51 protein-coding genes, 1 tRNA gene and 2 pseudogenes are annotated in these 50177 nt (G+C 46.6%); 37 read left to right on the forward strand and 17 right to left on the reverse strand.

The window, feature by feature from the left end; genetic code table 11:
* Positions 1–895 (forward strand): IS4 family transposase (locus WH43_RS17750; protein WP_053425906.1); only part of this gene is annotated, 895 nt, incomplete at its 5' end.
* A gap of 136 nt (positions 896–1031) precedes the next feature.
* On the opposite strand, the gene WH43_RS17755 is transcribed toward WH43_RS17750, so the two are convergent.
* From WH43_RS17755 to xseA, 3 genes are all read right to left on the reverse strand, one after another.
* A complete protein-coding gene (locus WH43_RS17755) occupies positions 1032–1565 on the reverse strand; it encodes a dihydrofolate reductase family protein (RefSeq protein ID WP_053425907.1) in 534 nt (177 codons plus the stop codon).
* 110 nt (positions 1566–1675) lie between these two features.
* Positions 1676–2149 carry a hypothetical protein gene (locus WH43_RS17760; RefSeq protein WP_053425908.1) on the reverse strand — a complete coding sequence of 158 codons (474 nt, stop codon included), beginning with the start codon at positions 2147–2149 and terminating at the stop codon, positions 1676–1678.
* Positions 2149–3489 carry an exodeoxyribonuclease VII large subunit gene (gene xseA / locus WH43_RS17765; protein WP_053425909.1) on the reverse strand — a complete coding sequence of 447 codons (1341 nt, stop codon included), beginning with the start codon at positions 3487–3489 and terminating at the stop codon, positions 2149–2151. The genes WH43_RS17760 and xseA overlap by 1 nt, the downstream gene beginning before the upstream one ends.
* 130 nt (positions 3490–3619) lie before the next feature.
* On the opposite strand from xseA, the gene guaB reads away from it, so the two are divergent.
* Positions 3620–5089 carry an IMP dehydrogenase gene (guaB, locus tag WH43_RS17770; protein WP_053425910.1) on the forward strand — a complete coding sequence of 490 codons (1470 nt, stop codon included), beginning with the start codon at positions 3620–3622 and terminating at the stop codon, positions 5087–5089.
* Between the two features lie 75 nt (positions 5090–5164).
* The gene (gene guaA, locus WH43_RS17775; RefSeq protein WP_053425911.1) at positions 5165–6742 is read left to right on the forward strand and encodes a glutamine-hydrolyzing GMP synthase; all 1578 of its coding nucleotides are present in this window, start codon (positions 5165–5167) and stop codon (positions 6740–6742) included.
* Between the two features lie 79 nt (positions 6743–6821).
* Here guaA and WH43_RS17780 read toward each other — a convergent pair whose 3' ends face one another.
* Entirely contained in the window at positions 6822–7040 is a 219-nt protein-coding gene (locus WH43_RS17780) for a hypothetical protein (RefSeq protein WP_053425912.1), read from the reverse strand.
* Positions 7041–7251: 211 nt separating this feature from the next.
* On the opposite strand from WH43_RS17780, the gene tadA reads away from it, so the two are divergent.
* On the forward strand, positions 7252–7773 hold the full coding sequence (gene tadA, locus WH43_RS17785) for a tRNA adenosine(34) deaminase TadA (protein ID WP_082335851.1): 522 nt from the start codon (positions 7252–7254) through the stop codon (positions 7771–7773).
* Here tadA and WH43_RS20940 read toward each other — a convergent pair.
* Together WH43_RS20940 and mltF are read right to left on the reverse strand one after the other, a co-directional pair.
* On the reverse strand, positions 7763–7930 hold the full coding sequence (locus WH43_RS20940; protein WP_185148584.1) for a hypothetical protein: 168 nt from the start codon (positions 7928–7930) through the stop codon (positions 7763–7765). The two genes, tadA and WH43_RS20940, sit on opposite strands and share 11 nt — an antisense overlap.
* A 56-nt stretch (positions 7931–7986) precedes the next feature.
* Positions 7987–9438, reverse strand: a complete 1452-nt coding sequence (gene mltF / locus WH43_RS17790; protein WP_053425913.1) for a membrane-bound lytic murein transglycosylase MltF — start codon at positions 9436–9438, stop codon at positions 7987–7989.
* Positions 9439–9589: 151 nt separating this feature from the next.
* Here mltF and purL point away from each other — a divergent pair, with 151 nt between their 5' ends.
* Both purL and WH43_RS17800 read left to right on the forward strand, forming a co-directional pair.
* A complete protein-coding gene (purL, locus tag WH43_RS17795; RefSeq protein ID WP_053425947.1) occupies positions 9590–13483 on the forward strand; it encodes a phosphoribosylformylglycinamidine synthase in 3894 nt (1297 codons plus the stop codon).
* A gap of 217 nt (positions 13484–13700) precedes the next feature.
* On the forward strand, positions 13701–14363 hold the full coding sequence (locus WH43_RS17800) for a PilZ domain-containing protein (protein WP_053425914.1): 663 nt from the start codon (positions 13701–13703) through the stop codon (positions 14361–14363).
* Between the two features lie 51 nt (positions 14364–14414).
* On the opposite strand, the gene WH43_RS17805 is transcribed toward WH43_RS17800, so the two are convergent.
* The 3 genes from WH43_RS17805 to WH43_RS17815 all read right to left on the reverse strand — a co-directional run bounded on the left by WH43_RS17805 (position 14415) and on the right by WH43_RS17815 (position 17996).
* Positions 14415–15116, reverse strand: coding sequence for an OmpW/AlkL family protein (locus WH43_RS17805; protein WP_053425915.1), 702 nt, complete (start codon positions 15114–15116; stop codon positions 14415–14417).
* A 191-nt stretch (positions 15117–15307) separates the two neighbouring features.
* Positions 15308–17014, reverse strand: coding sequence for a bifunctional ornithine lipid synthase OlsF (gene olsF, locus WH43_RS17810; RefSeq protein ID WP_053425916.1), 1707 nt, complete (start codon positions 17012–17014; stop codon positions 15308–15310).
* Positions 17015–17192: 178 nt separating this feature from the next.
* On the reverse strand, positions 17193–17996 hold the full coding sequence (locus WH43_RS17815; RefSeq protein WP_053425917.1) for a UDP-2,3-diacylglucosamine diphosphatase: 804 nt from the start codon (positions 17994–17996) through the stop codon (positions 17193–17195).
* Between the two features lie 102 nt (positions 17997–18098).
* Here WH43_RS17815 and WH43_RS17820 point away from each other — a divergent pair, with 102 nt between their 5' ends.
* The 3 genes from WH43_RS17820 (at position 18099) to WH43_RS20945 (ending at position 20120) form a co-directional block, all read left to right on the forward strand.
* Positions 18099–19019 carry a 2-hydroxyacid dehydrogenase gene (locus WH43_RS17820; RefSeq protein ID WP_053425918.1) on the forward strand — a complete coding sequence of 307 codons (921 nt, stop codon included), beginning with the start codon at positions 18099–18101 and terminating at the stop codon, positions 19017–19019.
* Positions 19019–19783 carry an enoyl-CoA hydratase-related protein gene (locus tag WH43_RS17825; RefSeq protein WP_053425919.1) on the forward strand — a complete coding sequence of 255 codons (765 nt, stop codon included), beginning with the start codon at positions 19019–19021 and terminating at the stop codon, positions 19781–19783. Before WH43_RS17820 ends, WH43_RS17825 begins: the two co-directional genes overlap by 1 nt.
* Positions 19784–19970: 187 nt before the next feature.
* Positions 19971–20120, forward strand: a complete 150-nt coding sequence (locus tag WH43_RS20945) for a hypothetical protein (protein WP_185148585.1) — start codon at positions 19971–19973, stop codon at positions 20118–20120.
* Between the two features lie 29 nt (positions 20121–20149).
* On the opposite strand, the gene smrA is transcribed toward WH43_RS20945, so the two are convergent.
* Complete coding sequence (gene smrA, locus WH43_RS17830; RefSeq protein WP_053425920.1) at positions 20150–20728, reverse strand: DNA endonuclease SmrA; 579 nt, start codon at positions 20726–20728, stop codon at positions 20150–20152.
* A gap of 227 nt (positions 20729–20955) precedes the next feature.
* On the opposite strand from smrA, the gene WH43_RS17835 reads away from it, so the two are divergent.
* Positions 20956–21315 carry a hypothetical protein gene (locus tag WH43_RS17835; RefSeq protein ID WP_053425921.1) on the forward strand — a complete coding sequence of 120 codons (360 nt, stop codon included), beginning with the start codon at positions 20956–20958 and terminating at the stop codon, positions 21313–21315.
* A gap of 14 nt (positions 21316–21329) precedes the next feature.
* Here the strand turns inward: WH43_RS17835 and WH43_RS17840 are convergent, their stop codons facing one another.
* Positions 21330–21794 carry a hypothetical protein gene (locus WH43_RS17840; RefSeq protein ID WP_152342893.1) on the reverse strand — a complete coding sequence of 155 codons (465 nt, stop codon included), beginning with the start codon at positions 21792–21794 and terminating at the stop codon, positions 21330–21332.
* Between the two features lie 29 nt (positions 21795–21823).
* Positions 21824–23161, reverse strand: a complete 1338-nt coding sequence (locus WH43_RS17845) for a M20/M25/M40 family metallo-hydrolase (protein WP_053425923.1) — start codon at positions 23159–23161, stop codon at positions 21824–21826.
* Between the two features lie 239 nt (positions 23162–23400).
* Here WH43_RS17845 and WH43_RS17850 point away from each other — a divergent pair, with 239 nt between their 5' ends.
* Positions 23401–23700 (forward strand): ArsR/SmtB family transcription factor, encoded by a 300-nt coding sequence (locus WH43_RS17850; protein WP_053425924.1) that lies wholly within the window; start codon positions 23401–23403, stop codon positions 23698–23700.
* Between the two features lie 343 nt (positions 23701–24043).
* Here WH43_RS17850 and rpsT read toward each other — a convergent pair whose 3' ends face one another.
* The gene (rpsT, locus tag WH43_RS17855) at positions 24044–24319 is read right to left on the reverse strand and encodes a 30S ribosomal protein S20 (protein ID WP_008900529.1); all 276 of its coding nucleotides are present in this window, start codon (positions 24317–24319) and stop codon (positions 24044–24046) included.
* A 172-nt stretch (positions 24320–24491) separates the two neighbouring features.
* On the opposite strand from rpsT, the gene murJ reads away from it, so the two are divergent.
* From murJ to WH43_RS17935, 17 genes are all read left to right on the forward strand, one after another.
* The gene (gene murJ / locus WH43_RS17860; protein ID WP_053425925.1) at positions 24492–26066 is read left to right on the forward strand and encodes a murein biosynthesis integral membrane protein MurJ; all 1575 of its coding nucleotides are present in this window, start codon (positions 24492–24494) and stop codon (positions 26064–26066) included.
* 51 nt (positions 26067–26117) lie between these two features.
* On the forward strand, positions 26118–26549 hold the full coding sequence (locus WH43_RS21125; protein ID WP_353504809.1) for a hypothetical protein: 432 nt from the start codon (positions 26118–26120) through the stop codon (positions 26547–26549).
* Positions 26546–27049: a riboflavin biosynthesis protein RibF gene (gene ribF / locus WH43_RS21130; RefSeq protein ID WP_353504810.1), complete on the forward strand. Its 504-nt coding sequence runs from the start codon at positions 26546–26548 to the stop codon at positions 27047–27049. Before WH43_RS21125 ends, ribF begins: the two co-directional genes overlap by 4 nt.
* Before the next feature lie 53 nt (positions 27050–27102).
* On the forward strand, positions 27103–29931 hold the full coding sequence (ileS, locus tag WH43_RS17870) for an isoleucine--tRNA ligase (RefSeq protein WP_053425926.1): 2829 nt from the start codon (positions 27103–27105) through the stop codon (positions 29929–29931).
* Positions 29931–30458 carry a signal peptidase II gene (lspA, locus tag WH43_RS17875; RefSeq protein WP_053425927.1) on the forward strand — a complete coding sequence of 176 codons (528 nt, stop codon included), beginning with the start codon at positions 29931–29933 and terminating at the stop codon, positions 30456–30458. Before ileS ends, lspA begins: the two co-directional genes overlap by 1 nt.
* On the forward strand, positions 30455–30886 hold the full coding sequence (gene fkpB / locus WH43_RS17880; protein WP_053425928.1) for an FKBP-type peptidyl-prolyl cis-trans isomerase: 432 nt from the start codon (positions 30455–30457) through the stop codon (positions 30884–30886). Before lspA ends, fkpB begins: the two co-directional genes overlap by 4 nt.
* Positions 30887–30888: 2 nt before the next feature.
* Positions 30889–31818 (forward strand): 4-hydroxy-3-methylbut-2-enyl diphosphate reductase, encoded by a 930-nt coding sequence (ispH, locus tag WH43_RS17885; protein WP_053425929.1) that lies wholly within the window; start codon positions 30889–30891, stop codon positions 31816–31818.
* 166 nt (positions 31819–31984) lie between these two features.
* Positions 31985–32365, forward strand: coding sequence for a type IV pilin protein (locus WH43_RS17890; RefSeq protein ID WP_053425930.1), 381 nt, complete (start codon positions 31985–31987; stop codon positions 32363–32365).
* A complete protein-coding gene (locus WH43_RS17895) occupies positions 32366–32761 on the forward strand; it encodes a GspH/FimT family pseudopilin (protein ID WP_053425931.1) in 396 nt (131 codons plus the stop codon).
* Between the two features lie 61 nt (positions 32762–32822).
* Positions 32823–33236 (forward strand): type IV pilus modification protein PilV, encoded by a 414-nt coding sequence (pilV, locus tag WH43_RS17900; protein ID WP_053425932.1) that lies wholly within the window; start codon positions 32823–32825, stop codon positions 33234–33236.
* Positions 33233–33766: a PilW family protein gene (locus WH43_RS17905; RefSeq protein ID WP_053425933.1), complete on the forward strand. Its 534-nt coding sequence runs from the start codon at positions 33233–33235 to the stop codon at positions 33764–33766. Before pilV ends, WH43_RS17905 begins: the two co-directional genes overlap by 4 nt.
* A gap of 3 nt (positions 33767–33769) precedes the next feature.
* The gene (locus WH43_RS17910; RefSeq protein WP_053425934.1) at positions 33770–34951 is read left to right on the forward strand and encodes a pilus assembly PilX family protein; all 1182 of its coding nucleotides are present in this window, start codon (positions 33770–33772) and stop codon (positions 34949–34951) included.
* Positions 34952–35053: 102 nt separating this feature from the next.
* Positions 35054–35545, forward strand: coding sequence for a type IV pilus modification PilV family protein (locus WH43_RS17915; protein ID WP_053425935.1), 492 nt, complete (start codon positions 35054–35056; stop codon positions 35543–35545).
* Position 35546: 1 nt separating this feature from the next.
* Complete coding sequence (locus tag WH43_RS17920) at positions 35547–36488, forward strand: PilW family protein (protein WP_053425936.1); 942 nt, start codon at positions 35547–35549, stop codon at positions 36486–36488.
* A 12-nt stretch (positions 36489–36500) separates the two neighbouring features.
* Positions 36501–36884: a hypothetical protein gene (locus WH43_RS17925; RefSeq protein ID WP_053425937.1), complete on the forward strand. Its 384-nt coding sequence runs from the start codon at positions 36501–36503 to the stop codon at positions 36882–36884.
* Complete coding sequence (locus WH43_RS17930; protein WP_053425938.1) at positions 36871–38424, forward strand: hypothetical protein; 1554 nt, start codon at positions 36871–36873, stop codon at positions 38422–38424. The genes WH43_RS17925 and WH43_RS17930 overlap by 14 nt, the downstream gene beginning before the upstream one ends.
* The gene (locus WH43_RS17935) at positions 38421–38825 is read left to right on the forward strand and encodes a type IV pilin protein (RefSeq protein ID WP_053425939.1); all 405 of its coding nucleotides are present in this window, start codon (positions 38421–38423) and stop codon (positions 38823–38825) included. The genes WH43_RS17930 and WH43_RS17935 overlap by 4 nt, the downstream gene beginning before the upstream one ends.
* Here the strand turns inward: WH43_RS17935 and WH43_RS17940 are convergent.
* The gene (locus WH43_RS17940) at positions 38822–39340 is read right to left on the reverse strand and encodes a GspH/FimT family pseudopilin (protein ID WP_053425940.1); all 519 of its coding nucleotides are present in this window, start codon (positions 39338–39340) and stop codon (positions 38822–38824) included. The genes WH43_RS17935 and WH43_RS17940 overlap by 4 nt on opposite strands.
* Positions 39341–39502: 162 nt before the next feature.
* Here WH43_RS17940 and WH43_RS20950 point away from each other — a divergent pair, with 162 nt between their 5' ends.
* From WH43_RS20950 to glnB, 3 genes are read left to right on the forward strand one after another with little or no spacing between them, the layout of a single operon-like run.
* The gene (locus tag WH43_RS20950) at positions 39503–39793 is read left to right on the forward strand and encodes a hypothetical protein (RefSeq protein WP_286049998.1); all 291 of its coding nucleotides are present in this window, start codon (positions 39503–39505) and stop codon (positions 39791–39793) included.
* The gene (locus WH43_RS17945) at positions 39790–41115 is read left to right on the forward strand and encodes an NAD+ synthase (RefSeq protein ID WP_286049999.1); all 1326 of its coding nucleotides are present in this window, start codon (positions 39790–39792) and stop codon (positions 41113–41115) included. Before WH43_RS20950 ends, WH43_RS17945 begins: the two co-directional genes overlap by 4 nt.
* Before the next feature lie 7 nt (positions 41116–41122).
* Positions 41123–41461 carry a nitrogen regulatory protein P-II gene (gene glnB / locus WH43_RS17950; protein ID WP_053425941.1) on the forward strand — a complete coding sequence of 113 codons (339 nt, stop codon included), beginning with the start codon at positions 41123–41125 and terminating at the stop codon, positions 41459–41461.
* Positions 41462–41514: 53 nt separating this feature from the next.
* Here the strand turns inward: glnB and ettA are convergent.
* Positions 41515–43175: pseudogene (ettA, locus tag WH43_RS17955) on the reverse strand (energy-dependent translational throttle protein EttA).
* A gap of 162 nt (positions 43176–43337) precedes the next feature.
* Between ettA and WH43_RS17960 the strand changes: the two are divergent.
* From WH43_RS17960 to WH43_RS17970, 3 genes are all read left to right on the forward strand, one after another.
* On the forward strand, positions 43338–43691 hold the full coding sequence (locus WH43_RS17960) for a DUF2750 domain-containing protein (protein WP_008900551.1): 354 nt from the start codon (positions 43338–43340) through the stop codon (positions 43689–43691).
* 165 nt (positions 43692–43856) lie between these two features.
* A complete protein-coding gene (locus tag WH43_RS17965) occupies positions 43857–44411 on the forward strand; it encodes a glutathione peroxidase (RefSeq protein ID WP_152342894.1) in 555 nt (184 codons plus the stop codon).
* Between the two features lie 136 nt (positions 44412–44547).
* Positions 44548–45294: a sulfite exporter TauE/SafE family protein gene (locus WH43_RS17970; RefSeq protein WP_053425942.1), complete on the forward strand. Its 747-nt coding sequence runs from the start codon at positions 44548–44550 to the stop codon at positions 45292–45294.
* Between the two features lie 123 nt (positions 45295–45417).
* Here the strand turns inward: WH43_RS17970 and rnhA are convergent.
* Positions 45418–45779 (reverse strand): annotated as a pseudogene (gene rnhA, locus WH43_RS17975) (ribonuclease HI); the annotation flags it as partial.
* Positions 45780–45844: 65 nt separating this feature from the next.
* On the opposite strand from rnhA, the gene WH43_RS17980 reads away from it, so the two are divergent.
* Together WH43_RS17980 and WH43_RS17985 are read left to right on the forward strand one after the other, a co-directional pair.
* On the forward strand, positions 45845–47962 hold the full coding sequence (locus WH43_RS17980) for a TIGR03503 family protein (protein ID WP_053425943.1): 2118 nt from the start codon (positions 45845–45847) through the stop codon (positions 47960–47962).
* A gap of 108 nt (positions 47963–48070) precedes the next feature.
* A tRNA-Asp gene (locus WH43_RS17985) sits at positions 48071–48147 on the forward strand.
* A gap of 647 nt (positions 48148–48794) precedes the next feature.
* Here WH43_RS17985 and WH43_RS17990 read toward each other — a convergent pair.
* On the reverse strand, positions 48795–49253 hold the full coding sequence (locus WH43_RS17990; RefSeq protein ID WP_053425944.1) for a PH domain-containing protein: 459 nt from the start codon (positions 49251–49253) through the stop codon (positions 48795–48797).
* A gap of 368 nt (positions 49254–49621) precedes the next feature.
* Between WH43_RS17990 and WH43_RS17995 the strand changes: the two genes are divergently transcribed.
* Positions 49622–50170, forward strand: a complete 549-nt coding sequence (locus WH43_RS17995) for a type I restriction-modification system subunit M N-terminal domain-containing protein (RefSeq protein WP_286050000.1) — start codon at positions 49622–49624, stop codon at positions 50168–50170.
* Positions 50171–50177: the final 7 nt, after the last annotated feature.

A 50177-nucleotide genomic window follows, 5' to 3' on the forward strand; every position in this document is an offset into this window, starting at 1 on the left:
CCGAGGCAATTATTTGCTTAGAGCATCACTGGCTTTTAAAGGTCGTGCTTTAACGCTGTACGAACAGGTGTATCCGCTACATAAGAAGGAAAAACCAGCGGAGAATCAACGCTTTCTTGAGCAGCTAAAAGACATGCTCCCTGAAAAGTGCAAACCCATTATCGTCACCGATTCCGGTTTTAAAGTACCTTGGTTCAAACTGATAGAGCAACAGGGCTGGGACTTTGTTGGGCGGATCCGTGGAAATTCAATGTGCCACACCACTGACTATGGCTGGTTGAGTTGTCAGGCGCTGTTTAAAAAAGCCAGAAAACAGTCCAAGGCTTTTGCTGGAAGTAAACTCACAGTTCAGAACGAATACCCTGCTCAATTAATCCTGTATAAAAAGGCGATAAAAGGCCGGAGTAAACTCACCAAGCTAGGTGAGAAAAGTCGTGCCAGTTGCAGCCTTGATGAGTCACGCAGTGCGAGGGAACCCTGGTTACTAGCTACCAGCCTGAGTGTCGAAAATTCTAAATCGATACAACAGGTTATTTCTGCCTACCACTCACGCATGCAAATAGAAGAAAGCTTCCGTGACAACAAATCAGCACGTTTTGGTTTGAGTCTTGACTGGCAGCGTTGCAAGTGTCCAGACCGTCTCGCTGTATTAGTTATGATTGGAACTCTGGCTCATACCTTACTGACATTTATAGGATTATCAGGCGTAAGTGCAGGACTGCATCGACAGTTTCAAGCCAATACAACTCAGCATAAGGTAGTGTTGAGCTATGCATACTTAGCCCTTCGCATGGTTAGCCGAAAACTGGAGCAGATAAGGCGAAGGGATTGGTTAAGCGGGATCCACGAATTCAGGCAAATCACAGCTTCCTATGGAGATGATTTACATGCTTAAATTCGTGGGGATCCCTCAGGGTCTGGTCTTGCGGTGTGCGTCATTTCCGTTTTCGCTCTTTTCTTCTACTCAGAAAAGTAGTTGACGCACAGCACTGAAAAAAGACCAGTAACTAAGGATTCATTTCAACCTGCGCTTATTTACAACTATACCTGCTCTGCACAAACCCACTCTGATATACCCTGGTTTCCAGATGCTGTAATTTGAGATCGACAGGTAAAGCGCCAAATAGCGGTATACCTTCCCCAATGAGTACCGGAATTCGGGTTATTGTCAGTTCGTCGACCAACTGATGGCGCAGGCCTTGTTGAATAATATTGCCGCCATCCAGATAAACCGCTTTGTAACCTTGCTGCTTCAGCTGATGAATAATATCCACCATAGTGCCCTGACGGATTTCTACTTTGTCTTGGAGTTCAGGCGGTAAATCAGCTGAGCTTAGCTGATGGCTTAACACCACAGTTTTCACTGGATAGGGCCATTCAATACCAAAACTCAGCACTTTTTCCAAGGTGGCACGGCCCATCAGAATCAGGTCAATGCCCGACATAAAAGCGCTATAGCCATGGTCGTCTGTGGAGTCTGTGGCAGAAGTTAACCAGCTGATGTCACCATCTTTTTTGGCAATAAAACCGTCCAGACTGGTGGCTATAAACACTTTTACTTTCATTGGTGTAGGCCTTGAGTTTGCGCGTTACATTACAAAAATACGTTGGCCATCAAACCACAAAATAAGCCGCAGAACAGTTACAACTTGTATTTTTACCCGAACTGAAGACTTTATGTATCGGTCTTTATTGTGTGGTGGGCGTCATCCAAATACTGCTGCAACTGTGCCACTCGCTTTGGCCGCTCAAATAGCTGATACAACTCTAACCAATCCGATAATTGCATTAGCGGCAAACCCTGCTGCCAGCTGGTGTTTTCAGGCTGAAACTCAAACCCTTGCAAACCGTCGTCTTTGAGCACTTGTATGCCGGCCATCAGTTCGATAACCAGGCCATTTTTGCTAAAACGAGCGAAGCCTTTGCTACGATAAATGGGGTGCAGCGATACAGGCACAGCGTGGGCATACTGGCTGAGTAGGGTTTTAAACGCTTCAAAGCGCTCTAAAGTGCAAACCAGATCCAAATCCCGTGCTTGTGGCTCAATGCCATAGCACTGCAATAAAAAGCTGCCGCCTATGGCCCAGTCGGTTGGCCCAAGCAGTTGTACTAATTCGGTGGCTATTTGCCCGATATCAGTTGGCTGCATCAGTGTTTTAGAAAAACTTGTTCTATACGAGCGATAAAATGCCCCTTTGCCAGCTGGGTTTTCACTTGTTGGCCTGGTTGTAGCGTCGATGCATCAGTGATCACCTGCTGCTGTTCATCAAAGCTGATGCTGTAGCCGCGCTCTAAAGTGGCTAATGGGCTGACAGTATGCAACCTGCTGCTTTGTAATAACCACTGCTGCTGCTTTTGTTTCAGTAACTGCTGCATGGATTGGTGTAACTGATGGTTGTGCTGACTCAGCTTTTGTTGCTGCTGTTTAATCCGCACCAGTGGCGTCAGTTGTTGCAAGCGATGTTGTAAAAACTGCTGCTGTTGGGCTGCTTTATCGATGCGTCGTAGCAAGGCGTTTTGCAACCGCATCTGTAATTCATCCAGATACTGCTGTTGTTGCTGTAAACGTCGTGCCGGGTCAAGCAAAGTTAATCGGTGCACTAAAGCCGTTAAACGGGGTTGCTGCTGTCTTAAGTAGCTTTGCATCGAACGTTGCAGCCGTTGTTCTGCTGATAGCACTAACTGCAGTTGTTGTTGCTGATCAGGTGATACCAGCTCAGCCGCAGCTGATGGCGTAGCTGCGCGCACATCGGCAACAAAGTCGGCTATGGTAAAGTCAATTTCATGGCCTACAGCACTGACAGTTGGAATAGGGCAATGCGCTATTAAACGCGCTACTTGCTCATCGTTAAAACACCATAAATCTTCCAGCGAGCCGCCACCACGGCCAATCAGCAACACATCCACTTCATTGCGGCTTATGGCTTTTTGAATGGCATTATAAATTTGCGCCGGAGCCTGAGTGCCTTGCACTAAACAAGGATAAATAATGACTTCAAGGGCCGGAGCACGGCGCTTTAGTACTGTAATGATATCGCGAATGGCAGCGCCGGTAGGGGAGGTGACGACTCCTACTTTTTGCACTTTTTTTGGTAGTGGCTTTTTGCGCTCGGGCGCTAATAAACCTTCAGCGGCCAGCGTGGCTTTGATGTGTTCGTACTGTTGCTTCAGTAAACCATCGCCGGCAGGTTCTAACATATCGGCCAATAACTGATATTCACCACGGGGTTCATACACACTGATACGGGCACGGATCAGAATTTGCTGACCATTTTTTGGCTGCAGGCTGGCGTATCTGTTGGTTTGTTTAAACATCGCCACTTTAACCTGAGCGGCCTGATCTTTTAACGAAAAGTACCAGTGACCGGACGAAGCGGCGATAAAGTTGGAGACTTCACCCACTAACCAAAGCTGACGAAATTGCAGTTCAAGAGTCAGGCGAACTTCAGAGTTTAAACGGGAGACGGTATAAATATCGGCTTGGGACATAAGGCAGATCTCAAGGGTTCATGCCACTAATGTAACACAAAAGCGAAAAATTGATTGTGGCAAGGCGCAAAAGCGGATAAAATTGTGCCGCAACATTCCCCCCTCTTTTTTTAACAGCGAGATTGTTGCAATGCTCAGGATCGTGAAAGAAGCCATTACATTTGACGACGTGTTACTTGTACCGGCACACTCCACTGTGTTACCCCATACCGCAGACCTGCGGACTCAATTGACCAGCAAAATTACGTTAAATATTCCTATGGTATCGGCGTCTATGGACACCGTGACCGAGGCTCGTTTAGCTATTGCTTTAGCACAGGAAGGTGGCTTAGGTTTTATTCACAAGAATATGACCATCGAAGAGCAGGCAGCCAATGTTCGTAAAGTAAAAAAATACGAAAGTGGTGTAGTCTCTGACCCTGTCACTGTGCGTCCGGAACAAAGTATCCGTGAAGTGCAGCAACTGGCTGCTCAGCATGGTTTCTCTGGTTTCCCAGTCGTAGATGCTGACAACAACCTGGTGGGCATTGTGACAGGCCGTGACCTGAACGTAGAAACCAACCCACAGCTGGCTATTTCTTCTGTGATGACGCCAAAAGAGCGTTTAGTCACGGTGAACGAATCAAGCCCACGCGCTGAAGCTTTGGCGTTAATGCACAAACACCGTATCGAAAAAGTATTAGTGGTCGACAATGGCTTTAAGCTCAAAGGTTTGATCACAGTACAGGATTACAACAAAGCCGCCAGCAAACCAAACGCCTGTAAAGACGAATTTGGTCGTTTACGTGTGGGCGCTGCAGTGGGCGTAGGCCCGGGCACTGACGAGCGTATTGCCGCTTTAGTCGAAGCTGGTGTGGATATTTTATTAATAGATACCTCACACGGTCACTCGGAAGGCGTGTTAGACCGCGTCCGTCAAACCCGCGCTTTATACCCTGACTTACAAATAGTGGCTGGTAACGTTGCTACAGCTGAAGGCGCAAAAGCTTTAGCTTTGGCCGGTGCCAACGCTGTGAAAGTGGGTATAGGCCCAGGTTCTATTTGTACCACCCGTATTGTTACAGGTTGTGGTGTACCTCAACTGACGGCTATCTCTGATGCAGTAGATGGTGTTAAAGGACTAGACGTTTGTATTATCGCTGACGGTGGTATCCGCTTCTCAGGCGACATAGCTAAAGCTTTAGTGGCTGGCGCGCATTGCGTGATGGTAGGGTCTATGTTTGCCGGTACTGAAGAAGCGCCGGGTGATGTAGAGCTGTATCAGGGCCGTTACTACAAATCTTACCGTGGTATGGGTTCATTAGGTGCTATGGCCCAGCGTAATGGCTCGTCTGACCGTTACTTCCAGGGCAGCAACAATGCTGAGAAATTAGTGCCTGAAGGTATTGAAGGTCGTGTGGCGTACAAAGGCCCAATCGGCACTATTATCCACCAGCAAATGGGGGGCCTGCGCTCTTCTATGGGCTTAACAGGTTGCGCTACTATGGCTGAATTCCGCTCTAAGCCGGAATTTGTCAAAGTCACCTCTGCTGGTATGGGTGAATCGCACGTGCATGATGTGCAAATCACCAAAGAAGCCCCTAACTACCGCCTGGGCTAACTGTGTTTTCGAGGCTGGCTCCGTGCCAGCCTCTGTCTTTTTTGAACGTCGATCTGTGTAAAAAATAAGGTGATTATGAGCAAAAACATTCACTTCCATCGAATTCTGATCCTCGACTTCGGGTCGCAATACACTCAGCTGATCGCCCGTCGTGTGCGTGAAATTGGCGTTTACTGTGAGCTGTGGGCATGGGACGTTACTGCTGAACAAATCGCTGAATTTGCGCCAACCGGTATTATTTTATCTGGCGGCCCTGAAAGTGTGACTGAAGCTGGCTCTCCTCGTGCGCCATCTTATGTATTCGAAGCCGGTGTGCCTGTGTTGGGTGTGTGCTACGGCATGCAGACCATGGCTGAGCAATTAGGCGGTAAAGTGGCCAGCTCAGATCACCGTGAATTTGGCTATGCTCAGGTTGAACTGATAGCCCAAAATGCCATGTTCACCGGTATTGAAGATCATCTGAACGAACAAGGTCGTGGCTTATTGGATGTCTGGATGAGTCATGGCGACAAAGTAGTACAAATCCCACAAGGTTTTGTTACGACAGCGCAAACGCCAACTTGCCCTCATGCCGCTATGGCCGATGAAGCCCGTCAGTTCTATGGCGTACAGTTCCACCCTGAAGTGACTCATACCCGTCAGGGCCTGCGCATGTTAGAGCAGTTTGTGGTCGATATCTGTGGTTGTGAAAAACTCTGGACGCCTGCCACCATCATTGATGACGCTATTGCGAACATCAAAAAGCAGGTGGGTGATGATCAGGTGATTTTAGGTTTATCAGGTGGTGTCGACTCTTCTGTTGTCGCTATGCTGTTGCACCGCGCTATCGGCAAAAACCTGACTTGTGTATTCGTCGATAACGGCTTATTGCGTTTAAACGAAGGCGCTCAGGTGATGGAGATGTTTGGTGATCATTTTGGTCTGAACATTATCCACGTTAAAGCCGAAAATCGTTTCCTCGATGCCTTAAAAGGTGAAGCAGAACCTGAAGCCAAACGTAAAATTATCGGTCGCGTTTTTGTTGAAGTCTTTGATGAAGAAGCGAAAAAATTAAGCAATGCCAAGTGGTTAGCTCAGGGTACTATTTACCCTGACGTGATTGAATCTGCCGCTTCTAAAACCGGTAAAGCTCATGTGATTAAGTCGCACCATAATGTCGGTGGTTTACCTGCTGATATGAAAATGGGCTTAGTCGAGCCACTGCGTGAACTTTTTAAAGACGAAGTGCGCAAAGTAGGTTTAGCTTTAGGTTTGCCATACGACATGTTGTACCGTCACCCCTTCCCAGGCCCGGGTTTAGGTGTACGAGTACTGGGTGAAGTGAAAAAAGAATACTGTGATTTATTACGTAAAGCCGATGCGATTTTTATCGAAGAGCTGCGTAATTCAGGCTGGTACGACAAAGTCAGTCAGGCCTTTACTGTATTCCTGCCGGTGAAATCTGTCGGTGTCATGGGGGATGGCCGCAAGTACGACTGGGTGGTGTCTATTCGTGCCGTAGAGACTATCGACTTTATGACAGCACACTGGGCACATTTGCCATACGAGTTGTTAGGTACTATCTCTAACCGCATTATCAATGAAGTGAACGGCATTTCCCGCGTGGTGTACGACATCTCCGGTAAGCCACCAGCAACTATTGAGTGGGAATAATTTATCCTTCGTACTTGCAGCCGCAGCTTTGAGCCGATTGGATAGAAAAGGGGCAGATTAAATCTGCCCCTTTCGCTTTCTACAGCTTATTGATTTCGTGTTTCAGCTGATAGGATTTGTCTGTCACTATCGCCTCTAACGTCGCAACTCGTTGTTTTAGCTGTTCTATTTGTTGTTTGATTTCGTCATTCGACTGGCCGGCACTTTTCATTTTGATTTGTGTTTTAGTGTAGTTTTCATAAAAAGCGTAACCAAAAGCGCCAACAACAGCGACAAAACCTATTTCAAATGGTCCCATGATTTTCCTTCCCTAAGTCTGTATGAACTAAACTGAATAATATGCCTACGAAATTTAGCAAATGTTATACCATAGTTGCTATCTTGTTTATTTTCAAATGCTTAACCTGTTTTTATCGAGGTGGTGTTAAGCAAACTCACTAAAAGATAGTCAAAAGCTTAATCAGAACTGGTAAAATTAGTCAGATTCAGCAGTAAGACCAGAGGCCAATGTGACAGCAGACGACGATTTATACTGGATGCAGTATGCCTTGCAACTGGCCGATAAAGCTGAACAAAGCGGCGAAATTCCGGTAGGTGCTGTGCTGGTCAAAGATGGAATGCTGCTAGGGGAAGGTTGGAATCAGTCGATCCAACTGAACGACCCTTCAGCTCATGCTGAAATGATCGCGATCCGCCAGGCTGCAGAAAAAATTGGCAATTATCGTCTGATTGATTGCACTTTGTATGTCACTTTGGAACCTTGCGCTATGTGTGCTGGTTTGTTAGTACATAGCCGGGTAAAGCGACTAGTGTTTGGTGCTAAAGATGCAAAAACCGGCGCTGCTGGCTCGGTGTTCGATATAGTGCGCCATCCGGTGCTGAATCATCAATTGGAAGTACAGGATGGACCTTTAGCACAGCAGTGCGCAGACAAACTCTCTGAGTTTTTCCGTCGTCGAAGGGCAGAACAAAAAGCGTTAAAACAGCAGACAAAGCTGCAGAGTGTGGGGAGTGAGCAGCTTAAGCGCTAGCTTCAGTGGTATTAGCTAGATCCTGAATAGACTGGAAGGAGCGACGGCGTCTGTTGAGCTTCAGCATCGCCATATTACGGCTGACTCGTCTTCTGCCTGATGCAACATCTATTAATCGCCGCTTGCGCAGCATTTTTGGTTTTTTACGCTTTAACATTCAATGACTCCAAATTAGGTTCGCTAATATAGAAGCTTAGCAATGTATATACAAGATTAAGACTGCTTCACAGCACTGATATTCTCTGACTTTTCTGCTGAATTTATTGCTTTATCACCAAATTGTTCATTAAGCCGCTGTTTTTGCTGATCTAACCTTTGTTCAGTTTTTCTTTTTTCATCCACCCATAACAGTGTGTCGTAGAAGCGACGCACGTTTTCGACATAATACACGGCCTGAGCGCCGCGGGCGTAACCGAGTTTAGTGTTCTGGTAATAACGTTTTTGCTGCAGCAATGGCAGGCGTTGCTTGACCTCATGCCATTGGTCCGGGTTCGCGCCGTCGCGCTCTGTCAATACGCGGGCACTTTCAACATGGCCCCAGCCAATGTTGTAAGCCGCTATGGCAAACCAAAGCCGATCTGGCATCTGAATGCGCTCAGGAATACTCTCCAGCATACGTTGCAGATATTTACTGCCGCCCCTGATGCTTTGTGCAGGATCCAGACGACTACTGACACCCATCATTTGAGCTGTGCCTACGGTCAGCATCATCATACCCACGACACCTGTCGAACTGCGCGCATCGGGTCGCCAGTTGGATTCCTGGTAACCAATAGCAGCCAGTAACCGCCAGTCAAAGTTACCGGCATATTTTTCAAATAATGGCTGATAACGGGGTAAGTCTTTTTCAATGGCCTTGATGTAATCCAGGGTGGCGATGTAATCAAAACGACGGATATGGCCAAAATATTTGTCTTCCAGACTCAATAAATCGCCGGATTGATAATTTTGGCCGAAGAATTCAATCAGCACGGCCCAAAAGGAATCATCTGCTTTATTACTCAACAACCAGGCCACAGGTTGTTGTTCTTTCACCTTAAAAGCCACTGTTAAGTTAGGGAAGAAGCGCTGATTCACCGCCAGTAAGTTTGAATCCACTAGTGTATAAGGAATTTTACCGTCTTCGACTTGTTGCAACAGCTCATCCGCATCTTCGGATTCGCTCTCCTGCCATTGCAATTGCGGATAGTCGTTTTGCACAGCAGTTAAAGTTTCGGCCAAAGAGCTGTCTTTGGGTACAAGGATTGGCTCCTTGACGTCTTTAAAACTGTTGGGTTTTTTCTGGCCCTTGCGGTACACCAGAACCTCGTTGCGCCATAAGTAAGCCGGAGCTATACGATATTTTTGTTTCCTGCTTTCGGTGACAGCTAAACCACCGGCTATGTAATCGACCTGACCTGAATCCAATTTTTGCAGTAATTCTTCACGCTGATAACTAGGGAAGAGCTCCAGCTCCACGCCCAATTTCTCCGCTAAAGCGACTGACAGTTCATAGTCGTAACCTGTTGGACCATCAGCACCTACATAGTAGCTGGTAGGACTGTTTAAAATACCAACACGAATGCTATCTCTTTGATAAATTTCATGAAGCTGAACAGGTTCCTGTACCGGAGTACAAGAAACTACTGCTGTTAATACAGCTGCTGAAATACCAAATCGAATCATCCGGTTCTGCCTTTGATTAAAAAGAGCGCCATTTATACCAAAATTCCTGCTGGTCGTCAGATCTTATTCATACCAATGCAGGCGTTTTTTCTTTATAATGCGGCGCCTGATTTTGGGTTCCATTGTCGCTCAACCAACGGAAAAAAAACCTATGTTGATCCTGCGTGGTGCACCTGCACTGTCCGAGTTTAGAGTTCAGAAGTTCATCGATCTTTGTGTTAAAGCCAATTTGCCTGTGAATGGTGTGTATGCCGAATTTATGCATTTTGCTGATTTAAGCAGCGAACTGTCGGCTGAACAACAGACTGTTTTAAGCAAGTTGCTGACTTACGGACCTACTATCGTCAGCCATACACCAGAAGGTTTATTGCTGCTGGTGACGCCGCGCCCTGGCACTATTTCTCCATGGTCTTCCAAAGCCACTGATATTGCCAAAAACTGTGGCCTGAGTCAGGTCAAACGTTTAGAGCGTGGTGTGGCTTATTATGTTCAGACCACTGCGACTTTAACTGAAGCTCAACTGCAGCAGTTAAAAGGCTTAGTACACGACCGCATGATGGAAGTGGTGTTCAGCGAGTTTGAACAAGCTTCAGCGCTGTTCCGTAAAGCTGAACCAGCGCCTTTAAGTTCAGTGGATATTATCAACGGCGGCCGTGATGCTTTAGTTAAAGCCAATATCGAGATGGGGCTGGCTTTAGCTGATGATGAAATCGATTATCTGGTGACCAATTTTAATCAGTTGGGCCGTAACCCAAATGATATTGAACTCTATATGTTTGCGCAGGCCAACTCTGAGCACTGCCGTCATAAAATCTTTAACGCCGACTGGACTATAGATGGCGAACAACAGCCGAAGTCGCTGTTTAAAATGATTAAAAATACTTTCGAAAAAACGCCGGATCATGTGTTGTCTGCCTACAAAGACAATGCTGCTGTGATGACAGGCTCTAAAGCTGGCCGTTTTTTCCCGTCTGCTGACACTCAGGAATATGGCTACAACCATGAAGATATTCATGTGTTGATGAAAGTGGAAACTCACAACCACCCAACAGCTATTTCGCCGTTCCCAGGCGCTGCGACAGGTTCTGGTGGTGAAATTCGTGATGAAGGCGCTACTGGCGTAGGTGCTAAACCAAAAGCTGGTTTGTCAGGTTTTTCTGTATCGAACTTACGTATTCCGGGTTTTGAACAGCCGTGGGAAACTGATTTTGGTAAACCAGACCGCATAGTGACAGCTTTGGACATTATGACCGAAGGCCCGTTAGGTGGTGCAGCCTTTAACAACGAATTTGGCCGTCCAAATATTCTGGGTTACTTCCGTACTTACGAAGAAAAAGTACCAAGCCACAATGGCGAAGAAATCCGTGGTTACCACAAGCCAATCATGATCGCCGGAGGTATGGGTAATATCCGTGCTGAACACGTACAAAAAGGTTTGTTACCTGTTGGTGCCAAGTTAGTGGTGCTGGGTGGCCCGGCCATGAACATTGGTTTAGGTGGTGGTGCCGCTTCTTCTATGGCTTCAGGCCAGTCGGCTGAAGATTTAGATTTTGCCTCAGTACAACGTGAAAACCCTGAAATTGAGCGCCGTTGTCAGGAAGTGATCGACCGCTGCTGGCAGCTGGGCGATAAAAACCCTATTTGTTTTATCCATGACGTAGGCGCAGGTGGTTTATCTAATGCCTTCCCTGAGCTGGTCAACGATGGTGGTGTGGGTGGTAAGTTTGAATTACGTAACGTGCCAAACGACGAGCCAGGCATGTCTCCGCTGGAAATCTGGTGTAACGAATCACAAGAACGTTATGTTATGGCCATTCCAGCCGACCAAATGTCAGTGTTTGAAGAGATTTGTAAACGTGAGCGCGCACCTTATGCAGTGGTAGGTGAAGCGACAGCTGAACACCACTTGACGTTATCCGATCAGCATTTTGGCAATACACCTATCGACCTGCCACTGAACGTACTGCTGGGCAAAGCGCCTAAAATGCACCGTGATGTGAAAACTCAGGTGACAGAAGGCAAGGCGTTAGATCTGAACGGCGTGACAGTGGCCGATGCCGCTGAACGTTTATTACGTTTACCTACTATTGCTGAAAAAACCTTCCTGATCACCATTGGCGATCGCACAGTCACAGGTTTAGTGGCACGAGATCAGATGGTCGGTCCATGGCAGGTGCCTGTAGCGAACTGCGGTGTGACTGCAGCGTCCTATGACACTTATCATGGTGAAGCTATGTCAATGGGCGAACGTACGCCAGTCGCTTTATTAGACTTCGCCGCTTCTGCCCGTTTAGCAGTGGCTGAATCAATCACTAACATTGCTGCCACGCAGATTGGTGATATTAAACATATCAAACTGTCGGCCAACTGGATGTCTGCTGCAGGTCACCCTGGTGAAGACGCTGGTTTGTATCAGGCGGTCAAAGCCATAGGTGAAGAGTTATGTCCAGCTATGGGTTTAACTATCCCTGTAGGTAAAGATTCGATGTCGATGAAAACCAGCTGGCAACAGGATGGTGAACAGAAGACAGTGACATCACCTTTATCTTTGATTATCACAGCCTTCGCCCGGGTTGAAGATGTGCGTCGTACTGTGACACCACAGCTGCGCACCGACAAAGGCGCAAGCAGCCTTATTCTGTTGGATTTAGGCCAGGGCGCTAACCGTTTAGGTGCTTCCTGTTTAGCTCAGGTGTATAAGCAGTTAGGCCAGACAGCGCCGGATCTGGAAAGCCCTGAATTACTGATGAATTTCTATCAGGCAATACAGGCTTTAGTGGCCCAGCAGAAATTACTGGCCTACCACGACCGCTCTGACGGTGGTTTGTTTGTCACGCTAGCTGAAATGGCTTTTGCCGGTAAAGCTGGTGTCAAGGTAGATATTCAAAGCTTAGGTACAGATAACCTGGCAGTACTCTTCAGTGAAGAATTAGGTGCTGTCATTCAAGTAGCGAACAGCGATTTACCTGTAGTGCAGGCGATTTTAGCTCAGCATCATTTATCTGCTGTGGCGCATTTATTAGGTGAAGTGACAACAGACGATCAAATTCAGATCAGTCGTGGCGACCAGCTGGTGTATAGCAACAGCCGTACGACCTTACGTACCATCTGGGCTGAAACCACCTATCAAATGCAGCTGATGCGGGATAACCCTGAAGGTGCTCGTCAGGAATTTGTCGCTAAAGCTGATGTGACAGACCCAGGTTTAAATGCAAAATTAAGCTTTGACCTGAACGAAGATGTAGCTACGCCTTATATCCTCAAAGGCGTACAGCCGAAAGTCGCTATTCTGCGTGAGCAGGGTGTGAACTCTCATGTCGAGATGGCAGCGGCCTACAACAGAGCAGGCTTTAATGCGGTTGACGTGCATATGAGCGACATACTGTCGGGTCGCCGTTCACTGTCTGAATTTAACGGTTTAGTGGCGTGCGGTGGCTTCTCCTACGGTGACGTATTGGGGGCTGGTGAAGGTTGGGCTAAGTCTGTGCTGTTTAACGACAAAGCCCGCGCTGAATTTGCGGCGTTTTTTGAACGTGAAAGCACGTTTAGCTTAGGCGTTTGTAACGGTTGTCAGATGATGTCGAATCTGAAGAGCCTGATCCCTGGTGCTGACTTATGGCCACGTTTTGTTCGCAACAAGTCAGAGCGTTTTGAAGCTCGTTTCAGTCTGGTTGAAGTGCAGGAAAGTGCCTCTTTATTCTTTAAAGGTATGGCAGGCTCCCGTATGCCTATCGCTGTATCACACGGTGAAGGTCATGCCGAGTTTGCCTCACAAGCTGCGCTACAAGCTGCTGATCAAAGCGGCACAGTGGCCTTACGTTTTGTCGATAACTACGGCAATGTGACTACGCAATATCCGTCGAATCCAAATGGTTCACCGCTGGGTATTACCTCGTTAACGACAACCGATGGCCGGGTCACCATTATGATGCCTCACCCTGAGCGGGTATTCCGCACTGTGGCAAACAGCTGGCATCCGGATGAGTGGCAGGAAGACAGCCCGTGGATGCGGATGTTCCGCAATGCTCGAGTCTGGTTAGGCTAATAGCGTATAACTGATAAAACAAAACCTGCTTCGGCAGGTTTTGTCATTTTTGTAGCGATATTTTTAAATTTCTATCTTTGCATTATAACTTTTGCAGATATTTTCATTTTTAACTTGATCCCCGACACATTTTTTTACAAACTATCCGTATCTCTTTTTATTCACCCGTTTGAGTGAGATGTCCGACATGAGGTCGGTCAAGCCTGAAGGATAGGGTATGCAAGTCGCAGTGAGCACTGAACAACCTGACAACAAAGAATGGCTGTCCCATGTCAAAATTGGCCAGCGTTTAGATCTTGAGCTATTGGATCAACGCAAGAGCCGTTGTAGCTGTGAACTGGTCGGTTATAAAACGGGTAAATATGTGTTATTCCGCATTGACGATGACATCTTACCTGATCGTTTTTTTGTCAATGGCCTGGCTGTCGTGTGCCGATTTCTGGTTGAAGATTCGGTAGGTGAATGTTTTGCATTCAAATCTGAGTTGTTACAGCTGATGCGCTTTCCGGATAAATTGGTGGCTATCAGCTTCCCGCAGTTTATCCAACGCCGGGCTTTGCGCAACGAGAAACGCAGCAGCATTTTTATTCCAGCTTCCGTGCGTCTGGATCCGGACGTGGTGCATAACAGCCGCAGTTTTAAAGGGCACTTAATTGATGTATCCAGTGGTGGTTGCCGTTTTCTGTTTGAGCCCTCACATAAGGGCAGCAGAGTGAATCTTGCCCCTGTGATTTTACATATTCAGTGCGACAAAACAGGGATAGATCAGAAAATTCAGGGCGAAGTACGAAATTCCAGACTGGAAGAACGTGGTTTATCTATAGGGATCCAGTTTAATGTGCCACAGCTGCATTTAGACAAGTTGGCTGAGGCTTTCTGAGGACGTCCTTCTGACTTCGCAACTTGTCGGGTCAGAAGGACTGTGGCTTACTTAGAAAGAATAACGAGCGCCAATCATCCAGACATAAGGGTCGATGCTGACACCAACAGACTGAATAGTGGTGTTGTTTACCAGTACACGACCAGTCGTATCTATATCCATTTTGCTCAGCATCAGATGAGCACTCCAGTTATCCGCCAGCTTCATATTCACACCTGCTTGCATTGCCAGCCCCCAGGAGTCTTTTAACTTCAGTTCTACTTTATCGTTTGCATCTGTGACCTCTAAAGCCTGTAAGGTGCTAACTAACTCGCCCGAGACATCTTCCTGAAAGAAGTTGGTGTAATTCAGACCTAAACCGACGAAAGGATCGAATCTGCTGTCACCCAGATCAAAATGGTACTGAGCTAATAAAGTTGGGGGTAAATGTTTAGTGCTGCCCAACGCCAGACTATCGATAGCTGAGCCTTTTACTTTTACATCGTGACTGAACGGAGTGGCTGCTATGAGCTCCAGAGTCCAGTTTTTATTCAGTTGGTAGTCGATGGTGATGCCCAGTTGAGTATTGGTATTTACTGATACTTCAGTCGAATTGGCTGGTAAGCCAGCTACAGTTTCAACAACATTCAGGTGACCGCTTGAGTCTTTTGGTGCGACGCTAATAGCGCCAACATTCACTGACCAGTTTGCCAGAGCCGGAGCTGCAGAGACGGCTAATAATAAAGAGGCTATTGTTTTATAACTTGTTTTCATCAGAATGATCCTTAGCTTGAGAAACTGGCGTCATTCTGCGCTTTTAGATATGAGAAACTTTGCCCCAGATCAATAGTTGCTATAAAGCCTCATTATGTTTAAGGTTTTTATTGATGTAGAACAAAAAAGGAAAGGGTGGGAGATATAAAAGCAGCCTGAAGCCTTTGACTCAGACTGCTCTTTGCATTGGATCAGGAGATGTAGCGGGCTTTTTTATTGTCTTTAAGCTTCGTCATATCCACCAGCACCAGACCATCCACGCAGTCGGCAAACTCAGGGTCTACACCAAAAGCCAAAAAGCGCACACCACCAGGTTCAGTGAGTTCACTGTATTGTTTATACAAAGTCGGGATACTCACGCCCATATTAGCCAGCAAGTGTTTGAGCTGGACAAAATCCTGGCTATAGCTATCGCCACTAAAATGTTGCTGCAATTGACTCATTGTATCCATGGGTAATTCATAGGGAATATTAGGCACTGCGCTTTGTTCAGGACAACGGAAGTACAGGCTGTAAAAATACACCATCAGATCCCGTGCTGCTTTTGGGTAGCTATTGGATAAACTGACGCCACCAAATAAATAACGAATACCCGGGTTTTGTTTTAAGTAAGCTCCAATGCCATACCATAAATAATCCAGACTACGTTTGCCCCAATAACGTGGCTGTACAAAGCTGCGACCCAGCTCCAGGCCCTGCTCCAGGTAAGGGGCCATAGCTGGGTTAAATTGGAATAAAGAGGCGGTGTACAAACCCGCCAAGCCTTTTTCTGCCATGACTTTTGCTGTGTTAGCAAAACGGTAGGCTCCTACTATTTCTAAATCCTCCTTGTCCCATAAAATCAGTTGTTCGTAGTAGCTATCGTATTGATCAATGTCGCGGCGCTGACCACTGCCTTCACCTACGGCCCGAAAGGCAATTTCACGTAAGCGACCAATTTCGCGTAGCACAGGCGAGCTTTGTTGATACTGGTATAAATAAATTTGTTTACCATCGCTGGTTTCGCCAAGCAGCGGACAAGCTTCCACCGCCTTTTTTAATAAGATACGATCTTCAGGATGGGCTATCGCTGTTTGAGTTTTAAACAGTGGCGACTTGTCTTTAGCAAGACGATACAAGTGCTTTTTAAAGAGTTTTACTTTGGCCTGCGTTTCTAATTGCAGATGAGCAAAACTGTCGTAAGGGATTTGTTCACCAATCCGCATCGCGATGTTTTTATGCTTCTGATTAAACATCTCCTGCACCAGTAGCATGGTCGCCAGCGGTTTATAAATCATCGAAGCGCCATAAAACATGGCAGAATTACGACCGTCTATATAAATGGGCAAAATAGGCGCTTTGGCATTCATCGCAAAACGTAAAAAACCACCATGCCATTTACCATCACGAATACCGTTTGGTTTTAAGCGCGACACTTCACCGGCTGGGAAGAGAATTAATGCGCCTTCGGCTGCCAGATGATCACTAATACGATCGATACGGCTGCGTTCAGTGCCGCCGCTCATATTATTCACTGGTAACAATAACGAGTGCAGAGGTTCAACCGCCATTAATAACTGGTTGGCGATCACTTTGACATCAGGCCGGATATCCCGTACCAGTTTAATCAAAGCTAATCCGTCTAACGAACCTATAGGGTGATTGGCAATAATTACCACCCGGCCTGTGCTTGGGATACGTTCGATCTCATTGTCACGTACCGCATAGGCAAAATTAAAATAATTCAGTACCTGCTCTACAAATTCAATGCCTTGCAAATGCGGATAACGTTTGGCGAAAGCAATAAATTCTTGTTCGTGTAACAGTTGGCGTAAGGCGCCTTTGACCGGTTTGGCTAACCAGGGTTTTTGTTCGAGTTTTGGCAGATGCGTTTGCATCATTTGGTCAACACTGATCATCGCTATACCTCTGTAAGGGCTTATGCATGTACAGAGAGTAGGGGGTGAAGATGACAAAAATGCGTCAGATTTATGGCTTTTTGTAGAAGTTTTAATCAGAGTGGGCTGGATAGTCCTAAGATACCTGACGTTGTGGTGAACAACGCTGCAGCTTCAAGAACGGAGAGGGTAAACCTGCTCAGGCCACTTTGCTTTGAGCAGGTTGTTCTTCACTAAGCACTGCCAGTGGCATAGCGGCCAGCGTATGGCTTTGTTCTGTCCAGTGATACAGCGTTAATGAACCATCTTGTTGCTCTATCAAGGCTGTGCAGTTATCAATCCAGTCGCCATCGTTGCAGTAAATAATACCATCCTGCAGGCTGATTTCCGGATGATGAATATGACCACAGACCACACCATCAAAACCTGAACGTTTGGCTTTAGCCACAGCTGCATCACGGTAGCGAGCAATAGCTTGCTGAGCACCTGGCACTTTGCTTTTAATAAAAGCAGCCAAACTGAAATAACGTCCACCTAAAGCCCGGCGAATGCGGTTGCTCCAGCGGTTTAAAAATAATAATAAGTCATATAAATTATCGCCCAGCCAGGCATGAAAACGGCCAAAGTTGACTTCTTTATCAAACTCATCGCCATGCAATAGCAGCAGCTTTTTGCCTAAAGCTGTGGTGTGGCAACCACGTAATTGCAGCTTGATGGTGCCAAACTGACGACCTGCCCAGTGGCGGAATTCTTCATCATGATTACCCGGTATATAAATCACTTCTGTGCCCTGATCGGCTTTGGCCAGCAGGCTTTGGATCACCGCATTTTGTTCCGGGCTCCAGCACACTTGTTTTTGCATAGCCCACAAGTCGAGGATATCGCCCAACAGGTAAATGGTGTCAGCTTTGGTGTGATTGAGGAAGTTCAGCAGATAGGTGGCCTGACAATCTTTATTTCCTAAATGAATGTCCGATAAGAAGATAGTTCGACAATGCAGCATACAAAGCTCCTGCGAATTGTTGGCCTTGGTTCTTCAGGCTCGGGTAGAATGACGTTACCCCGTGTCAGAGAGATGACGAAAACTTGAAGCTTTGGTGAACTGATGTCGATAGCCCTGGTGATCCCCGATCGTAAGTTAGATGCTTTAGTGGAGAAGCTGAATGCTTTGTTGCCCGGCGTGCTTATTCAGCAATGGCCAAACTACAGCGCACCCGAACAGGTGCAGATGGCTGTGGTGTGGAAGCAACCGCAAGGCTCGTTAGCCGCATTAAGCAATTTAAAAAGCCTGCAGTCTTTTGGGGCCGGTGTCGACAGTATAGTGTCTGATCCGACTTTACCTGACTTGCCGCTAAGCCGTATTGTCGACCCTGCGTTGGCGTCCTCTATGGTCAACTATCTGGCCGGTATAGTGCTGCATTATCAACTTAAGCTGGATCTATTTCAGCGTCAGCAACAACAGCAACTATGGAAACCAAAAAGTCCGCGTTTACTAAAGCATATTTGTGTGCTGGGTTTAGGTGAACTGGGACAGGCAGCGGCGCAGTATTTTTTAGACCAGGGTTATCTGGTCAGTGGCTGGTCACGCAGTGTAAAGCAGCTCGAAGGTGTTCACTGCTATTGCGGTGAACTTGGTTTTAAACAGGCTGTCGCTGATGCTGATGTGGTCATTTGTTTAATACCGCTGACAGCCCAGACGAGCAACTTTTTAAATACAGAATCTTTTGCTGCGTTTAAACAAGGTGCAATTTTTATCAACGTCGCCCGTGGCGCCATAGTCGATGATGCTGCTTTGTTATCTGCTTTGGATTCTGGCCAGTTGCAGGCGGCTTGTTTGGATGTGTTCCGTGAAGAGCCTTTACCCATTACCGATCCATATTGGCAGCATCCGGCTGTACTAGTTACCCCGCACTGTTCTGCAGTGACCAATGTCGATACTGCTATTCATCAGATTGTGGAAAATTATCAACGTACGTTAAATGGACTACCTTTAATGCATCTGGTCGACAGGGAAAGGGGCTACTGATGGATAGTTTTGTCATTAAAAAATATGGGCATGTTGCGTTGTTACACCTGACTGCGGCCGAAAAACGTAATTTACTCACACCTGAAAGCGCCTTACAGATCGCAGCTGCTGTGCATCAATTGAGTTTGGATGATGAGCTCAAAGTCTTGTGTGTGATGGGCACTGAGCGTGCTTTTTGTGCTGGTGCTGATTTAGCTGTATTGCAGCATGCAGTGGATGGTGACGGTACGGAGCTCAAGCAGTTGTATCAGGCTTTTAGTCAGGTCGCCGATTCGCCACTGCTGACTATCGCTTTAGTCAATGGCCCTGCTGTTGGAGCGGGGATGAATCTTGCCATGGTCTGTGATATTCGTTTAGCCAGTAAAGAAGCCTGGTTTGATAGCCGCTTTTTTCAGTTAGCTTTGCACCCAGGTGGAGGGCATGGCTGGTTATTACCTCAATTGATCGGCTGGCAACAAGCTATGGCTATGTTATTTTGCGGTGAAAAATTAACAGCTGAACAAGCCTGGCAATATGGTTTAGTCAAAGAAGTGTTAGCTGTTGATCAATTATTACCAAGAGCTTTGGCAATGACGGCTGATTTAGCCGCAGTGCCTACTGCGTTAGTGCGGCAAACCAAAAGCTCTATGCGTCAGTTAGTGCACTGCAAAGAGCATAGTCAGGCCGTAGAGTTTGAATATCAGCAACAATTTTACAGTTTACAGCAGGACGCAGCTCGTCAGGCTATTGCAGCTTTACAGCAAAAACTCGCCGCTAAAAGTTAAAAAACATCACAAAAAAGAAACAAGTAGCAACTATTTTGCTGTTTTGCTTGTTTCTTTATCAGAAAATCGACTGTAAATGATTGTAAATCTTGTAACTAAACAACAAGTTGTCTACACTGATTTTGGATTGACCAAGATCCACAAAAAAGCAAGAACAATAACAATATTTTTTAGTCTGAGGTTTTGTATGCGTAAAGCGTCCAGTCGCGGTTTTGGCTTTACTGCAATCGCCATTTTGGTGTTATTAATGGCATTGTCGGCTTTTTTAACAAAGGCTGAAGCTACACAAGTGACTCAAAGTTCACAGGGACAGCAGTCGGTCGAAGGAATGAACTGACCAAATGCCCCCACCAGGTGGGGGATTTGCTATTTCTTCTGATGCCTTTCCCGGTTTTCCCTTTTTTGTTCCGCATTTTTTTGCAACAACACATAGGTAGCCGCATAACCGCCATGAGGTTTTAATGCCGTATGGCAAGCCAGTACTTCCGGGATTTGTGGTAACCATTTAAAGCAATAACTCTTTAAAATTGCCGGATGAGGTTTACTGTCGCGACCCATGCCATGGTGGATCAATAAAGTCCGAATACCACGTTGGTGACAATCGGCGATAAAACTGAACAATGCTGCACGCGCTTCCACCAAGGTTTTGCCCAATAGGTTCAGAGTCGCGTCCATCTGATATTTACCCAGCCGCAGATTTTTGTAGACACCATCCTGCACACCATCTTTTTTGTAGGCAATCACCTCATCAGGCGCAACCAGATCAACATATTCCATCGAGAGGTAATTAGGATCGTATTCCATTTCCTGTTCTGCCGCTTTGCGACGCGCCAGTTGTGCCAGACTTGGGTTATGTTCGCCATTGAGATCGGCCAGTGCATCCACATTCAGGCGCTTTACACCAGCCATTTCCTGTAAAAACAAGTCCAGCTCTTCGTCATGCATTTGTACTACTCCACCTTCAGCTGACCGGGATTACCCTATTATATACCCCTATGATTTGATGCCACAGCATTGATCCCGAGGTTTTTCATAGGGCTTACAGAAAATAGAAAAACTCGTTGAGACTCTGTACACCAGTCTTTTTATTGACACAAAAATTGATATATTTTAACAAGTATTTAACTTTGAGCTATGCTTAATGTGACTGTCATTCTCGCAAGGAGAGCATCATGATCCCAGAGCGGCTTTATGAAACTTTACCTTATCTTTATGTGATCAGTGGCTCACAAACTGCACTTTGGTTACCACACTGGACTGCCGCTCTATCAGGTGTTGTATTGATATTTGTGGGGGCAGTGGTTTGGGTTATACGCACGGACAAGCGTCGCAGCCCATATGGTATTAAATTTAAAGAACAAGGCGTGTTGCCCTTCTGGTGTTATGAGTTGCAGCCATTTATCTATCTGACCAGCGGTGTCTTATTGTTTAATTATGCACAAAGTTTTTTGCTGTATCCATCCGCCATGATTTTTCTGGTTGTAGGCATCCAGCTTTGGTTGTGCCGGATTTGTTGGCGCCGGCGTTCTTAAATCAGAGCTTTGGCTCAGCGGCCTGATGAAACCCAGAACATCGTTGCTGCGATAAATCCTTGCTGCTGACGTAACTGATATTTAGCACACTGCTCTTTGCTTTGTTCTGCAAAACATAAATACAACCTATGTTCATCTTCTGCCAATACTGCACGTTGATTGGTGTCAAGAATAGTGCCTTCGGCACCAAACCAACCAGGCATATAAATACTCTGAGTTGTTAAGCCTGCGCTATGGTATTCGAGCAATTGAGGTTTAGGTGCTATCACAAAAACGACCAACACAAGCAGGGCCAAACCCAGCCAAATGTTACGCATTGTTGCAGTGGAAGTCGCAGCTTGCTCTTCAGTGGTCCGTTTACTGGCTGAGCGTGACGCTGTGCGCAGCACCGGAGCTGAAGAGGTTGTGCTCTGTGGTTGAGACAGAGGCTTTTTATTGCCCGCTTTTTTTAACAGTTTTTGCTTTTCGGCCTCGCTCAAAAGCGAGGCCTTTTTAATTTGTTTGGCCATTAGTGACGTAAGTTAACTGTGCTGTTGGCGACAGTTTCGGTCATGATAAGCCAGGCTTGCAAGTTTTGTTTTAAGGAATCCGGGTCTATTTTGTCTAATGTGTCGTTGGGAGTGTGGTGATAGTCAAAATAGTCGGTGCCATCCTGTGATAAAGCTACGACTGGTACACCTGCCTGAGCTAATACAGAAACGTCAGGTCCGCCATAAGTGGTATTGCCGCCTAAAGCAATATTCAGATGAGCCAGTTTTTGTTGCAGCTCTTTGGCAAAAGGCAAGGCTTTGTCACCAAAGCGGCTTTCAATTTGCCAGATCCTGCCTGCACCAAAATCTGATTCTGCCGCTAGGATGTGTTTGTCTAAATCTTTATAGTGTTTGGCGGCATAAGCTCTTGCTCCTAATAATCCGCCCTCTTCGTTACCATAAAGTACAACCCGGATGGTACGTTTCGGTTTTCCTTTTTGCTTAATTAAAGCCCCTGTTGCCATGGCTAAAGCCACACCTGCGCCATCATCCAACGCACCTGTACCCTGGTCCCACGAATCCAAATGGCCACTGATCAGCACTATTTCTTCAGGTTTTTCAGTGCCAGTGATTTCTGCTATCACGTTATGGCTGGTTGCAGTCTGTAGTTGGTTGTCCATTTGTAGTTTTAATTCTACGTTTGGCGAAAGTTTGAGCATTTTTTCCAGGTTCTGTGCATCAGGCACAGAAATAGCTACTGCAGGAATTTTAGGGATGGCTTCGTCGTACTTCATAGTGCCGGTATGGGCAAATCTGTTTGTGCTGGTGCCTACAGAACGAATCGCTATTGCGACAGCACCTAACTTGGCTGCCTCCACTGCACCACGGGAACGTGCGGCCACCACTTGTCCATAAAAAGAGCCCGATTTGTCTTTAGCCATTGGTTTATTAATAAAGACGATTTTACCTTTAACAGCAGCCGCATCGGCTTTTTCTAAGGCTTCAATACTGTCGAACATCACCACGGAGGCAGTAATACCAGCCGCAGGAGTTCCAACGGAGCCACCTAAGGAGGTTAATACAAAAGACTGAGCGAAAGGGGACACCACTTCAAGACTCGCCTGACCGCGGGTCCAACCCGGCATATCAAACTCTTCTGTCCAGACTTTGTCATAACCCAGCTGCTTTAAGTGAGTTACGGCCCACTGGACGGCACGACGATCCGCTTCGCTGCCTGCGATACGCGGGCCTACTTCCACTGTTAACGACTCCACCAGTTTATAGGCTAAATCCTGATCCACGGAAACCGGAGCTGTTGCAGCCCACACTGCTGGCGCGAATAATGCGCCTGAAATGATCGTTTGCCAAAATTTCATCTTTGTCTTGCACCCTGTAATCTAATCATGCAGTCACTGTAGCACGCAGATATCCGCTCTCATCTTTGGATTGCGACAAAAAGCTAAGGCCTGGAGTCCGTTGTGTGAACCTTTGCCTCATTTGTGGGTCCCTGATGAGTCAGGTGCAGTCCGAAATACGACAGATGAGAATAGATCGTATTGCCCGTGTAGAGCTCAGGGCTGCATAATGTAGTTTTTAGATCAAAAGAAGCAACAAAATGAAATTGGAAGAAATGCTGAAAAATTCGGCGCAGGCAGCCAAGCTGTTGAAGGCGGTTTCCAATGAACGCCGTTTGTTGATTTTATGTTATTTGCTTGAGTCTGAGTTATCAGTCACAGAGATGAATGACAAGTTAGGTTTAAGTCAGTCCGCTTTATCTCAGCACTTAGCTGTACTCAGACGACAAAAACTGGTGAAAACCCGTAAAGAAGCTCAAACCGTGTTTTATCGCATCCACAGTGAAGAAGCTGTCGCTTTGATTGGACTGCTGCATAAACTCTATTGTGAGAAGAAATAAAGGACGGTATGAGGTTTGTAGCGCCACGGATGGTAGCGAATACAAAATTGCCCGGAGCAATTTTGAACAACTCAACGCGTTGGCCCAACAGGGTGAGCACCATGGATGGTAGCGAATAAATAATTGCATGGAGCAATTGTTAACATTGGAGCAAAGCGACGATGGCCCGAAGGGTGAGCGTCATGGATGACGGCGAATACAAAATCGTCAGGAACGATTTTTAACAGCTTTAGCTGGCCCAAAGGGTGAGCGTCATGGATGACGGCGAATAAAAAAACCACCTTGCGGTGGTTTTTTCAATGCACTGTCACAGTATGCTGCTGCAAGCAACAGCTTACTGAAATTAAGCAGCTTTAGTAGCTAAAGCTTTAACGTGTGCATTTAAGCGTGACTTATGACGGGCAGCTTTGTTCTTATGGATCAGACCTTTGTCTGCCATACGATCCAAAATTGGAACCATCTTTTTGAACGCTTCTTGTGAAGCAGCTAAGTCAGCAGTTAACACTGCAGCGTATGTTTTCTTCATGAAAGTACGCATCATTGAGCGCTGACTTGCGTTTTGCTGACGACGCTTTTCTGATTGAATAGCGCGCTTCTTAGCAGACTTAATGTTAGCCAAGGTAACACTCCTAAAAACTAAACCGGGACCTTTAAAGGCCGCATAATATGCCTATTTTGTAGGCCCTTGTCAAATGGTTTCCTTGACAGATTACAGAATAAAATTAGCCCTTCGCTGGTAATCCATTCTGACTCGGGTGAAAATAGCAGAAATGTCGTTGCAGGAGCAGTCTGTGTCAGGAAAATTATTAAAATCAGGCATGATCGTAAGCTTTATGACCCTTATTTCACGGGTACTTGGCTTAGTCCGGGATGTGATTGTCGCCAACGTATTGGGTGCTGGCGCTATGGCCGACGTATTCTTTATGGCCAATCGTATTCCTAATTTTTTACGACGTTTATTTGCTGAAGGAGCATTTTCGCAAGCTTTTGTGCCTGTACTGGCTGAAGTAAAAGAAAAACATGGTGATGATGCGGTGCGTGAGCTTGTCGCCAAAGCAGCCGGTACTTTGGGTTTAATTGTCACAGGCGTCACTTTAGTGGCTGTCATTGGCTCACCTGTACTGATGATGTTATTTGGTGCTGGCTGGTTTAGTGCTTATTTAGACGGCGCACCTGAAGGAGATAAATACCTGCAGGCCAGTTTTCTGTTAAAAATCACCTTCCCTTATTTGTGGTTTATCACTTTTGTCGCTTTATCCGGCGCAGTGCTCAATACCTATAACAAATTTGCAGTGGCTGCTTTCACGCCAGTATTTTTAAATATTGCCATGATAGGTGCTGCGATTTATTTAGCACCGCAAATGCAGAACCCGGCTGAGGCTATTGCCTGGGGCGTGTTTTTAGGTGGTTTAATTCAGTTTCTGTTTCAACTGCCGTTTTTAGCCAAAGCCGGATTATTGGTGATGCCACGCTGGGGCTGGAAAGATCCAAACGTGACGAAAATCCGCACTTTAATGATCCCGGCCTTATTTGGGGTGTCTGTCAGTCAAATTAACCTATTACTGGATGCTGTTATCGCGTCCTTTTTAGTCACAGGTGCTGTCAGCTGGTTGTATTACTCTGACCGCCTGCTGGAGTTTCCTTTAGGTTTATTTGGTATTGCTATTGCTACTGTGATTTTGCCTGGCTTATCCCGTCATTACGCGGCAGCGAGCGAAGCAGCCTTCAAATACACGCTGGATTGGGCTGTACGTTTTATTTGCCTGTTTGGTATTCCTTCTATGATGGGGTTAATAGTACTGGCAGAACCTATTATTGCGTCGGTCTTTATGCGTGGAGAATTCACCGCTGAGGACGTAGTAAAAACTTCGCACAGCCTGATTGCTTACAACACGGGATTAGTGGCTCTAATGCTGATTAAAGTGCTGGCACCTGCTTTTTATGCGCGCCAGGATATAAAAACGCCGGTACGAATTGCCATTATCGCTATGGTGGCCAATATGGTTTTTAACCTGATGCTGGCACCTTTTTTAAGTTATGTTGGTCTGGCATTAGCCACGGCTATGTCTGGTACTTTAAATGCTTATTTACTCTATCGTGGCTTAAAACAGCGCGATATTTATAGTTTCAGCAGCAAAACCAGCTGGTTTATTGCTAAAGCTTTTGTTGCTGCTGTTGTGATGGCGGGCTGCTTATTTTATGTCATGCCGGATCTGGCAGGCTGGATTGCTTTGGGTTTATCAGGCCAGGTGCTGCATCTGTTGGCTTATTTTGGCTTTGCTATTGTGGCCTACTTTGTTTTACTTTTTGTGTTTGGTGTGCGTTTGAACGATTTTAAACGCCAGACAAATGCTGAAAGCAAATGATTATGCGGTTATAATCGGGCACTTTCGAAAGCAGCAGAGTAAGAATACCGAATGGAGTTAATTCGCGGCTTACATACAATACAACCCAGGCATCAGGGCTGCGTGTTAACTATCGGCAACTTTGATGGCGTGCATCTGGGGCATCAGGCCGTATTGACGCAATTAAAAGCTATTGCGGCAGAGTTAAATTTACCTGCAGTGGTGATGGTGTTTGAACCCCAGCCACTGGAGTTGTTTAACCCTGAAGGTGCACCAGCACGTTTATGCCGGTTTCGGGAAAAATATCATTGGTTAGCGCAACAAGGGGTGGATCGCATGCTTTGCGTGCCTTTTACCCGTGAATTTGCCAGTCAGCAGCCAGAGCAGTTTATTCAGGATTTATTGCTGAATAAACTCGGCGTTAGGCATTTGATTGTGGGTGATGATTTTTGTTTTGGTAAAACCGTGCCGGTAATTTTGCGTTGTTACAGCAGGCTGCAGTGAAGCACGGTTTTGGTTTGGGCAGCACTGCCAGTCTGAAACAAAACGATCAGCGAGTCAGCAGTACGTTAATTCGCCAGGCACTGGAGCACGATCAGCTAGAGCTGGCTGCCCAAATGTTAGGCCGGCCTTTTTCACTGATGGGTCGGGTGCGGCATGGTCAGAAAGTAGGGCGTCAGCTTGGCTTTCCGACGGCTAATGTCTGGCTTTACCGCAAGAATTTACCTGTGCATGGTGTGTATGCCATTGAAGCTGTGACCCAAATGGGGCTTTACCATGGTGTGGCCAATATAGGTTCCAGACCGACGCTACAAGGTAAAAAAGAGCAGCTTGAAGCACATTTTTTTGATTTTAACGGCGACTTATACGGCCAGCAGATTGAAGTGATTTTAAAACAGAAAATCAGGCCGGAGCGACGTTTTGACGGCCTTGCGCAATTACAACAACAAATTGCCTTAGATGCGCAGCAGGCGCGCGATTATTTTGCTTTGCCACCCGCTTAAGCGACTTGCAAAGCGACACGAATTTAAACTTAAAGAAGACGGAACAACAACGGATGACTGACTACAAGCAGACTTTGAATTTACCGGACACGGCTTTTGCCATGCGCGCCAACCTTGCGCAGCGTGAGCCACAGATGTTAGCCAGCTGGACAGAAAAAAATCTGTACCAGAAAATTCGTCAGGCCAAACAAGGTAAAAAAACCTTTATCCTGCACGATGGCCCTCCATACGCCAACGGTAACATTCACATTGGTCACGCGGTCAATAAAATCCTTAAGGATATGATTGTTAAAGCCAAAACCTTGTCTGACTTCGATGCCCCTTATGTGCCGGGTTGGGACTGTCATGGTCTGCCTATTGAGCTGGTCGTTGAAAAGAAATACGGCAAACCAGGCGTCAAGTTAAGCGCGGCCGAATTCCGTCAAAAATGCCGTGATTATGCTTTGACGCAGATCGAAGCCCAGAAAGTCGACTTTATCCGTTTAGGCGTGTTAGGCGATTGGGACAATCCATACCGCACTATGGATTTTACTACCGAAGCCAATATCATCCGCTCTTTAGGTCGTATCATCGACAATGGTCACTTGCAGCAAGGCTTTAAGCCAGTGCACTGGTGTACTGACTGTGGTTCTGCTTTGGCTGAAGCTGAAGTGGAATATCAGGACAAAGTATCACCAGCCATTGATGTTCGTTTCACTTTGGTGAACGAAGCTGACGTAAATAAATTTGATCACCCTGAAGGTCACACCGGTTCTGGCCCTGTGTCTGTTGTGATCTGGACGACCACGCCATGGACTATTCCGGCTAACCGCGCTGTAGCGCTGAATGCCAAAATTGATTACAGCCTGGTGCAAGTCGAACAAGGACCAAATGGTCCTGAGCGTTTAATTTTGGCGACAGATTTAGTCACTGCTGTGATGGCTCGTGCTGGTGTGGAGCATTACCATAATTTAGGTTTCTGCAAAGGTCAGGCACTGGAGCTGGTGAAGTTAAAACACCCACTGTACGACTTTGAAGTACCGGTGATTTTAGGTGATCACGTCACAACCGATTCTGGTACTGGTGCTGTGCATACTGCCCCTGGCCACGGTCCGGAAGACTTTACCGTCGGTAAGCTCTACAACTTAGAAGTGGCCAACCCTGTAGGCGCCAACGGCGTCTATCTGCCGGATACGCCACTTTTTGCCGGTCAGCATGTGTTTAAAGCCAACGACTCTGTGGTTGAAGCCTTAAAAGAAGCCGGCAAGCTCTTAGTGTATAAAGCCTTAACGCACAGCTACCCGCATTGCTGGCGCCATAAAACCCCTATTATTTTCCGTGCTACGCCGCAGTGGTTTATCAGCATGGAACAAAAAGGCCTGCGCAGCACTTCTTTAGACGAAATTGGCAAAACCCGCTGGATCCCGGATTGGGGTCAGCAGCGTATTGAAAACATGGTAGCAGGTCGTCCGGACTGGTGTATTTCCCGTCAGCGTACCTGGGGCGTGCCTATTGCTCTGTTTGTTGATAAAGACACCAGTGCCTTACACCCAAATACACAGGCACTGATGGAGCAAGTGGCTCAGTTAGTTGAAAAGTCTGGTATTCAGGCCTGGTTTGATTTAGACGCCGAAACTTTGCTGGGCGCTGATGCGGCTCAGTACGTCAAAGTGACAGACACGCTGGACGTCTGGTTTGACTCAGGCGTGACGCACGCTTGTGTCATTGAGCCTCGTGCAGAATTTCATGGTGCCACTCAGGCCGATCTGTATTTAGAAGGTTCGGATCAGCACCGCGGCTGGTTTATGTCGTCTCTGATGACAGGTGTGGCCATTAAACACCATGCGCCATACAAACAAGTACTGACCCATGGTTTTACTGTGGACGGTGAAGGCCGCAAAATGTCCAAGTCTTTGGGCAATGTGGTGTCGCCGCAGGATGTGATGAACAAGTTAGGCGCTGATATTCTGCGCTTATGGGTCGCGACTACGGATTACACCTCAGAGATGACAGTCTCTGATGAAATCTTAAACCGTGCTGCTGACAAATACCGTCGTATCCGTAATACAGCCCGTTTCCTTTTGGCGAACTTAAAAGGTTTTGAGCCAGCAACACAATTAGTGCCATTTGAAGAGATGGTGCAGCTGGATTTATGGCTGGTGCAACGTGCTGCCAAATTGCAGCAGGAAATTGTCGACGCCTATGAAAACTACCAGTTCCACCAGGTCAGCCAGAAGTTAATGAATTTCTGTACTGTGGAGTTGGGTAGCTTCTACTTAGACGTGATTAAAGACCGTCAATATACGGCAAAAACCGATGGCTTAGCCCGTCGTTCTTGTCAGACTGCATTATTCCACGTGGTGCAGGCCATGGTGCGCTGGATGGCGCCTATCATGAGTTTCACTGCTCAGGAAATCTGGGAAGTGATGCCAGGGCAGCATAGCGAGTTTGTCTTTACTGAAGTCTGGTATCAGGGCTTAGACACTGTTCCTGCCGGTCAGTTTGATGATGCCTTCTGGCAACAACTGCTGGAAGTGCGTGACGCCGTCAACAAGGTGCTGGAAGTCGGCCGTCGTGATGGCAAAATTGGTGCGTCATTACAAGCTGAAGTGACCTTGTATGCTAAAGGCCAGCTGGCTTCAGACCTAACCTCTATCGGCGACGAGTTACGTTTTGCCTTGCTCACCTCGACTGCTGTCGTATCCGCTGAAGCGGCTCCTGCTGATGCTGTAGCCACCGAAATGGATAACTTATTTGTCGTACTGAACGCATCCACTGCACCTAAGTGTGACCGTTGCTGGCACCACAGACACGATGTTGGCCTGAATCCAGCACATCCGCTGATTTGTATCCGCTGTGTCGATAACGTTGAAGGCGCTGGTGAAGTAAGGAAGTTTGCCTGATGCATTTATTTAAAGGCCGTTTATTTACGGAGACAGGCTGGCGCTGGTGGTGGCTGGTGTTATTGGTGCTGGTCGCTGACCAGCTTAGCAAAGTTTGGGTCATTCAGAACTTCAATCTGGGTGAATCAGTGTCTTTGCTGCCGGTTTTTAATTTCACTTATGCCCGTAACTATGGTGCTGCGTTTTCGTTTTTAGGTGACGCAGGTGGCTGGCAACGTTGGTTCTTCACCCTGATCGCTGTGGTGGTCAGTATCGTATTAGCTGTCTGGTTAAGCCGTTTAGCGAAAACCCAGCTGAAATTATCTTTAGCCTTGAGCCTGATTATCAGCGGTGCTATTGGTAATTTAATCGACCGCAGCCTGTATGGTTATGTGGTGGATTTTCTGCATGTGTTTTATCAGAACTGGCATTACCCTATTTTTAATATTGCCGATTGTGCTATCAGCATAGGCGCCGTTTTACTGATCTGGGATAGCTTTACTAACGAAAGCGAAACTCAGAACGCCACTTCAGGAGACAAACAGTGATCATAGGTCCAGGCAGTACTGTGATATTTCACTTTGATATTAAATTATCCGATGGCAGCGCCGCCGAAAGTACTCGTGTGCATAACAAACCGGCCAAACTGCAAATGGGCGATGGCAGCTTGTCACCCGCCTTTGAAGCTCAGTTAGGCGGTATGGCGGCGGGCGATAAACGCACCTTTACGCTGGCCCCGGAAGATGCCTACGGTATGCCTAATCCTGACAATATTTATTATGTCGACCGCAGTAAGTTTTCCGCTGATGCTCCGGCCAAAGTCGGCATGATCGTCGGTTTTGCTATGCCAGACGGTTCTGAATTGCCTGGTCTTATTCGTGACGTGGTGGGCGAGTCTGTGACAGTAGATTTTAACCATCCACTGGCAGGCCAGACTCTGACCTTTAATGTTGAAATCGTACAGGTTATCAATTAATTATGGATATCTTACTCGCCAATCCACGGGGTTTTTGTGCCGGTGTCGACCGTGCTATCAGTATAGTGTCCCGTGCGCTGGAAATTTACGAGCCGCCTATTTATGTGCGCCATGAAGTGGTGCATAACAAATTTGTGGTCGATGGCTTACGTCGCGCCGGTGCAGTCTTTGTTGACGAGCTGGACGAAGTGCCGGACGATGCCATCGTCATTTTCAGTGCTCATGGTGTATCGCAGGCCGTGCGTGAAAATGCCAAGCAACGTGGTTTGAAAGTGTTTGATGCCACTTGTCCGCTGGTGACCAAAGTGCATATGGAAGTCACCCGTGCCAGTCGTAAAGGTATTGAATGTATTCTGATTGGCCATGCCGGACACCCGGAAGTCGAAGGCACTATGGGGCAATACGACAACTCTGAAGGGGGCATTTACCTGGTCGAGTCGGTCGGAGACGTTGAAAAACTGCAGGTGAAAAACCCTGCGCAGTTATGTTTCAGCAGTCAGACTACTTTATCTGTCGATGACACAGCTGATGTGATTGATGCGCTGCGCAAACGTTTCCCTGATATTGAAGGGCCACGTAAAGACGATATCTGTTACGCCACACAAAACCGTCAGGATGCGGTGCGTGAGCTGTCGGCCAAAACTGAACTCTTATTAGTGGTTGGCGCAAAAAACAGCAGTAATTCAAACCGCCTGAGAGAACTCGCCGAAAAGATGGGTTGCCGTTCTTACCTCATTGATACAGCGGCTGATATTCAGCAGGACTGGTTAAAAGATGTGAAGTCTGTTGGTGTCACAGCGGGTGCTTCGGCGCCTGAAGTGCTGGTGCAGCAGGTGGTACAGCGTTTGACTGAATGGGGGGGCAAACAAGTGATAGAGCACCCTGGCCGCGAAGAAAATGTGATTTTTGCGGTGCCGGCAGAATTAAGATAAACAATAAGCCTCGTGAAAACGGGGCTTTTTTTTACCTGATTTTCAGCCTTGTATGGGGCAGATGTTAAATCCTAGGGCTGTTTTGCAGGCCACTGGCTAATGCAGCAGACTTTGCTAAAGTTAGGCTACTGGCGCAGTGGTGTTTTGCCGCAGGAGTCTACAGTCTTTGAAAAAACCTTATACCTTTGGTTTCAGCCTGATTGAGCTAATGATTGCCATTACTGTCGCGGGTATCCTCTTTGCCATAGCTTTGCCTGCATACCAGGAGTATATGATGGTGTCCCGCCGGGCTGATGCAGTAGAAAGCTTGTTCACTCTCTCGCAGCAATTAGAACGTCAGTTCACACAGACCAACAGTTATACCGGCTTATCTCTGGCTACATCGTCCAACGGCGGCTTTTATACTATTTCAGCAGAGATAACTGATACTGCGTTTATATTAACTGCAACGGCCACAGGTGCTCAAAGTTCAGATTCTGACTGCAGCACTTTTACTCTGAATCAGCGTGGCGAGAAAGGCGGCTCTGATCCTCAGGGGTGCTGGTAAATGCTCAATCAGCTGCGTTCAGGTTTTAGTTTGATCGAACTTATGGTAGCAGTAAGCCTGATATTGATCCTGACCCTGATCGCAGTACCTGCGATGGATACTATGCTTAAGCAAAATACGGTACGCAGTCAGGCAAATTCGCTCCTGGCGTTACTTCAGTTCACCCGCTCTGAGGCGATTAAGCAACAACAGACTATCCAGCTAACTTTGTCCGACACAGACGAGGGATGGAAAGCTGATGTGACGCGGGTTACTGATGCTCAGCTTTTACGATCAATGAGTCATGATACTGTTGATATCCTGCTAACCGATGACACAACAGTTTTGTTTGACGCCAAAGGCCGGTCTACGGCGCAAGCTGTATCACTTTATCTTATACCGGTCACTCTGATTTAGACCGCCATCTCTTCGTCAGCTTGGGTGGGCAGATAGCCGTTGAGCCGGGAGGCTGTGGCGTATGACCTCACTCCGTTCATCTTCAGGATTCAGTTTACTGGAGGTTCTGGTTTCGGTATTGATCCTGTCCTTTGGTCTTTTAGGTATGGCTGGTTTACAGCTCAAATCTTTGCAAAATAGCCATTCAGCATACCAACGTACTTTAGCAACAGTGATCGCAATGGATGCGGGAGAGCGACTCTGGGCCAACAGTGCATCAGCTGCGCCTTTAAACACAGCAGAACTGGCTCAGCAGTGGCAGGAACACTGGCAAAGTGCTGAGGATGGACGTTTAACTTTGCCCGGTTTGGCTGCGACGATCACAGCGCCTGCAGTTGGAGAGACCACTTACATTATTCATATCAATTGGGATGAAAGCCGGTTTAGCGGTAGTGCAGAGACTCATTTCACTTATGCGCTGGATTTATATCCATGAAGCTCATACAACACTATGGCCTGACCCTGGTTGAGCTACTGATTGGTTTAACCCTAGGTATTATTCTGATCTGGGGAGGGATTCAGATTTTTGTCGCCGGGCAACATGCTTACCGCGAGTCACAGCGTTTTAGTGTGTTACAGGGGCATGTCAGTTTTGTAACCGATAGTTTGCTGAATGATGTCAGAGGAGCCAGCGCTGTGGATCTCAACGCAAGTTTTGACATGCTGACTATCAACCAGGGCGCTGCAGTGATTACCTATCAGCTAACGAACGGCACTGAGCTTCATCGAGCCTTGACAGGCGAAGCCGCAGCTGTGATCGCCGATAACATACAGAGTATCCTTTTTAATTGCCTGGATGCAGACTCGTTAGTGGTCGCTTGTGTCAATGCGGTGACCCTAGAAACCCAGGTACAGCTGGAGACCGGAGATGCGGATTACAGCCGACAGCATCAGTTCACGTTTCGCATTGCGCTACGTAATGTAGTGATGACGCAAAAATTTGCAGTTGCAGCTTCAGGAGGTTGAGCCATGAGGTATCAAGAACGTGGAGCTGTGTTGATTGTCAGTCTGATGTTGCTAGCTGTAGCTACTGTAGTAGGAATAGCGGGCATAGGTAATACGCAACTGGCAGAGCGCATTGCCTCAAATCAAAAGCAGGCTTCGGAAGCTTTTATGGCTGCAGAAAGTGGCCTTGTAAGAGCGAAGGTCTGGTTTGATGACCCGGCAAACGCCGGTTTGTGGGGCGACAGTGTCGGTACTCTGGCTGCTATTAACGCTGGCCAGCAAAATTTACAAAATAGTGCACAGTGGCGGCTGGCATCTGTCGATTATGTGTCTCATCCTGGTTTTGCGCTTCTTGTCAGTGTGGGGACTATCAGTCATACAGGAGTCACCCGCAAGGTACAGGCGTTGTATCAACAGGCGAAGGCGTCGGGTAATCTTGCCGCTATGAATATCATAGGCAATATCAAAACCTTTGATACGGCGAACAGCGCTTCATTTGAAATCATAGGTGAGCTGGATGAGCAAGGTAATGCGATAGGACCAGCACTTGCCACTAATACGGATGCTAATGTCGCGTTGATGGAAGCGGATATTAACAGCAAGGGCCGGATGGATAACTACGAAGGCGGCATCAAAAAAGTTGAATTTGATGATCCTTTTGGTGATCCGGAAAAAATGGCTGAATTTATAACAGCATTAAAGGCTGAGTATTATGCGTTGCCCGTGGCACAACGAGGCGTTGCCCCGAATAATATGGGTACAATAGCTGTCCCGCGCATTACTTATCACAGCGGCCCATTGCAATTAAAAGGAAATAACAGCGGAGCTGGGATTTTAGTGGTAGAGGGGAACTTGGCTTTTTCTGGCACCCCCAGTTTTGAAGGGCTGATTATTGTCACAGGGCAGACTTTTACCATTTCTGGTGGCGGTAATGGTGGTGTGTTGGGGGGCGCTGTGGTATTTGCCAACCCGTTACAGGATGCAGATACAGGAGAGTGGACTTTTGGCCAGGCTGAAGCAACTTTTGTGTTCGATGTAGATGGCGGAGGCAAAGCCACATTCAGATATGACAAGGGCTCCCTCGAAACCGCACGTGACTTATTAAGTGAAAATGGTGCAGCCCAACAAATGTGGCAACTGGATAGCAGTGCTGGTTCCAGTGCAGCCACACCCAGTAGTATGAGTGCCTGGAGTGAGGTGTATTAACGAGCTACTGGTGCGACCATTATGAAAAAGTGTTGGTTAGATTTGACCTTTTAAGGAACGGAGGTAAATTTAAGGTAAACGGACTTTTTCGAGCGCAAGGATATGCCACATGCCTCTGGTTTTACCTTCACCGAAGTTCTGATCAGTTTATTTTTACTCTGTCTAACAGGGCTTGGTGCTTTAAGTGCCTCTCTGTTTGCGCGTCAACAAGTGATTCTGGCGACCCAACAAACCATAGCTTTGTCCCTGACTGTCGAATTGGCTGAGAGGATGGCAAGCCATAACAGTGTGGCTTCAGATTACGAAGGCATACACCCACTCTGGATGGCAGAACAGCCCAGCGATTGTACCGAAAGCTATGGATGTGATGCGCAGCAACTTAGTCAGTATCATTTGTACAGTACCTTAAGTGCCTCAGGTCATCCACAGAGTTTACAATTGTTGCAGCAACCCGCACTTTGTATCCGTCAACAAGCCGGACAAAAGCTTATCCAACTGAGCTGGCGCTCTTTGGCTAAAGTGCAAATCCAGCGTCCGGCTTCTATCTGTGATGTGTCACCTCACCGGCTACAAATTTCTATGGTGGTGCCTTGAAATGCGTGGCTTCACCCTGGTGGAGTTGCTGGTCAGTCTGACCTTGGGTTTAGTCTTGATGGCTTTTCTGATCGGTACTTTGTTTGCGACTCAGCAGTCCAATCGCCAAACTCAGCAGTTAGTGCAGCTGCAGCAAAACAGCCAGATGCTGATGAGCTTGTTTCAGGCCGAGCTGCCTAATCTGATGTTTTTTGCCGGCCGCAGTCTGGCTGATGTTGCATCCGCAACCCATCAGCTTGCGCCTGTATTGGGGGATTGTGCCAGTGACACTGATGTCGGCAGCTTTCCTGTCAAAGGCCGACCTTATTTAGGCCTATATACGGAAATAGTGCAGCAGCATAACCATCTGGAGTGTTTAAGTCAGCCCAAGCCTGGTTCGGAGCTGCTGCAGTTTAAGCGCATTGTAGGAGTCAGCCTGACTGCAACTCAAATGCGCTCAAACCGGATTTATTTTGAAACTTCCCCGGCCAGTAGTCAGTTTGTGACCAGCTCAAGTGCTGACTTAGTACCAGACTCCTTGTATTGGCCCTATTCTCATCAGGTTTTTTATATCGCGGAACAAAAGCACTCAGGTGAAATAGTCCCTGTACTGATGCGTAAGCGTTTGATCCGAAACGCTGCTGGGCAAAACATTATGACAACGGACTCCATTTTAGATGGAGTGGAGAGAATGCATTTTGAATTTGGTCTGGATGCTAATTTAGACGGTCAAGTGGATTATTATTTGGGAACAGCGCAAATGCAGCCAGAGCACTGGCAGCAACAGAAGCATCGTATTATCAACATTAAATTTTACCTGTTATTACGTAGTTTGGACGAAGATTTTAGTTATCAAAATAATCAGCTGTATCAGATGGGGCGAGAATGGTTTAAAGCTCCTTCCGATCCGTTTCGACGCCTGTTAGTCAGCAGTTCTGTGGCATTTAGCAACACGCGCCTATAAAAGGAGATCGTTATGATGATGAGTTCTAAAGGTTTTATTCTGATCACTACTTTAATATTAATGCTGATCTTAAGTTGTATTAGCCTATCTATGCTGGTGCAAACACAATTAAGTCAAAAGTTGGCTGGCAGTGCCACTTTATCTTTTCAGCTTAAACAACACACTCAAAGTAAACATCTGCAGGAATTAAAGCAACTGAAGCAAAGTACGGCTGAATCTGACACTTTTGTTATAGCGCCTTGTCCGGCGAATTATGCGGCCTGGAGTGACTGGATTAGCAGCTGTGAGTGGTATCAGGTGCGGACTACAGAGCGTCAGGCTCACCATCACCATACAGTGACCAGTGTCTTAGTCAGGCAATCTCTGCCTGAAGGAGGCAGGGATGGAATTTTATAGATTAGGGCTTTGTTTGCTGCTGTGCAGTCAGCAACTTTTTGCTGATTCCTTCTGGAGTCATATTCCTGGTAAAGGTTCTGTTCAACTGACAGAGCTTAGTGCAGAGCAACATCAATCACTGGCACAACATCTGCAACTCGATGCTGAACAAACCACAGAGTGGTTGAATGAGCTGCCTACACTGTTGGAGACTATATCTTGTAGTACTGTGGATATTCAAGGTCAGCCTCTACCTGCGTATATCGACGCGAGTTATCAGTTGGTCAGCTATGCAGGCGCACTGAAGTTTCATACTGACGACAAAACAAAGCAGAGCATTTGGTGGCTGCCCTGGACATTATTACCTACATTGTCGCAATTGAAGACGCAACTGACGGATTTGAATAGCCATCTGCATCAGCCTTTACTGATCGCAGAGCAAGAGCTTGGAATAAAAGGTCAGCTGATCATCGTCAGCGGCAGCAGTATCAGCCAGCCAGCCTATTTTGCGTTAAAGCTCGATAGTCTCGCAAACCTTGAACTTTTATGGAGTTTGAGCGCGTCTGCCCCCGGATTCACTGATTTAGCCGGAGCTGTGGGGCAGCCGCTATTGATTGAGCAGCAAAAGGGCAGCCCTGGGTTATCGCTTTTGTTAGCAAATACGGCCGCAAAAGATCCAAAAACGCTGATTTACAAGGTCGATATGATGACGGGGCTGCTGCAAGCCAAACTAGCGGCCGAACAGAATATATCAGGCGTGTCCGGAGCTATGGCTCTTTCTGATCAAAACAGGGATTCAGTCTCAGATAGTCTGGTATTCGGTAGCACTGCCGGTCAAATCTGGCAGGTTCAGCTGGAACATAATCAGTTTTATCAGCTACGGGCTGTTGCTGATTTATCTGCGCTAAATTTCAGCGATATTCAGTTTATCCGCACTTTGTATGCCGCCGTGCCTGTCGGAGGAGCAGGCAGTGATTTTCATTCGAGACGCAGCCAATGGCTGGTGTTGTTGGGAGCTTTAAGGCAACAAAATACAGTGTTTGTAGTACTGAAAGCACAAAGTGAAGACGTTTCGTCATCGTCTGATTTAGTCGACAGAACTTTACCTGAGTCACCCGAACTTGCCTTATTAACGTCACAGCATTGGCAACACATTCAGCAAAAAAATGGCTGGTTCAGTCAACTGAGCGGGCGTTTGACTCATATACCTGTTGTTGCCGCCGGAGTGATTTATCTCAACCTTCTGAAGCCAAATACAGAGCAGCTATGCAATATAGAACAGAGCAGTTCTGCCTTAATGGCTTTGCATTTACATCATGCCTCTGCTGTTTATCGCCAACCGAGCTTACCTCTGGATCATGCCGCAGGTGCGTTGAAGGTCAAAGCAAATACGCAAGGAGGTTTTGCCCTGATAGAGCAGCATCGTCAGCAGGTTCTGATTGAGACTATGCTGGAGATCAGTCCTGATTGCACTCATTGCAGCAAAACAATTCAGCGAGATAGCTTCCCGCGTTGGCAGTTAATGGGCACCTACCATAATGAAGAAGGAGCTTATGAATGAGCCGCACACCGCATGGATTTGGTTTCATTGAGTTGTTAGTGGTATTAGCCATTTTAGCTATTTTGGCCTCTGTTTTGATGCCGGGTTATCAGGAGCAGGTACTTAGAAGTTACAGAACCGAAGCCATGCAGACCTTGCTCAAAGTGGCTGGTTTACAAGAGATGTTGTTAGTTGATCAGAGACGATACAGCGCGGATTTGACCGAGCTGGGCTTTGCCGCTAAACAGTTTGTGACCGAATCTGGCCGTTATAAAATTAGTGCTCTGGTTACCGAGCAAGGCTACCAGCTCAAAGCTCAGGCGCAACAAGCTCAGACTGAAGATAAAAACTGTCAGGTGTTTTTACTAAACAGCTATGGTCAAAAAAGTAGTGAACCAGACTCTGTCTGTTGGACTTATTAATAAGGACATGGCTTGTTTTCCTGCCATAAACGGCTGCGTCCAGCCTGACTGATGGTTAATCTGAAATGCCAGTGGTAGGGCGTTTTGCTGCAATAGACAAAAGTACCGGATTCGAGTAAATCCAGACTGCCGTCTCTGCGGAACTGCAGTGACGGTCTGTTGTAAAATAGCTGATGGCTCTGGACCGGATGTTTTAGCTCTCTTAGTAATACATCCTGCCAATTTTGTAAGGCTTTTTGATGCAATTGAATGGGAGCCGAGTTCCAGTCTGAACTGCAGACTACGCCGTGGCGAGGACAAAGTTGCACCTGGTGTTGTTGGGCTATCGCATGCACTCTGGCATAGGCTAAATGCTGGCTGAGCTGGCGCATAAAATGTTCCGCCTGCAAGCGTTGCCATAGTTCCCTCAAATCAGGCATGCCTATAGTGGCGACCAGGGACAGAATAGCCAGAACTAATAGCAGCTCAATCAGGCTAAAGGCCGCAGATGTTTTTGGGCGCTCAGCTGTGTTCATCTAAGAAAACACCTGTGTGGATCCATCTGACCTAGTTTAGTTGCATTTATGTTAAATATCTAAAATCGAAATGGTAGAGCGCTTATGACGATGCTTGATTGAGTCCGGCAGCAAAAATCGCTACCATAGTGGCAGTTTTTTCATCCTTTAGTGCAGGTTCAGATGTCCTCTGCTGTCTCTATTACCCTGGTGCAGCAGCCCTTTATTGTGGCTGCTGTGGCGCAAAACACTGCAAAAGTGCTGGAGATTGCCACAGGCAGTCAAAGCGATTTGTTGTTATTCCCTGAGCTGACTTTAACAGGCTACCCACCAGAAGATTTATTACTGCGTGGCGACTTTCAATTACTGGTCGAGCAAAGCCTGCAGCAGATTTGTGCGGCAAAGTTGCCAAATACACTGGTTGTCGGTCACCCGTGGCGCGATGGCGAAGCTTGTATAACGCTGCTTCTGTGATTCAAAAGGGTGAAGTGATCGCACGTTATTACAAACAGGCGCTGCCTAATTATGGCGTGTTTGATGAAAAACGTTATTTCACTGAAGGCACTGAAGCCTGTTGTTTTGAGCTCAAAGGCCAACGTTTTTCAGTACTGATTTGCGAAGATGTCTGGCAAGGCGCTCCGGCCGCTTTAGCCAAAGAACAGGGCGCCGACTGGGCTTTGGTATTAAACGCCTCCCCTTATGAAATAGGCAAAGCAGCGCAGCGCGAAGAGTTATTGCAAACTTTAGCCAAACACCTGCATTTGGGTTTTGTTTATGTCAATCAGATGATGGGGCAGGACGAGCTGGTGTTTGATGGTCAGTCGCTGGTGGTTAGCCCTGATGCACAATTGCTGTTTCGTGGTAAAGCCTGCGAGCGCGAACTTGCAACCGTCAATTTAGCAGCTCGTGGTCAGCATTATGGCCAGGTTGAGCTAACACCACGCTTATCGGTTGAAGCTGAGGTGTATGCCGCTTTAGTGATGGCGACCCGCGATTATATTCAGCACAACGGTTTTCCTGGCGCAGTGCTGGGGCTATCCGGAGGTATAGATTCGGCCTTAACGCTGGCGGTAGCAGTAGATGCGATAGGCGCAGATAAAGTACAAGCCTTAATGCTGCCTTTTGCTTATACCTCGTCGATGAGTGTGGAAGATGCTAAAGCTCAGGCGCAAGTGATGGGGGTTGAGTTTGATTCCGTCTCTATCGAACCTATGTACAACAGCTTTATGTCGCAGCTTACGCCTTTGTTTAAAGGCCGTAGCAAAGACACCACAGAAGAAAACCTGCAGGCCCGTATCCGCGGTGTGCTGTTAATGGCGATGTCGAACAAAACTGGCCGTATGTTGCTGACTACAGGCAATAAAAGTGAAAACGCTGTAGGCTACTGCACTTTGTATGGGGATATGTGTGGTGGTTTTGCGGTGATTAAAGATGTGCCAAAAACCCTGGTGTATCGTTTAGCAGCTTATCGCAACAGCCTCTCGCCTGTGATCCCACAACGAGTGATCGACAGACCCCCATCTGCTGAACTGGCGCCGGATCAAACCGATCAGGACAATCTGCCGCCTTATGATGATTTAGACGCAATGATTGAAGCTTATGTCGAACACGACAAGTCACTGCCCGCCATAGTGGCTATGGGCTATGATGAAGCTACAGTACGCAGAGTGTTGAATTTAATCGACATTAACGAATATAAAAGACGCCAGTCGGCCGTAGGTCCAAAAGTGACCAGCCGCAACTTTGGTAAAGACAGAAGATACCCCATCACATCGTGGATGCGGAAACAGCGCTGAGGAAGTCATGAAAAAAGTTGAAGCTATTATTAAGCCGTTTAAATTAGACGATGTACGCGAAGCTCTGGCCGAAATTAATATCACCGGCATGACAGTGACTGAGGTCAAAGGTTTTGGTCGGCAGAAAGGCCATACTGAACTGTACCGCGGTGCTGAGTATATGGTCGACTTTTTACCTAAGGTGAAAATTGAACTGGTGCTGCCGGACGAGCAAGTGGAACGTTGTATTGATGTGATTATCAAAACTGCGCAAACAGGCCGCATTGGTGATGGCAAAATTTTTGTGTTTGATGTCGAGCGTGTCATTCGTATCCGCACAGGTGAAGAAAACGAAGACGCAGTGTAAAACCAGGCGTTAATAAAAAGGGGGGAAAGCCATTGGCTTTGCCCCCTTTTTCGTTAGATCTTTTTGTATTTAATGCGGTGCGGTTGCATTGCATCACTACCGTAAGTGGCTTTCATCCAGGTCTCGTAGTCTGAATAGTTACCTTCGAAGAAGTTCACTTTGCCTTCGTCGCGGTAGTCCAGAATATGAGTGGCAATACGGTCCAGGAACCAACGGTCGTGCGAGATCACCATGGCGCAGCAGGGAAGTCGAGGATAGCGTTTTCCAGAGCACGTAAAGTCTCCACATCCAGATCGTTGGTTGGTTCATCGAGTAACAGCATGTTGCCGCCAGCTTTTAACAGCGCAGCTAAATGCACACGGTTACGCTCACCACCAGACAATTCACCGATAAACTTCTGCTGATCGTTGCCTTTAAAGTTAAAGCGACCGACATAAGCACGGCTTGGAATTTGGAAGTTACCTATCTGCAGAATATCCTGACCGTTGGAGATTTCCTGCCACACGGTATTTTTAGGATTCATGCTGTCACGGAACTGATCCACGCTAGCGATTTGTACGGTTTCACCCACTTCAATGGTACCAGCGTCCGCTTGTTCCATGCCGGTGATCATCTTAAACAGCGTCGATTTACCTGCACCGTTCGGGCCGATAATACCCACTATGGCGCCTTTTGGAATACTGAAGCTTAAATCGTCAATCAAGACGCGGTCGCCAAAGGTTTTACGCAGGTTTTTCACTTCCAGCACTTTGTCGCCCAAACGAGGTCCTGGCGGAATAAACAGCTCGTTGGTTTCATTACGTTTCTGGAAGTCCTGGCTTTGCAGTTCTTCAAAACGCGCCATACGAGCTTTGGATTTGGCATGACGGCCTTTAGGATTGGTACGAACCCACTCCAGTTCTTGCTTTATAGAGCGTTGACGCGCGTTTTCGCTGCGTTCTTCCTGTTCCAGGCGGGCATCTTTTTGCTCTAACCAGGACGAGTAGTTACCTTCCCACGGAATACCTTCACCGCGGTCCAGCTCTAAAATCCAACCCGCGACGTTATCGAGGAAATAACGGTCGTGGGTAATAGCCACCACAGTGCCTGTGTAATCGTGCAGGAAACGTTCTAACCAGGCCACAGATTCAGCATCCAGGTGGTTCGTCGGTTCGTCCAGCAGCAGCATGTCTGGTTTCTCTAACAATAAACGGCAAATGGCGACACGGCGGCGTTCACCACCTGATAAGTGTTTGATCAGAGCATCCCAGGCTGGCAGGCGCAACGCATCGGCAGCACGGTCGAGAATATTGTCGAGGTTATGACCGTCTTTGGCTTGAATAATGGCTTCCAGCTCACCTTGTTCACGGGCTAAAGCATCAAAATCTGCATTTTCTTCGGCGTAGGCAGCGTACACCTGATCCAAACGGGTTAAGGCGTTTTTCACATCAGCGACAGCTTCTTCCACCACGGCCCTTACAGTTTTTTCCGGATCCAGTTCTGGTTCCTGCGGCAAATAGCCAATATTGATACCGGACAAAGCACGGGCTTCACCGTCAAACTCTTTATCCACACCCGCCATAATGCGCAATAAGCTGGATTTACCTGAACCGTTTAAACCTAAAACACCAATTTTTGCACCAGGGAAAAACGACAGCGAAATGTCTTTTAAAATAGTGCGCTTGGGCGGCACTACTTTCGACATGCGGTACATGCTGTAAATATACTGAGCCATAAGAGTCACTCATCTTGTTGGTTAGAATGCGGCAATTGTACGTTATTTTTAAAAAACAGGGGAACAGCGCCTTGCAGGAAAGGGGATTTTAATTCGTCTTTAATCTGGTTTTCTGCTCTAATAGTGCCAATTCAACTTAGTGTTCAGAGAAAGGTGGTTGCCATGGGCGAATATTCACATGATCCGGTGTTTCAAAATTTTATTGCAGAAGCCAAAACCCATGGTGTGGTTTGGACTTTAGCAAACGGCGAAGATTTGCTGGTGGTCGAGTCTGTTGATTTTGAAGATACAGACGTGATGCCATTCTGGTCTAGTCAGGAAGCAGCTTTAGTACACTGTTCAGACGAATGGTCAGACTACAAACCAGAAGCTATTCCGCTGGATGTATTCTGTGAAGGTTGGTTACAAGAGATGTACGACGACGGCGTACTGATCGGCACCAACTGGGATGAATCGTTAAATGGCCCTGAAGTAGAGCCACGTGAAATTTTAGAAGCTTTGGCTTTAGTGCAATAAAGTTTTCAAATGAAACAGGCGACGCAAGTCGCCTTTTTTGTATCTGCATGAATTTTATCTCGGCGTGAAATAACAGCCTCTGATGGACGGTCTGTTGTTATCACTCAGATCCAGCATCTGACTTGGTCCGTATCAGTTCACATCGTTTAATCACAGGAGCTAATAATGAAAACAATGAAGAAATTGCTGACTGCGACACTGCTGCTCAGCGCTAGTGGTGTCGCTTTTGCCAATAGCTGTGGCGAAATTTTGGGCCATTCACTGCCACAGTTACGTAAAAAAGAAACTTTAGATTTATGTGAAACCTACAAAGGCAAAACCTTACTGATTGTGAATACCGCCAGTAAATGTGGTTTTACACCGCAGTTTAAATCTTTGCAGTCCTTGTATGAGAAGTATAAAGATCAGGGCTTAGTGGTATTAGGTTTCCCGTCAGACGATTTTATGCAGGAGCATGACGACGCGGAAAAAACGGCTGAGGTCTGCTACATCAACTATGGTGTTACCTTTCCTATGTTTGCCACCAGCGCAGTACGTGGTGATGACGTGAACCCGGTATTTAAAGCCTTAATCGCCAAAACAGGTGAAAAGCCGTCCTGGAATTTTAATAAGTACCTGGTTAGCAAAGACGAGCAGCAAGTCAAACATTTTGGCAGCAAAGTCTCGCCCGATGATGCTGATTTTGTTAAAGAAGTTGAGGCTTTATTAAAAGCTGAATAGAGCACTTGCCTGCACAGAGGAAAGGTCAGCTGATGCTGGCCTTTTTTTATTCTGTTTGTTCACTATGAAGCCCGCTTGCTTATTCCTTTAGTGAAGTTTAATATTTCTTTTAGTTATTAAAACTATCTGGTTTGTTATGTCGGTTCTGGTACTGATTTCAGCTTTAATTATCGGCTTAAGCGTAGGTTTGTTGGGCTCAGGCGGCTCAATACTGACAGTACCTGTGCTGGTGCATTTAGTCCAGTTACCAGAAAAAGTGGCCATAGTCTCGTCTTTAGGCGTAGTGGCTCAAATCAGCTTTATCGCTTTATTGCCCTATCTGTGGCGCCGTCATCTTGATGTTGCATTATTTAAACGTTTTGCAGTGCCTGCTTTTTTTGGTACTTTGCTTGGCGTAGCTTTAGCGCAATGGCTGCACTCTTCTATACAACTGCTGATCCTGGCTGTTTTAATGTTGGGCAGCGCGGCCAATATGTGGCGCAAGACCATTTGGCAGTGGCAGATTAAGTCCTCTTGGTTATTAGTGGCTCTGGCCATGTCATTAGGTATGTTAACGGGTCTGGTTGGTGTTGGCGGTGGCTTTTTGATCGTGCCGTTATTGTTGGCGGTCACTGCTATTCCAATGTCTGGAGCTATAGCCTGTAGTCTGGCACTTGTTTTCCTGCAAAGCACAACTGGTTTTATCAGCCATTATTGGCTGATGTCCGCTCAGGGCGACACTTTACCGCTGGAGCTGATTGGCTGGTTAGGCTTGATAGGTGCTGCTGGCAGTTTGCTTGGAATTATCTTGTCTGCTTACATTCCGCAGTTATGGGTGCGGAAAAGCTTTTGCTCACTCTTGGTTGGTACAGCAGTTTCGCTGCTCTGGCCAATCATCCGCTAATAGTTCTGGGCCAGGTCAGGCGGATGGCTGGAAACCCTCATCCACTTCTGTCGCCTGATGGGTGGCAGCAACTCGTGCTAATTCATCACAACGTTCGTTTTCTGGGTGTCCGGCATGGCCTTTCACCCAATGCCAATTTACTTTATGTCCCTGACAGGCTGCATCTAAGCGGCGCCATAAATCCTGGTTTTTTACAGGTTCTTTTTGGCTAGTTTTCCAGTTGTTTTTTTCCAGTTAGCAAGCCACTGCGTAATACCCAAACGAACATATTGACTGTCTGTGGTTAAATCCACATCGCAAGGCTGCGTTAAACTTTCCAGACCGACAATAGCAGCCAGCAATTCCATGCGGTTATTGGTGGTTTGCTTGTAGCCTGCAGACATTTCTTTTTGGTGCTGTTGATAACGTAAAACTACGCCGTAACCACCAGGTCCTGGGTTTCCAAGACAAGAACCGTCTGTATAGATTGCTACTGTTTTACGCATCGATGCTTCCCACAACTGAAATCGGCGTATAATCTAACGTAAAAGCGCTAAGAACACGAATCAGAATGCTGAAAAGACAGATAGTACTCGACACCGAAACCACAGGCTTAAGTCCGCAGGAAGGCCATCGCATCATTGAAATTGGTTGCGTGGAGCTGATTAATCGTCGGCTGACCGGCAATAACTTTCATGTCTATTTACAACCTGACCGGCTGATTGATCAGGAAGCCATAGCGATTCACGGTATTACCAATGAGTTTTTAATTGGTAAACCACGTTTTGCCGACATAGCAGAGCAGTTTTGTCAGTATATAGCGGGTGCTGAACTGGTGATCCATAACGCCGCCTTTGACGTCGGCTTTATTAACCACGAGTTTAATCTGCTGCGTCCGGCACTAACGCCAGTCACAGATATCTGTGGTGTGTTGGATACATTAAAAATGGCGCGGGAAGCGCATCCGGGACAGAAAAACAACCTCGATGCCCTGTGCCGTCGTTACGACATCAATAATAGCCACCGTACCTTACACGGCGCCTTGTTGGATGCTGAAATTCTGGCTGATGTCTATCTGGCCATGACGGGAGGTCAGGTCAGCTTAAATTTAGCCAATGATGAACAAGCTGCTGCGCAGCAAAATGTAGTGGTAGGTCAACTGAAACGCACCAGCGTTTACCTGTGGTGTTTGCCTCTGAAGCTGAATTGCAATCGCATGAGCAGCGTTTGGATCTGGTACAAAAAAAGGGGGGGGCTGCTTGTGGCGAAATTAATTTCTCTGTTGCTGTTTTGTTTTAGTCTGCAGCTTTTGGCGCAAGATGCGGCTAAAACTGTTGAAGAACAGCCTGCGGTAGAGGATCCAACAGGGTTGAGTCTATTACCTGATCTGCCAGCCAAAAATCAGATCCCATTGTTTGATAACAGATTCCGCATTGACTATGAAGTGGAAGAGATAACTATGGTGTTTTTCCGCAAACGCGGTTCACCATCCATTATTTTAGTCAAACCTGATGGTAGTAAAATTAACGTCGTCAACGCAGAGGATCAGGATGTACAGTGGTATGACGATAGAACCTACGATTTGATCAAAATTAAGCAGCCGACTCCAGGCCCTTGGCAGGCAATAGGGCAAATTCTGCCTGAAAGCAAAATTATGGTGCTGACCGATATTGAGCTGAAAGTGGATCCGTTACCGCACCATCTGATGGCAGGTGAAATCATCAAAGTGACAGCAACACTGACGAATGGAGGAAAGCCGATAGTTGCCAAAGATTTCCGCGATTTATTGCGCCTGGATGTATTGTTTATCAGTAGTAATAACGCAGAGTACGAAAATTTTGGCGCAGGTGTGATTGAACTGACGACCTTTGCTGATGATGGACGCAACTTCGATGAAAAGCCACGAGATGGTATTTTTACCGGTGAATTTAAACTCGACATGAAACCGGGTCAGTGGCAACCCAAATTTATCGTGAAAACACCTTTGTATACCCGTGAAGTAGTCCAGGAACCAGTGATTGTGCATAAAAGCCCGATTAGCTTCGAGGTCGCTCAGGCCACAAAGGCGGAGGACTTGCACTGGCTAACCTTTAAAGTAACGGATCCGGTGATTAATCCGAAGTCTGTTGCGCTGCAAGGAAAAGTTCGTTTCCCTAACAATGAAGTGCAAAGTTTTACATTAGGCGAAAGTGCCGAGGTGGATAAAAAGCTAAAGATTGTCAATTACGCCAGTGGTACTTACAAGGTAGAAAGTACCTTATTTGCCCAAACGGTGGCAGGGCGTAATGTGGTGATCACCTTACCTCTTGCTTCTTTTGTCGCTGAAGTGATTGAACCCGAACCTGTGGCTCCCGCAGGTACCGAAACCAGTACAGAATCTGCTGCAGCAATTGAGTTAGCAAAGGCTTCTTTAACGCCTGCCGTCAGCGAGCCGGTTAAAGAGGAAGAAACCTCTTTTCCCTGGGTTTTAGTGATCCTGAGTAATATTGTGATTCTCGGCGGCGGTGGTTTTGCTATCTGGATGGTGGTAACAGAACGTTCCTTTAAAACATTGTTTGCGAAAAAGAATAATTCGATGGATTTAGATTCTATCGCGATGCCAGGGGCGGGCGAAGCAAAAATGACCAACCCGGCACAAAAAAATGGCAAGAAAAACGACATTCTGGAACTTTCTTTGCCGGATGATTAAGGAATAAACAAAAGCGGCAAAAAAGTCGTTGACGGCCCTCCGGTGAATCCGTATTATTCCCGCCGCAACGCAGCATACCCAATTGAAAATGCTGCGGTGTATTGGCGCGGAGCGGTAGTTCAGTCGGTTAGAATACCGGCCTGTCACGCCGGGGGTCGCGGGTTCGAGTCCCGTCCGCTCCGCCATTTTATTCTTGATGTATCCATCTGATTTAATTCAAGTTTATGCTAAAAATGCTGTGTTTCAAAACACGGTATTTCTGCATTTTTGGACACCAAAAGTCACCAAAGTGTCCAAAACGTGCCCAAAGCCTAAATCGGCCGGGGGTCAATTCTAAGTGGAAAAGACACCATTTAACGCCTGCTAATCCCTTCACATTTCGTTTACTAAAAGTCTCCGGCCTGATGTATATAAATCAATAAGTTACCAAATACACTTTGTAAAAAATACGGTGTCCAACGGTGACCAGAAAAATCGCATAATGCTGAGCTCAATTGTCATAAAAGTGAATATAAACAAGAAGATAGGAGGCTGATTTGGTGACCAATCAGGGTGACCAACTATGATGCTGTGATTTAAAGTTGGTGTTTTTATTTGTTATTAAAATCAGACACATACTAAGTATTTAATTCCAAATATCTTATTAGCCAGACAAGTTAAGAAAACTGCTTATTTCTCAAAGTTAATGTTTTTGCATCAAATGCAGGCCGAGGGTCAAAGGTTCCGTAATATTGTTTTTGCGTTAGATGGCTGCGGGCATTTAAAAGTAATTAATTAGGAGTCTTATAAACTGAGTCGTTCATGGTCATTCCCAATTGAACAAAAATATTGATTAAGTACCTAATTTTGCAGACTCTACTTTCGATACAATAACTTCCGGCTGATACACATAGGGGATTTCAACATACCCACCAGGTGAGTAGAGCCTCACGGTTGAATACCCAAAAACTCGACCAAAGACGCTAGTGATTACTTCGATGTTTTCTGAATTTTTAAACTCGAGAGTGTCTTTTACTCTTGGGGCTAAACCACGAAATACTGAGACTTTTTTTTCATAAAACTCAACTCGAACAGTAAATGGTTCAATTACACAGAACGAGTCTTTTAAAATATAGAGCGCTGGAAGCAAGAGCATGCTAATCAGTAAGTCCTGACTTCCGCTTGATGCTTCTATACTTTTTAACAGAAAATCAAAACCTTGATAAACAACAAATATGCCTAGTAGCCTTACTGCAATCTCGCAGGCTGCTTCTATTGCTCTTGCCCATTTTGCAGTTTTCAATACATCCACAGTTCCTCCGAAAGCAATGAGTGGCGTTTTTTAGCACCAAAAATATCAAATTCCACTTCGATTCCCTTACGATTCAATAAGAATAATTCAACGCCAGATTACAAGATCAACAGTACATAATTCAGGTTCGTAAAAAGCGAATGTCGGCTTGCCTGACTTACATACTTCTTCAGCAGTTTTGATGCAGTGCCATGCACGTTGAAGCTCTAGCCTAACTCTTTGGTTACGCATTGGCCGAAACACAATTAGACCTTCTCAAAAAAGTATGTTTTTTTTATACATGACTTCTATCTCTCAAGCTACGATGATACCCTTTCAACCAACCTATTTTAGTGACATTCAAGATGCTAACTGATTGCCAAATCAGTATGTTGCTTCTGAATAATCATCGCCTGGGTACCAACACTTTGAAAAGGATTTACATGCTTCAAGATATCAAAAAAACGCTTTGGTCTGCCGCTGATAAACTGCGTGCCAATGTTGACGCTGCTGAATATAAACATATTGCCCTTGGCCTTATTTTCCTGAAGTTTATCTCTGACTCTTTTGCTGGCCGCCAAAAAGAATTGTCCCGCCGTTTTGCTGATGCAAATGACGAGTTTTATATCGCTGATGCGGATGAGCAAACTATCCTCGAAGAGCTCGAAGACCGCGATTACTACAAATCGGCCAACGTGTTCTGGGTGCCGGAAACCGCCCGCTGGGAAGCCTTACGCGCCAACGCCAAGCAAGCCGATATCGGCAAGCGCATTGACGATGCGTTAGACGTCATCGAAAAAGAAAACCCAACCCTCAAAGGTATTTTAGATAAACGCTACGCCCGTGCCCCGCTGCCGGATGGCAAACTCGGTGAGTTGGTGGACTTAATCCTGAGGTATCCCCACAAAATATTTAATGAAAACAAAAAGATGAGTTAAGAAGGAA

Source organism: Rheinheimera sp. KL1, from assembly GCF_001275035.1.
GTDB lineage: Bacteria > Pseudomonadota > Gammaproteobacteria > Enterobacterales > Alteromonadaceae > Pararheinheimera > Pararheinheimera tangshanensis.

Coding starts and splice junctions, on each gene's coding strand:
- WH43_RS17850 (WP_053425924.1), top strand. CDS start 23,401: ATGAAATTGGAAGAAATGCTGAAAAATTCGGCGCAGGCAGCCAAGCTG.
- WH43_RS17780 (WP_053425912.1), bottom strand. CDS start 7,040: ATGGGACCATTTGAAATAGGTTTTGTCGCTGTTGTTGGCGCTTTTGGT.
- WH43_RS17820 (WP_053425918.1), top strand. CDS start 18,099: ATGTCGATAGCCCTGGTGATCCCCGATCGTAAGTTAGATGCTTTAGTG.
- WH43_RS21125 (WP_353504809.1), top strand. CDS start 26,118: ATGGAGTTAATTCGCGGCTTACATACAATACAACCCAGGCATCAGGGC.
- ileS (WP_053425926.1), top strand. CDS start 27,103: ATGACTGACTACAAGCAGACTTTGAATTTACCGGACACGGCTTTTGCC.
- WH43_RS17825 (WP_053425919.1), top strand. CDS start 19,019: ATGGATAGTTTTGTCATTAAAAAATATGGGCATGTTGCGTTGTTACAC.
- lspA (WP_053425927.1), top strand. CDS start 29,931: ATGCATTTATTTAAAGGCCGTTTATTTACGGAGACAGGCTGGCGCTGG.
- WH43_RS17815 (WP_053425917.1), bottom strand. CDS start 17,996: ATGCTGCATTGTCGAACTATCTTCTTATCGGACATTCATTTAGGAAAT.
- WH43_RS17920 (WP_053425936.1), top strand. CDS start 35,547: ATGCGTGGCTTCACCCTGGTGGAGTTGCTGGTCAGTCTGACCTTGGGT.
- olsF (WP_053425916.1), bottom strand. CDS start 17,014: ATGATCAGTGTTGACCAAATGATGCAAACGCATCTGCCAAAACTCGAA.
- WH43_RS17760 (WP_053425908.1), bottom strand. CDS start 2,149: ATGCAGCCAACTGATATCGGGCAAATAGCCACCGAATTAGTACAACTG.
- WH43_RS17845 (WP_053425923.1), bottom strand. CDS start 23,161: ATGAAATTTTGGCAAACGATCATTTCAGGCGCATTATTCGCGCCAGCA.
- WH43_RS17915 (WP_053425935.1), top strand. CDS start 35,054: ATGCCACATGCCTCTGGTTTTACCTTCACCGAAGTTCTGATCAGTTTA.
- WH43_RS20940 (WP_185148584.1), bottom strand. CDS start 7,930: ATGTTAAAGCGTAAAAAACCAAAAATGCTGCGCAAGCGGCGATTAATA.
- pilV (WP_053425932.1), top strand. CDS start 32,823: ATGACCTCACTCCGTTCATCTTCAGGATTCAGTTTACTGGAGGTTCTG.
- WH43_RS17925 (WP_053425937.1), top strand. CDS start 36,501: ATGATGATGAGTTCTAAAGGTTTTATTCTGATCACTACTTTAATATTA.
- WH43_RS17960 (WP_008900551.1), top strand. CDS start 43,338: ATGGGCGAATATTCACATGATCCGGTGTTTCAAAATTTTATTGCAGAA.
- glnB (WP_053425941.1), top strand. CDS start 41,123: ATGAAAAAAGTTGAAGCTATTATTAAGCCGTTTAAATTAGACGATGTA.
- guaA (WP_053425911.1), top strand. CDS start 5,165: ATGAGCAAAAACATTCACTTCCATCGAATTCTGATCCTCGACTTCGGG.
- mltF (WP_053425913.1), bottom strand. CDS start 9,438: ATGATTCGATTTGGTATTTCAGCAGCTGTATTAACAGCAGTAGTTTCT.
- guaB (WP_053425910.1), top strand. CDS start 3,620: ATGCTCAGGATCGTGAAAGAAGCCATTACATTTGACGACGTGTTACTT.
- WH43_RS17930 (WP_053425938.1), top strand. CDS start 36,871: ATGGAATTTTATAGATTAGGGCTTTGTTTGCTGCTGTGCAGTCAGCAA.
- WH43_RS17800 (WP_053425914.1), top strand. CDS start 13,701: ATGCAAGTCGCAGTGAGCACTGAACAACCTGACAACAAAGAATGGCTG.
- WH43_RS17980 (WP_053425943.1), top strand. CDS start 45,845: ATGCTGAAAAGACAGATAGTACTCGACACCGAAACCACAGGCTTAAGT.
- WH43_RS17755 (WP_053425907.1), bottom strand. CDS start 1,565: ATGAAAGTAAAAGTGTTTATAGCCACCAGTCTGGACGGTTTTATTGCC.
- WH43_RS17940 (WP_053425940.1), bottom strand. CDS start 39,340: ATGAACACAGCTGAGCGCCCAAAAACATCTGCGGCCTTTAGCCTGATT.
- WH43_RS17895 (WP_053425931.1), top strand. CDS start 32,366: ATGCTCAATCAGCTGCGTTCAGGTTTTAGTTTGATCGAACTTATGGTA.
- WH43_RS17910 (WP_053425934.1), top strand. CDS start 33,770: ATGAGGTATCAAGAACGTGGAGCTGTGTTGATTGTCAGTCTGATGTTG.
- WH43_RS17965 (WP_152342894.1), top strand. CDS start 43,857: ATGAAAACAATGAAGAAATTGCTGACTGCGACACTGCTGCTCAGCGCT.
- ispH (WP_053425929.1), top strand. CDS start 30,889: ATGGATATCTTACTCGCCAATCCACGGGGTTTTTGTGCCGGTGTCGAC.
- WH43_RS17805 (WP_053425915.1), bottom strand. CDS start 15,116: ATGAAAACAAGTTATAAAACAATAGCCTCTTTATTATTAGCCGTCTCT.
- xseA (WP_053425909.1), bottom strand. CDS start 3,489: ATGTCCCAAGCCGATATTTATACCGTCTCCCGTTTAAACTCTGAAGTT.
- WH43_RS17995 (WP_286050000.1), top strand. CDS start 49,622: ATGTTGCTTCTGAATAATCATCGCCTGGGTACCAACACTTTGAAAAGG.
- WH43_RS17935 (WP_053425939.1), top strand. CDS start 38,421: ATGAGCCGCACACCGCATGGATTTGGTTTCATTGAGTTGTTAGTGGTA.
- smrA (WP_053425920.1), bottom strand. CDS start 20,728: ATGCATGACGAAGAGCTGGACTTGTTTTTACAGGAAATGGCTGGTGTA.
- WH43_RS17905 (WP_053425933.1), top strand. CDS start 33,233: ATGAAGCTCATACAACACTATGGCCTGACCCTGGTTGAGCTACTGATT.
- WH43_RS17835 (WP_053425921.1), top strand. CDS start 20,956: ATGATCCCAGAGCGGCTTTATGAAACTTTACCTTATCTTTATGTGATC.
- purL (WP_053425947.1), top strand. CDS start 9,590: ATGTTGATCCTGCGTGGTGCACCTGCACTGTCCGAGTTTAGAGTTCAG.
- WH43_RS20950 (WP_286049998.1), top strand. CDS start 39,503: ATGTCCTCTGCTGTCTCTATTACCCTGGTGCAGCAGCCCTTTATTGTG.
- WH43_RS20945 (WP_185148585.1), top strand. CDS start 19,971: ATGCGTAAAGCGTCCAGTCGCGGTTTTGGCTTTACTGCAATCGCCATT.
- WH43_RS17970 (WP_053425942.1), top strand. CDS start 44,548: ATGTCGGTTCTGGTACTGATTTCAGCTTTAATTATCGGCTTAAGCGTA.